Annotated in this window: 46 protein-coding genes, 1 tRNA gene, 1 pseudogene and 1 riboswitch (1 of these 49 only partly in view); of the genes and pseudogenes, 17 read left to right on the top strand and 31 right to left on the bottom strand. The window is 69.7% G+C overall.

Features of this window, described 5'->3' with window-relative positions; all coding sequences use genetic code 11:
• On the bottom strand, positions 1 to 320 hold the 5' end (the start) of the coding sequence (locus ABT360_RS01220) for an MrcB family domain-containing protein (protein ID WP_351808810.1). The gene continues 787 nt to the left of window position 1, outside the view; the window shows 320 of its 1,107 coding nt (coding positions 1-320); its start codon is at positions 318 to 320; its stop codon lies beyond the left edge, outside the window.
• 178 nt (positions 321 to 498) lie between these two features.
• Here ABT360_RS01220 and ABT360_RS01225 point away from each other — a divergent pair, with 178 nt between their 5' ends.
• Positions 499 to 3,588 (top strand): DUF3427 domain-containing protein, encoded by a 3,090-nt coding sequence (locus ABT360_RS01225; RefSeq protein ID WP_444852160.1) that lies wholly within the window; start codon positions 499 to 501, stop codon positions 3,586 to 3,588.
• On the opposite strand, the gene ABT360_RS01230 is transcribed toward ABT360_RS01225, so the two are convergent.
• Positions 3,585 to 4,235, bottom strand: a complete 651-nt coding sequence (locus tag ABT360_RS01230; RefSeq protein ID WP_351808816.1) for an ATP-binding protein — start codon at positions 4,233 to 4,235, stop codon at positions 3,585 to 3,587. The genes ABT360_RS01225 and ABT360_RS01230 overlap by 4 nt on opposite strands.
• 197 nt (positions 4,236 to 4,432) lie before the next feature.
• Between ABT360_RS01230 and ABT360_RS01235 the strand changes: the two genes are divergently transcribed.
• Complete coding sequence (locus ABT360_RS01235; RefSeq protein WP_351808819.1) at positions 4,433 to 5,278, top strand: helix-turn-helix domain-containing protein; 846 nt, start codon at positions 4,433 to 4,435, stop codon at positions 5,276 to 5,278.
• Positions 5,278 to 5,484 (top strand): DUF397 domain-containing protein, encoded by a 207-nt coding sequence (locus ABT360_RS01240; protein WP_351808822.1) that lies wholly within the window; start codon positions 5,278 to 5,280, stop codon positions 5,482 to 5,484. Before ABT360_RS01235 ends, ABT360_RS01240 begins: the two co-directional genes overlap by 1 nt.
• Here the strand turns inward: ABT360_RS01240 and ABT360_RS01245 are convergent.
• Both ABT360_RS01245 and ABT360_RS01250 read right to left on the bottom strand, forming a co-directional pair.
• Entirely contained in the window at positions 5,454 to 5,912 is a 459-nt protein-coding gene (locus tag ABT360_RS01245; protein ID WP_351808968.1) for a phosphotransferase family protein, read from the bottom strand. The genes ABT360_RS01240 and ABT360_RS01245 overlap by 31 nt on opposite strands.
• 302 nt (positions 5,913 to 6,214) lie before the next feature.
• A complete protein-coding gene (locus tag ABT360_RS01250) occupies positions 6,215 to 6,814 on the bottom strand; it encodes a hypothetical protein (RefSeq protein WP_351808825.1) in 600 nt (199 codons plus the stop codon).
• A gap of 282 nt (positions 6,815 to 7,096) precedes the next feature.
• Between ABT360_RS01250 and ABT360_RS01255 the strand changes: the two genes are divergently transcribed.
• Positions 7,097 to 7,336: a hypothetical protein gene (locus ABT360_RS01255; RefSeq protein WP_351808828.1), complete on the top strand. Its 240-nt coding sequence runs from the start codon at positions 7,097 to 7,099 to the stop codon at positions 7,334 to 7,336.
• A gap of 53 nt (positions 7,337 to 7,389) precedes the next feature.
• Positions 7,390 to 7,692, top strand: a complete 303-nt coding sequence (locus ABT360_RS01260; RefSeq protein ID WP_351808971.1) for a hypothetical protein — start codon at positions 7,390 to 7,392, stop codon at positions 7,690 to 7,692.
• 144 nt (positions 7,693 to 7,836) lie between these two features.
• On the opposite strand, the gene ABT360_RS01265 is transcribed toward ABT360_RS01260, so the two are convergent.
• The 5 genes from ABT360_RS01265 to ABT360_RS01285 form a co-directional block, all read right to left on the bottom strand.
• Positions 7,837 to 9,126: a DUF445 domain-containing protein gene (locus ABT360_RS01265; RefSeq protein WP_351808831.1), complete on the bottom strand. Its 1,290-nt coding sequence runs from the start codon at positions 9,124 to 9,126 to the stop codon at positions 7,837 to 7,839.
• A gap of 91 nt (positions 9,127 to 9,217) precedes the next feature.
• Positions 9,218 to 9,826 carry a DUF1707 SHOCT-like domain-containing protein gene (locus ABT360_RS01270; RefSeq protein ID WP_351808833.1) on the bottom strand — a complete coding sequence of 203 codons (609 nt, stop codon included), beginning with the start codon at positions 9,824 to 9,826 and terminating at the stop codon, positions 9,218 to 9,220.
• Between the two features lie 25 nt (positions 9,827 to 9,851).
• Positions 9,852 to 10,820 (bottom strand): ABC transporter ATP-binding protein, encoded by a 969-nt coding sequence (locus ABT360_RS01275; RefSeq protein ID WP_351808836.1) that lies wholly within the window; start codon positions 10,818 to 10,820, stop codon positions 9,852 to 9,854.
• Between the two features lie 7 nt (positions 10,821 to 10,827).
• Positions 10,828 to 11,592: an ABC transporter permease gene (locus ABT360_RS01280; RefSeq protein ID WP_351808974.1), complete on the bottom strand. Its 765-nt coding sequence runs from the start codon at positions 11,590 to 11,592 to the stop codon at positions 10,828 to 10,830.
• 40 nt (positions 11,593 to 11,632) lie between these two features.
• Entirely contained in the window at positions 11,633 to 12,433 is an 801-nt protein-coding gene (locus ABT360_RS01285) for an ABC transporter permease (protein ID WP_351808839.1), read from the bottom strand.
• Positions 12,434 to 12,616: 183 nt separating this feature from the next.
• Between ABT360_RS01285 and ABT360_RS01290 the strand changes: the two genes are divergently transcribed.
• On the top strand, positions 12,617 to 14,998 hold the full coding sequence (locus ABT360_RS01290) for a transglycosylase domain-containing protein (RefSeq protein ID WP_351808842.1): 2,382 nt from the start codon (positions 12,617 to 12,619) through the stop codon (positions 14,996 to 14,998).
• Positions 14,999 to 15,075: 77 nt separating this feature from the next.
• Positions 15,076 to 16,005 carry an ALF repeat-containing protein gene (locus ABT360_RS01295; RefSeq protein WP_351808845.1) on the top strand — a complete coding sequence of 310 codons (930 nt, stop codon included), beginning with the start codon at positions 15,076 to 15,078 and terminating at the stop codon, positions 16,003 to 16,005.
• Positions 16,006 to 16,153: 148 nt separating this feature from the next.
• Here the strand turns inward: ABT360_RS01295 and ABT360_RS01300 are convergent, their stop codons facing one another.
• The 3 genes from ABT360_RS01300 to ABT360_RS01310 form a co-directional block, all read right to left on the bottom strand.
• Complete coding sequence (locus ABT360_RS01300; RefSeq protein WP_351808848.1) at positions 16,154 to 16,474, bottom strand: DMT family transporter; 321 nt, start codon at positions 16,472 to 16,474, stop codon at positions 16,154 to 16,156.
• A 40-nt stretch (positions 16,475 to 16,514) separates the two neighbouring features.
• A riboswitch (guanidine-III (ykkC-III) riboswitch) is annotated at positions 16,515 to 16,583 on the bottom strand.
• 61 nt (positions 16,584 to 16,644) lie between these two features.
• Positions 16,645 to 16,983, bottom strand: a complete 339-nt coding sequence (locus ABT360_RS01305) for a GroES family chaperonin (protein ID WP_351808851.1) — start codon at positions 16,981 to 16,983, stop codon at positions 16,645 to 16,647.
• A gap of 55 nt (positions 16,984 to 17,038) precedes the next feature.
• Positions 17,039 to 17,359, bottom strand: coding sequence for a DUF3618 domain-containing protein (locus tag ABT360_RS01310; RefSeq protein ID WP_351808854.1), 321 nt, complete (start codon positions 17,357 to 17,359; stop codon positions 17,039 to 17,041).
• 121 nt (positions 17,360 to 17,480) lie between these two features.
• On the opposite strand from ABT360_RS01310, the gene bcp reads away from it, so the two are divergent.
• From bcp to ABT360_RS01325, 3 genes and pseudogenes are all read left to right on the top strand, one after another.
• Entirely contained in the window at positions 17,481 to 17,948 is a 468-nt protein-coding gene (gene bcp / locus ABT360_RS01315; protein ID WP_351808856.1) for a thioredoxin-dependent thiol peroxidase, read from the top strand.
• A gap of 112 nt (positions 17,949 to 18,060) precedes the next feature.
• Positions 18,061 to 18,613 (top strand): annotated as a pseudogene (locus ABT360_RS01320) (MFS transporter); the annotation flags it as partial.
• A 133-nt stretch (positions 18,614 to 18,746) separates the two neighbouring features.
• Positions 18,747 to 18,822: transfer RNA gene (locus ABT360_RS01325), tRNA-Leu, on the top strand.
• A gap of 53 nt (positions 18,823 to 18,875) precedes the next feature.
• Here the strand turns inward: ABT360_RS01325 and rdgB are convergent.
• The 4 genes from rdgB to ABT360_RS01345 all read right to left on the bottom strand — a co-directional run bounded on the left by rdgB (position 18,876) and on the right by ABT360_RS01345 (position 21,015).
• Positions 18,876 to 19,478 (bottom strand): RdgB/HAM1 family non-canonical purine NTP pyrophosphatase, encoded by a 603-nt coding sequence (rdgB, locus tag ABT360_RS01330; RefSeq protein ID WP_351808859.1) that lies wholly within the window; start codon positions 19,476 to 19,478, stop codon positions 18,876 to 18,878.
• Between the two features lie 20 nt (positions 19,479 to 19,498).
• Entirely contained in the window at positions 19,499 to 19,882 is a 384-nt protein-coding gene (locus ABT360_RS01335) for a hypothetical protein (protein WP_351808862.1), read from the bottom strand.
• A gap of 93 nt (positions 19,883 to 19,975) precedes the next feature.
• Positions 19,976 to 20,707 carry a ribonuclease PH gene (rph, locus tag ABT360_RS01340; RefSeq protein WP_351808865.1) on the bottom strand — a complete coding sequence of 244 codons (732 nt, stop codon included), beginning with the start codon at positions 20,705 to 20,707 and terminating at the stop codon, positions 19,976 to 19,978.
• A 74-nt stretch (positions 20,708 to 20,781) separates the two neighbouring features.
• On the bottom strand, positions 20,782 to 21,015 hold the full coding sequence (locus ABT360_RS01345) for a PTS glucose/sucrose transporter subunit IIB (RefSeq protein WP_351808868.1): 234 nt from the start codon (positions 21,013 to 21,015) through the stop codon (positions 20,782 to 20,784).
• Positions 21,016 to 21,203: 188 nt separating this feature from the next.
• On the opposite strand from ABT360_RS01345, the gene ABT360_RS01350 reads away from it, so the two are divergent.
• On the top strand, positions 21,204 to 22,502 hold the full coding sequence (locus ABT360_RS01350) for a PTS transporter subunit EIIC (RefSeq protein ID WP_351808872.1): 1,299 nt from the start codon (positions 21,204 to 21,206) through the stop codon (positions 22,500 to 22,502).
• A gap of 212 nt (positions 22,503 to 22,714) precedes the next feature.
• Positions 22,715 to 23,977 (top strand): PTS transporter subunit EIIC, encoded by a 1,263-nt coding sequence (locus ABT360_RS01355; protein ID WP_351808875.1) that lies wholly within the window; start codon positions 22,715 to 22,717, stop codon positions 23,975 to 23,977.
• Positions 23,978 to 24,028: 51 nt separating this feature from the next.
• Here the strand turns inward: ABT360_RS01355 and ABT360_RS01360 are convergent, their stop codons facing one another.
• Entirely contained in the window at positions 24,029 to 24,781 is a 753-nt protein-coding gene (locus ABT360_RS01360; protein WP_351808878.1) for an MBL fold metallo-hydrolase, read from the bottom strand.
• Positions 24,782 to 24,944: 163 nt separating this feature from the next.
• Here ABT360_RS01360 and ABT360_RS01365 point away from each other — a divergent pair, with 163 nt between their 5' ends.
• On the top strand, positions 24,945 to 25,394 hold the full coding sequence (locus tag ABT360_RS01365; protein WP_351808880.1) for a type II toxin-antitoxin system PemK/MazF family toxin: 450 nt from the start codon (positions 24,945 to 24,947) through the stop codon (positions 25,392 to 25,394).
• Between the two features lie 207 nt (positions 25,395 to 25,601).
• Here the strand turns inward: ABT360_RS01365 and ABT360_RS01370 are convergent, their stop codons facing one another.
• The 7 genes from ABT360_RS01370 to clpS form a co-directional block, all read right to left on the bottom strand.
• Positions 25,602 to 26,552, bottom strand: coding sequence for a PLP-dependent cysteine synthase family protein (locus ABT360_RS01370; RefSeq protein ID WP_351808883.1), 951 nt, complete (start codon positions 26,550 to 26,552; stop codon positions 25,602 to 25,604).
• Complete coding sequence (locus ABT360_RS01375; RefSeq protein ID WP_351808886.1) at positions 26,552 to 26,830, bottom strand: MoaD family protein; 279 nt, start codon at positions 26,828 to 26,830, stop codon at positions 26,552 to 26,554. Before ABT360_RS01375 ends, ABT360_RS01370 begins: the two co-directional genes overlap by 1 nt.
• 151 nt (positions 26,831 to 26,981) lie before the next feature.
• A complete protein-coding gene (locus tag ABT360_RS01380; RefSeq protein ID WP_023588470.1) occupies positions 26,982 to 27,098 on the bottom strand; it encodes a putative leader peptide in 117 nt (38 codons plus the stop codon).
• An 86-nt stretch (positions 27,099 to 27,184) separates the two neighbouring features.
• Positions 27,185 to 27,607, bottom strand: a complete 423-nt coding sequence (locus ABT360_RS01385) for a M67 family metallopeptidase (protein ID WP_351808889.1) — start codon at positions 27,605 to 27,607, stop codon at positions 27,185 to 27,187.
• A gap of 82 nt (positions 27,608 to 27,689) precedes the next feature.
• The gene (locus ABT360_RS01390; protein WP_351808891.1) at positions 27,690 to 29,120 is read right to left on the bottom strand and encodes an amino acid permease; all 1,431 of its coding nucleotides are present in this window, start codon (positions 29,118 to 29,120) and stop codon (positions 27,690 to 27,692) included.
• A 313-nt stretch (positions 29,121 to 29,433) separates the two neighbouring features.
• Positions 29,434 to 30,009, bottom strand: coding sequence for a DUF2017 domain-containing protein (locus ABT360_RS01395; RefSeq protein ID WP_351808894.1), 576 nt, complete (start codon positions 30,007 to 30,009; stop codon positions 29,434 to 29,436).
• Entirely contained in the window at positions 30,009 to 30,314 is a 306-nt protein-coding gene (clpS, locus tag ABT360_RS01400; RefSeq protein WP_064072206.1) for an ATP-dependent Clp protease adapter ClpS, read from the bottom strand. The genes ABT360_RS01395 and clpS overlap by 1 nt, the downstream gene beginning before the upstream one ends.
• Positions 30,315 to 30,418: 104 nt before the next feature.
• Here clpS and ABT360_RS01405 point away from each other — a divergent pair, with 104 nt between their 5' ends.
• The gene (locus ABT360_RS01405) at positions 30,419 to 31,747 is read left to right on the top strand and encodes a nicotinate phosphoribosyltransferase (protein WP_351808898.1); all 1,329 of its coding nucleotides are present in this window, start codon (positions 30,419 to 30,421) and stop codon (positions 31,745 to 31,747) included.
• A gap of 120 nt (positions 31,748 to 31,867) precedes the next feature.
• Positions 31,868 to 32,455: an isochorismatase family protein gene (locus tag ABT360_RS01410; RefSeq protein ID WP_351808901.1), complete on the top strand. Its 588-nt coding sequence runs from the start codon at positions 31,868 to 31,870 to the stop codon at positions 32,453 to 32,455.
• A 58-nt stretch (positions 32,456 to 32,513) separates the two neighbouring features.
• Here ABT360_RS01410 and ABT360_RS01415 read toward each other — a convergent pair whose 3' ends face one another.
• The 3 genes from ABT360_RS01415 to ABT360_RS01425 all read right to left on the bottom strand — a co-directional run bounded on the left by ABT360_RS01415 (position 32,514) and on the right by ABT360_RS01425 (position 37,993).
• Positions 32,514 to 32,846, bottom strand: coding sequence for a hypothetical protein (locus ABT360_RS01415; protein WP_351808903.1), 333 nt, complete (start codon positions 32,844 to 32,846; stop codon positions 32,514 to 32,516).
• A 123-nt stretch (positions 32,847 to 32,969) separates the two neighbouring features.
• Entirely contained in the window at positions 32,970 to 35,426 is a 2,457-nt protein-coding gene (locus tag ABT360_RS01420; RefSeq protein ID WP_351808906.1) for an immune inhibitor A domain-containing protein, read from the bottom strand.
• 188 nt (positions 35,427 to 35,614) lie between these two features.
• Entirely contained in the window at positions 35,615 to 37,993 is a 2,379-nt protein-coding gene (locus ABT360_RS01425) for an immune inhibitor A domain-containing protein (protein ID WP_351808907.1), read from the bottom strand.
• A 219-nt stretch (positions 37,994 to 38,212) separates the two neighbouring features.
• On the opposite strand from ABT360_RS01425, the gene ABT360_RS01430 reads away from it, so the two are divergent.
• Positions 38,213 to 38,458 carry a hypothetical protein gene (locus ABT360_RS01430; protein WP_351808910.1) on the top strand — a complete coding sequence of 82 codons (246 nt, stop codon included), beginning with the start codon at positions 38,213 to 38,215 and terminating at the stop codon, positions 38,456 to 38,458.
• Here the strand turns inward: ABT360_RS01430 and ABT360_RS01435 are convergent.
• Complete coding sequence (locus ABT360_RS01435) at positions 38,444 to 39,199, bottom strand: RDD family protein (protein WP_351808912.1); 756 nt, start codon at positions 39,197 to 39,199, stop codon at positions 38,444 to 38,446. The genes ABT360_RS01430 and ABT360_RS01435 overlap by 15 nt on opposite strands.
• A gap of 62 nt (positions 39,200 to 39,261) precedes the next feature.
• Positions 39,262 to 40,659, bottom strand: a complete 1,398-nt coding sequence (locus ABT360_RS01440) for an RDD family protein (protein WP_351808915.1) — start codon at positions 40,657 to 40,659, stop codon at positions 39,262 to 39,264.
• Positions 40,660 to 40,886: 227 nt separating this feature from the next.
• On the opposite strand from ABT360_RS01440, the gene ABT360_RS01445 reads away from it, so the two are divergent.
• On the top strand, positions 40,887 to 41,297 hold the full coding sequence (locus tag ABT360_RS01445) for an SsgA family sporulation/cell division regulator (protein WP_351808918.1): 411 nt from the start codon (positions 40,887 to 40,889) through the stop codon (positions 41,295 to 41,297).
• Positions 41,298 to 41,311: 14 nt separating this feature from the next.
• Here the strand turns inward: ABT360_RS01445 and ABT360_RS01450 are convergent, their stop codons facing one another.
• Both ABT360_RS01450 and ABT360_RS01455 read right to left on the bottom strand, forming a co-directional pair.
• Positions 41,312 to 41,695: a VOC family protein gene (locus ABT360_RS01450; RefSeq protein WP_351808921.1), complete on the bottom strand. Its 384-nt coding sequence runs from the start codon at positions 41,693 to 41,695 to the stop codon at positions 41,312 to 41,314.
• An 82-nt stretch (positions 41,696 to 41,777) separates the two neighbouring features.
• Positions 41,778 to 43,145 carry an FAD-binding oxidoreductase gene (locus ABT360_RS01455; protein WP_351808924.1) on the bottom strand — a complete coding sequence of 456 codons (1,368 nt, stop codon included), beginning with the start codon at positions 43,143 to 43,145 and terminating at the stop codon, positions 41,778 to 41,780.
• Between the last annotated feature and the right edge of the window lie 339 nt (positions 43,146 to 43,484).

Genomic DNA, 43,484 nt, shown 5'->3' on the forward strand with positions numbered 1-43,484 from the left:
TTGCCGTACGTATCGGTCAGGCTCGTGATGCCTTGCTGCAGCGTGAGCGTGACCGCCCTGAGGTCGGAACGGTATATGTACGCGAGGTAGAGACCCTCACCAGGCTTGTCATTGATGGTCGGGTCGAACACGCCGATCCATGGCGTGCGGCTGGCGTTTCCTTGCCCTCCGTACCCGAGGGCGGTGCATCCCTCGGGCCAGGGCAGGTCCTGCCTCTCTTTCACACCCAACAGCAGGGCCTGGCCAGGCAGGTCACTAGAGGCCTTGCCCTCGGGCTTGAAGTCCTCGGAGACACGTATGAGCAGATCGCGCAACGACATCCGCAAAAACTAACTCGCATGCGATCACTTCTAGGCCGAACTTCGATCATTTAGTGACTGTCAGTCCCACTTGATAGAACACCCGCAACGATCACACGTCACACAGGAGCGAGCCTTGCCTCAGATCGGCAGCGATTCATCGACCCTGTCAGCGGGGCTGTACGAGCAGCTCATCACCATGCGCCTGGAACAGCGGCTGGCAGAGATCGCCGATCAGGGATGGCATCAGGTCAGCGACACCATCGGGCCGGAGTCCGTCCCGCACGTGCTGGCGAGGCACATCGCCGAGACTGTGCGCCGAGTGCTCCACGGATTGCCTGCCGAAGAGCGGGTACACGCCGCGAACCACATCCTGGAGTCCATCAGCACGCTGGAGGGCGCTCGTGAGTGGGTGGAGCTCGTGGCCGATGGGCCACGCGAACTGCTCGCGCTGGCCCGCCAGGAAGCCCCCGGCGTCTACGCGATCCGGCCAGCGACCCCCCTCTCGGACACCGCGCTGATCACCAACGCCCCCGAAGACCCAAGCCTCGGCTTCGAACTCCGTACCGAGATCGCTACCGCTGACCGCGTCGACCTCCTCTGCGCGTTCGTGAAGTGGCATGGGCTCCGCATCATCGAGCAGTCCTTGAAGGCCGCCTCTGAACGACGAGTGCCGATACGGGTCATCACGACCACGTACATCGGGGCCACCGAACGCCGTGCCCTGGACCGCCTCGTGAAGGAGTTCGGCGCGGAGGTCAAAGTCAACTACGAGACACGTTCCACCCGCCTCCACGCCAAGGCATGGCTGTTCCGTCGTGACACCGGCTACGACACGGCGTACGTGGGAAGCTCGAACCTCTCCAAGGCGGCGTTGCTGGACGGGCTTGAGTGGAACGTCCGGCTCTCCTCCGTCGCTACCCCAGATGTCCTCCGCAAATTCGAGGGCACCTTCGACGCCTACTGGAGCGACCCGTCCTTCGAGGCGTACGACCCCGAACGCGACGGGAACCGCCTCGACGAGGCCCTCACCATCGCTGGCGGTACGCCCTCGACCTCCTCGACCCGCATCACGCTGTCCGGTCTAGAGGTACGACCGTACCCACACCAGCGCGACATGCTGGAGCGCCTCGAGGTCGAACGGGCCGTCCACGACCGTCACCGCAACCTCCTCGTGGCTGCGACCGGGACCGGCAAGACGGTGATGGCCGCCCTCGATTACAAGCAGCTCCGCCAGCGGTACGGCCGTGATCTGCGACTGCTTTTCGTAGCGCACCGCCGGGAGATCTTGCAGCAGTCGATGCGGACTTACCAGGACGTACTGAATGACGCGAACTTCGGCGAGCACCTCCATAGCGGCGAAATTCCGGAGCGCTGGTCCCATGTCTTCGCCAGCGTGCAATCCCTGAACGCCCGCGCTCTGGATCAGCTGGCACATGACCACTTCGACGTGATCGTGATCGACGAGTTCCACCACGGCACATCACCGACGTACCGAAAGATCATCGACCACTTCGAACCCATGGAACTGCTCGGTCTGACGGCCACCCCGGAGCGGATGGACGGTAAGAACGTCCAGGACGAGTTCTTCGACGGGCGGATCGCGGCCGAAATGCGCCTGTGGGAGGCCCTGGAGAATGACCTACTCAGCCCCTTCCACTACTTCGGCATCAGTGACAGCACCGACTTGAGTGCTGTGCAGTGGAAGCGCGGAGGCTACGACGCGACCGACCTGGGCAATGTGCTCACCGGCAACGACGCCCGCGCGCGACTGGTCGTGAAGGCGGTGATGGACAAGATCGCTGACCCGTCCTCGATGCGGGCTCTCGGCTTCTGCGTCACCGTCGCCCACGCTCACTTCATGGCGGAGTTTTTCCGCGTTGCCGGCCTTAACGCCGTCGCCCTGTCCGGTGAGACGCCTCCCGAGCAGCGCAAGCAAGCCCTGGCCGACCTCACATCCGGCACCCTCCAGGTGATCTTCTCTGTCGACCTCTTCAATGAAGGCCTCGACATCCCCGACGTGGACACTCTGCTCCTCCTACGCCCCACCTCCAGCGCCACGGTCTTCCTCCAGCAGCTGGGACGCGGACTGCGACGCAGCGACAACAAGGCCGTGCTCACGGTCCTGGACTTCATCGGCCAACACCGCAAGGAATTCCGCTTCGAGAACCAGTTCCGGGCTCTCACGAACCTGACCCGCAAGCGGCTCCTGGCCAACATCGAGCAAGACTTCCCCCAACTGCCTTCCGGCTGCCACATCATCCTTGAGGAGAAGGCGAAGAAGGCGATCATCGCCAACATCAAGGACCAGATCGGCGTCAACGTCACAGTCCTGGCACGCGAGGTGGCGGATTACGCCATCCCACAGCTCAGCCGCTACCTGGCGGAAAGCGGTCGCGAACTCAAGGAGCTCTACCGAGGCAACGGCAACTCCTGGACCGGACTGCTCCGCCGGGCGGGGCTGCTGAAGTCGGACGCGCCAGAGGGCGAAGCCGCACTACTGAAGCGCATCCCCTCATTCCTCCACGTCGACGACCCGCTCCGAGTTGCCGCCTACACCCGTCTCCTTGAGGACGACGCCCCCACGTACGACGAACTCGACGCCCGCGGTCAGGCATACGCCCGGATGCTGTTCTTCCAGCTCTGGCCTCTGGGTGGCTTCACCCGCAAGGGCTTCGCAAGCTACGACGAGGGCTTCGCCACCCTCCGCGACCAGAGCGCCTTCCGGGATGAACTCCGACAGGTCCTGGCGTACAACCTGGCCCACACGGAGCACGTCCCCATCCCCATGGTGAACGACCTCGCGGATCTTCCCCTGACCGTGCACGCCTCATACAGCCGCGAAGAAATCCTTCCCGCTCTCGCCCAGTCCTTCATTGGCGGCTTTATGCCGGGCGACTTCCGCGAGGGGGTGAAGTGGTGCGAGTCGATCAAAACCGACGCGCTGCTCATCACCCTCGAGAAGGACGAGAAGGACTTCTCGCCACAGACGCGCTACCACGACTACGCCCTGAGTGAGACGCTCTTCCACTGGGAGTCACAGAACCAAACCTCCGACACCTCACCCACCGGCCTGCGCTACCAGCGTCACGCCGCCGAAGGCAGCCATGTGCTGCTCTTTGTCCGCCGCTACAAGAGCACGGACATAGGCGGCGCCCAGCCCTGGATGCTGCTCGGCCCTGCCACGTACGTAGAGCACAAGGGCAGCAAGCCGATGGCCATTACGTGGCAGCTCCAGCACGAGATCCCTGCCGACGTCTACACGTACTCCGCCATCGCGGCGAGCTAGGCGTATAGCTCTGCCTCGAAGTGCGTCTGAGCCCGGTCCAGCGCCTCGTCCGGGTCGCAGCCGTGCGCCTGTAGCCAGTGGAGGAGGTCGGCGATCACGTCGATGGCCGCCTCCTCCGCCACGGCGACGCTCAGCAGGCTGGGGGTCGCAGCCCGAGGCAGCCTGGCCGCCCCGTACAGGGCGAGCATCGCCTCCGCGCGAGTCACGCGCGGGCCGCCACTGTGCCCGTCCGGTGCAGTGAGCCCGGTCGCGATCTCGCACCAGGTCACCTTGCGGTCGGCACGTAGCTGTACGCCCCAGCGATCGGCGACAGCATCGACGAGCCCCATCCCCCGACCGCACTCGGCATCCGGGCCAGCCTGGATGAGGGTAGGCAGCGCTCGGGTGTCGGGGTCATGGACCTCGATACGGAGATGCGTGCCACTCATGGAGACGGCGAGCGTGGTGGGCGTACCGGCGCCGACATGCGTGATGACGTTGGCGACCAGCTCACTCACACAGAGTTGTGCGGCGTCTACTTGCTTACTCAGTCCCCACAGGCGCAGGTGAGTTCGGATGACGTTTCTGAGTCCCGAGACCTCCTCCGCCTCCGCCAGAAAGGGAATCTCCCAACTCTTCCGTGAGACTCCGCAACGGCATACGTCCACAGTGATCGCCCCCTTGGGTAGCGGCAGAGCGCATCATCGCGCCCAGATCAGCGTTCCACTGGAACTCTCAAAATGGAACTCTCATAGGCGAGCTGAGGAAGCAAGTGGCAAGCGCGAGCGCCCCCGGCGTGCGCCACCTTGCTGCTAGCTCCTGAGTGCGTGCACCCTCAGGGAGATCGAAACGAAGGGCGCAGAGCATGCCAGTCGGACCCACCACCCGTCGACGCCAACTAGGCGTCGAACTCCGCCGCCTTCGCGAGCGCGCAGGCTTGACCCTGGAGGAGGCGGGCGCCCGCGTGGGCATTTCCAAGGCCACGCTGAGCCGCTATGAAACCAAGGAGGGGACCGTCAAATGGCCTGCTGTCGATGCTCTCTGCCGCGAATACGGAGCCGCCGACGAGGAGCGAGCAGCACTCGTCGAGCTCGCCAAGGGCGCAAAGATCCAGGGATGGTGGCGATCACTCGCCGACTCCATCCCTGAGTCGATGAACCTCATGCTCACGCTCGAGGACGAGGTCGTACGTGAAGACCACTACGCCTGCATGTACGTGCCGGGCCTCCTCCAGACCCGCCACTACGCGGAAGCCGTTCACCGTGCCTCGGAAATGCGCTGCGACGAGGACGAAGTCCAGCACATGGTCGACATCCGAATGAAGCGCCAGGAGCTCCTCCATCGCGACGAACCTCCGCACATCTGGGCGGTAATCGATGAGGCGGTGATACGGCGACGCGTGGGTGGTCGCGAGACCATGCGAGAGCAGTTGAGACATTTGCTGGACCTCGTCGCACTGCCCCACATCACCCTGCAAGTCCTGCCCTTCGCAACAGGAGCCCATGCGGCCGCAGTCGGCAGCTTCGTGATCCTGGGTGGCCCCACTCCCGAGCTGGACGTCGTCTACGCGGACCTGCTCGGCGGTGGCCTGTTCATGGAGAAGCCGAAGGAACTGGAGCGCTATAAGTTGGCGTTCGACTACCTCCGCGCACAGGCGCTCGACCTCCCGGCCTCGGCGGAGTTCATACAGCGCGTGCACGAGGAGCACTGATGGCGAACGGGCCGAACCTCCGATGGTTCAAGTCGTCGTACAGCGGCGGCAGCGGCACGGAGTGTGTCGAATGCGCACGGGTCGACGTCGGGGTGCTCGTGCGGGACTCCAAGCGACCCGGCGGGCCTGCCATGGCGGTGTCGGGTGAGGCGTGGCGGGCCTTCGTCGGGTGGTGTCAGGGCAGCCGGCGGTCCACCGCCGCCTGAACTTCGTCCGGCGTGGGGGGCGAGGCGGACTCGGCCGGCCAGTGGGGGTGGGCAGCGGTGAGTTTGGAGGCGAGTTCGCGGGACAGGGTGGCGCGGGCCTGGTCGTTCTGGGCGGCGGCGATGCGGCGGCCCCAGCGGACCGTGTCGACGATGGCGGACTTCACGGCCTCGTAGGCGAGGTAGTAGTCCAGGGCCTCGTGCCACTGCTCGCGGCATTCGGGGGGTGCCGCGCGGTGCCAGGCGGTGGTGATGACCGTCCGGTCGGCGGCGGTGGGGGCGGTCTTGTGGAGATGGTCGGCGAGGTCGTAGACCGGGTCACCCCACAGGGCCAGTTCCCAGTCCAGGAAGGTGACGTGGTTCCGGTCGGTGAGGATCATGTTCTTGCGGTGGATGTCCGCGTGGAGGAGGCGGAAGGGCCGTGGCGTCAGGGTGTCGGGAGTTGGAGATCAGACGGGCCGTACGACAGTGCTCCGGCGTGCGGTTGCGCAGTTCCTGGATGAGGCGCGACTTCCCGATTCCGCCGACTCCGACGACGTTCAGGATTCGCAGCCGGTCGGAGATCCCTCGTAACTCCTCGTCGTACATGGCGAGCAGTTCCTCGCGGTTGAAGAACTGCCGCTGCAACGCCGAAACTCGTCGATATCGCGGTCTGATCGGCATGACGGCTCCCCCTGGTACCCGACGCTACGGGCTGAGGCTACCCACGGGGACAGCCCGTCGCGAGCACGAATCAGTGTTCGCCCGCCGATCGCGTCATCACCATCACCTTTTGGACGCAAGGCAGTTGGGCGTCGCGGGCCTCGGCCATCAGGTCGTCGCGGCGGCAGAGGCCGCGCTCGGTGACCTCCGTCAGCAGGGTGGTGACCGCGTTCTCGGTGTCGAGGTACGGGATCGCGTCCATGACGGCTCGCGGGAGGGGCGCGCAGGCCAGGCCGGTGACGGCGGCGCGGCGCGCGGGGCGGATGGTGGGGCGTACGTGGACGTAGGAGTGGCCACGGGGGCCGGCGCGGTGGGTGACCAGGACGTCCACCTCGGGGGCGGGTACGGAGGTCACGCCGTACAGGGCGAGGGCGGCCGGGCCGGTGAGGAGGGCGTCGGGGCCCGCGTACAGGAGGGCTCCGCGCAGCCGCTGCCGTGGGGTGGGGGCGGTCGCCTGGAGCGCGATCACCCGGGGCAGGAGGCGGCGCCATGGGCCGGGTGGGCGGCAGTGGGCGGTGATCACGGAGGACGCGCAGCCCAGGTCCATGAGCTGGTGGACGGTGGCGACGCCGTCCTGGGCGAGGACGAGCGGGTCGGTGGCGAGGAGCTGCGGCGGGATGGGGGTCGGCATGCGCGGTTCGTGCCCGTGGGGGGCGCGCGCTTATCCGTGGGCCGTCCTGCCGTTACGAGATGGTGGCAGGAAGGGTCCTGCACCGCCCCCGGACGGTTACTTACTGTCATCCTTTCGTCACAGTGTGGCTGGGTGAGCGGTACGTGGACACCAACGGCCGTGTCGACACGAAGAAGCCGCACGTTGAAGCACTACGGCAAGGCATGCGCGGACTTCTACGTGAACGGTTCGAAGCGCGCCTCCCAGTGCCACTACATCACCAAGTGACAGGTGGATCAGATCATGACCCGACGCCTCCTCACCTCACCCCAGGCCCGGCTGCTGCGCTGGCTGTTGATCGGCGCGCTGTGCTCCATGGGCGCGGCGCTCCTGGTGATGGGAGGGACACTGCTCCTCCCGGATGACATGGTGCGATCCATGTCGGATCGGACCTACAGCGGCCTGGTCCTCGGCACGACACTGGTCTTGAGCGCGGGAGTGTTCGTCCGAGCCCGCCGCAACCGGCCCCGTCCCCCGCGTTAGCCTCGAGCCAGGGCATGACCGAGCGTATGGACGAGGGAAGGCAGGGCAGCGGCATGGCGAGGATTCCGGCATCGGCGGTGGCGGCGAGTGGGCTCGTCGGGGGGTACGCCGTCGCGCGGTGGACGAAGAAGCGGCCGCTCGGTGGGGTGGCCCTGGCGGCGGCGGGCGCCCTGGCGGCACGGGAGTGGAAGCAGCGGAGTGGGGGGAAGGCGGCCGCGGGGCTGACCGCCGCGTACGTGGCGGCATTCGCCGGGTCGCATCCGCTGGCCAAGAAGGTGGGGGCGTGGCCGGCGGTGTTCTCCGTGGCCGGGGGGATGGCGGCGGCGTCGTGGGCGGTCAGCCGGAAAAGCGGTTGAACACACGCGCGACGGCGTACGTATAAGACAGCACCTCCCCACAGTGGCTGGGCGGGTGACCGGCCGGGCAGGGGCCGGTCCCCCGCCCGGCGACGCCTCCGGGGACGCCCCTGGTGTCGTCTCTCGTGACGCCCCGTGGGGCGGTCAGCCGCCCACCGCGTGCGAGATCGTGTAGATCAGCAGGCCCGCCAGCGCGCCGACCACCGTGCCGTTGATGCGGATGAACTGCAGGTCGCGGCCGATGTGGGCCTCGATCTTCTTGGACGTCTGGTCGGCGTCCCAGCCCGCGACCGTGTCGCTGATCAGCGAGGTGATCTCGGCGCGGTACGTGGTGACGACGTACACCGCCGCGTCCTCGACCCAGCGCTCCACCTTCGCCTGGAGACGGCCGTCGGTGGCGAGCCGGGTGCCGAGCGAGAGGAGGGAGGCGCGGGCGCGCAGGCGGAGCTCGCTGCGCTCGTCCTCCGCCGCCGAGATGATCATGGCGCGTACGGAGGCCCAGGCCGAGGCGATGATGTCCTGCACCTCCGGCCGGGCCACCAGGTCGGACTTGAGGCGCTCCACCCGCGCCCGGGTGTCCGTGTCGCCCTGGAGGTCGGCCGCGAAGTCCGTGAGGAACCGGTCCAGCGCGCCGCGCGCCGGGTGGGCGGGCATGTCGCGCATCTCGGTGACGAACCGCAGCAGCTCCTTGTAGACGCGCTCGCCGACCTTCCGGTCCACGAAGCGGGGCGTCCAGCCGGGTGCCCCGCCCTGCACCGCGTCCATGATCGAGTCGGCGTGCACGATCAGCCAGTCGTGGGCGCGGTTGCAGATGAGGTCGACCGCCCCGTGGTGTGCCCCGTCGGCGACGATCTTCTCCAGGGTCTTGCCGATGCCGGGGGCGATCTCCGCGGCCTCGGCCCGCCGGGTGATCGCCTCGCCCACCACCGCCTGGACGTCGGCGTCCCGCAGCACGGTCAGCGCGCCGCGCAGCGCGGTGGACAGCTCGGCCGTCACCCGGTCGGCGTGCGCGGGCTCCGCCAGCCAGGCGCCGAGGCGGCCGCCGATGCCGAGGGCGTGGAGCCGGGCGCGTACGACGCCCTCGGAGAGGAAGTTCTCGCCGACGAAGGAGCCGAGCGAGGCGCCCAGCTGGTCCTTCTTGCTCGGGATGATCGCCGTGTGCGGAATGGGCAGCCCCATCGGGCGGCGGAACAGCGCCGTCACCGCGAACCAGTCCGCCAGCGCGCCGACCATGCCCGCCTCGGCGGCCGCCGCCACATAGCCGGGCCAGCCGGTCACGCCGGAACTGCGCGCCCAGGTCGCAAGGACGTAGATGACGGCGACCAGGAGCAGCAGGGCGGTGGCCGTGAGTTTCATCCGGCGCACGCCCCGGCGCTTCTCCTCGTCCGCGGCCGTGTACGAGAAGGCGACCAGCGACGTCTTCGTATGGTTCATCCGGCTCCACCCGTCCGCGCGCATGCGTACCTATGTCCCTACCTCAGGTACTCCCCAGCCGCACGGCGAGTTCCCCACGAACCGCCGAAGGTCACTTCCGCAGCTGCTTGCGGGCCGCCTTCCGCTCCTTGCGCTTCACGTCCACCCCGCCCATCAGCGCGAACCCGGTGATCCGCACGCGCGGCGAGCCGGGCGTGCCCTCGCCCGCGCCCCGGTCGTCGAAGCCGCCCATGAAGCCGAAGCCGGTGACCTCGACGTGCAGCTCGGGCGGGACGACCAGCTGGATGCCGCCCATGACGGCGAAGCAGCGGATGACGACCTCCCGGTCCTCGAAGTCCGCCTCACGCAGGTCGATGTCGCCGCCGCCCTGGAGCACGGCCGCCGTGAAGTTGCGCGCGACGCTCCACTTGCCGCGCCGCCCGAAGCCGCTCCAGAAGGCGAAGGCACCCCTGGAGGTGGCGGGCTTCCCGATCCGGGCCGGCCAGGCGGGGTCACCGGCCTCCACGGGGGGCGTGGCCGACGGCAGATCACGCACGAGCGGAACCAACTCGCCGTGCGTACGCGCCTTGTACGCCAGGTCGAGACGCTCCTCGAATTCGGCCATGTCGAGGCGGCCCTCGGCGACCGCGTCCCGCAGCCGCTCCGCTATCCGCTCCCGGTCGGCGTCCGAGGCCCGCATCTCGGGCAGTTCGCTCGTCATACGAACAGCCTAATGCGGGGTGCCGTCAGAGGCGCGCGGATCGTTCCGCGTACATCTTGGCGATCACCGTCTCGATGTCCGGCTCCCGCACCGACAGGTCCACCAACGGGTACTCGGCCGCGATCCGCGCCACCAGCGGTGCCGCCGACCGGGCCGCCGGGAAGGCCAGCCACTGCCGCGGCCCGTCGACCTTCACCACCCGGGCGCCGTCCGCGGCGATCGGCGGCAGCTCCCGCTCCAGGTCCACCACCAGCGTCCGCTCGCTCTCGCCCACCTCGTGGAGCCCGCCCAGGGGCCCGTCGTACATCAGCCGCCCGTGGTCGATGACCATCACCCGCTTGCACAGCTGCTCGATGTCGGTCAGGTCGTGCGTGGTGAGGAGCACCGTCGTGCCGCGCTCGGCGTTCAGGTCCCGGAGGAACTCCCGCACCTTCGCCTTGGAGATGACGTCCAGGCCGATCGTCGGCTCGTCCAGATAGAGGACCTCCGGGTCGTGCAGCAGCGCCGCCGCGATGTCACCGCGCATCCGCTGCCCCAGTGACAGCTGACGGACCGGCACCTCCAGCAGCTCGGCGAGGTCGAGCAGCTCGACGCACCGCTCCAGGTTCTCGCGGAAGCGGGCGTCCGGGATCCGGTACATGCGGTGGACCAGGCGGTACGAGTCGCGCAGCGGGAGGTCCCACCACAGGGTCGTCCGCTGCCCGAACACCACCCCGATGCGCCGGGCCAGCCGGGTCCGGTCGCGGGAGGGGTCGATGCCGGCGACCCGCAGCCGGCCGCCGCTGGGGGTGAGGATGCCCGTCAGCATCTTGATGGTGGTCGACTTCCCCGCGCCGTTGGGCCCGATGTAGCCCACCATCTCGCCGCGCGGGACGCGGAAGCTGATCCCGTCGACCGCCCTGACCTGGTGCCTCTCGCGCCGGAAGCGGCCGGCTTTGCGGCGTACGTCGAAGACCTTCTCGACGCCGTCCAGTTCGATGAAATCGGTGTCCAAGAAAAACTCAGCTCCCCGTGCTCCGGTACGAACGAATCCCCACCCGCCATGCCAGCCCCGCCACCATCCAGAACACCGCCGCCACCACCGGCGACATGAACGCCGCCCAACCCGGCAGCCCTGCCGGCGCCTCGCGCCCCAGCACATACAGCGCCGGAACCCAGTTCACGAAGGCGAGCGGCACCACGTACACCACCCCGCGCACCAGGTCCTGCGCGAAGATCACGGGCGGGTACTGGAGCAGGGTGTTCCCGCCGTAGGTGAACGCGTTGGCGACCTCCGAGCCGTCCTGCGCCCAGAACTGGAACGCCGCGCCCACCACCATCACCGCCGAGAAGATCAGCCACCCGCTCACCACCATCGCGGGCACCAGTGCCACCTTCAGCGGCGTCCACGCCACGTCGAGGAGCAGCAGCGACCAGACCAGCACGATCAGCCCCTGGATCACCCGCCCCACGCGCCGCAGCGCGAACCGGTCCGCCGCCACCTGCGCCAGTACCGGCACCGGCCGCACCAGCAGCGTGTCCAGCGTCCCGTCCCGCACCCGCCGCCCCAGCCGCTGCACCTGACCGAGCACCAGGTCCGCCAGCCCGAAGGCGGTGCCGGTCGTCCCGTACAGGAAGGCCACCTCGGCGAACGAGAAGCCGCCCAGGCCGTCCACCTGACTGAACATCAGCAGGATGACCACGAAGTCGAACCCGGTGGCCGTGAAGTTGGACAGCAACGTCATGGCGAAGGAGAAGCGGTACGTCATCGTCGACCGCACCCACATCGCGGCGATCAGCCCGTACGCGCGCAGCCCCGCACCCACCTCAGCCACCCTGGACCACCACCCGCCGGGTCGCCGCAGCCTGGACCGCCCGTCCCGCCGCCAGCAGCACCACCGCCCAGCCGGCCTGGAAGGCGTACGTCCCCATCAGCTCCCACCCCGTCCGCTTCTCCAGGAACACATCCGCCGGCACCTGGAGCAGCGACGCCCACGGCAGCGCCCGCGCCACCTCGCCCAGCGCCCCGGGGAAGACGGTCAGCGGCAGCAGCATCCCGGAGAAGAACGTCCCCGAGAGCCATGCCACCTGCACCACCCCGGCCCCGTCCATCAGCCAGAACGCGCTCAGCGCCACCAGGAACCAGACCGCGAAGCTCACGACCACACCCAGCGCCACCGACACCAGGAAGGCGAGCCAGGTCAGCGGATGTTCGGGCAGGGCGAGGTCGAAGGCGAGGGCCCCGACGGCCATGGGCGCCACCCCGCGGCCGAGCAGCTGGAAGGCTGACCGGCCGAGGGCGACCGAGAGCCACCACAGTTGGAGGTCCGCCGGGCGGTAGAGGTCGACGGCGATGTCCCCGGTCTTGATGCGCTCCATCAGCTCGTCCTCGAACCCGCCGCCCATCAGCCCGCAGGTCGCCAGCAGCGCCTGTCCGATCCACACATAGGCGAGCGCCTCGGCCATGTCGTAGCCGCCGAGGTTCGGCCGCTCGTCCCAGAGGGCTATATAGGTGTACGCCAGGATGAAGCCGAAGACGGTGTTGGTGAACACCCCGGCGGCGGTCGCCACCCGGTACGTCGCGTAGCGCCGGAACCCACCCGCCGCCACGGCCGCGTACAGCCGCATTCCGCGCTCCTCCCAGCGCCGGCGCCCAGCGGCCGGCACACACCAAAGCCGTGGAGCCTAGCCCGGCTCCATCCGCGCCCGCGAGCGGTTTTCGGCTGCCGTTGCCGGGGTTGGGCGGGTGTGCCGTGCACTATGAAGGGACTACACAAAACCCCTCATATCGGACGAACCGGGCTGGAGATCATGAGCGACGAGCCACCGCAGCCAGGCTGGGAGCCCCGCGACCCGACCGTCGCCGGGCCGACACCCAAAGCCCCCGCCACCCCCGACCGCCCCGCCGAGCGGAAGAAGCGCACCGGCTGGAGACGGCTCCTCCCCACCTGGCGGATGACCCTCGGCGCGTTCCTCTTCACCGCCCTGCTGCTGATCGGCGGCTTCTTCGCGGGCTACCACCTCGTCGACATCCCGCCCGCCAACGCCGCCGCCACGGCCCAGTCCAACGTGTTCCTGTACCGCGACGGCACCCCGCTCGCCCAGAAGGGTGACGTCAACCGCGAGAACGTACGCCTCTCCCAGGTCCCCGCGAGCGTTCGGCACGCCGTACTCGCCGCCGAGGACCGCGACTTCTACTCCCAGCCCGGCGTCGACCCCGAGGCGATGCTGCGCGCCGCCTGGAACACGCTCACCGGCAAGGGCACCCAGGGCGGCTCCACCATCACCCAGCAGTACGTCAAGAACTACTACCTCGGCCAGGAACGGACCCTCGTCCGGAAGGTGAAGGAGTTCTTCATCTCGATCAAGCTCGACCGGGAGAAGGGCAAGGACGACATCTTCCAGGGGTACCTCAACACCAGCTTCTACGGGCGCAACGCCTACGGAATCCAGGCCGCCGCCCGCGCCTACTACGGCACGGACGCCCAGGACCTGACGACCGCTCAAGGCGCCTACCTCGCCGTCCTGCTCAACGCCCCCAGCGCCTACGACGTCGCCGGCCGCCCCGAGAACCGCGCCAAGGCGATCGGGCGCTGGAACTACGTCCTGGACGCCATGGTCAAGGAGAAGTGGCTCAGTCCCGCCGCCCGCGCCGCCACCACCTTCCCCGACCCCGAGGAGGCCACGGCCACGACCGGCCTGTCCGGCCAGCGCGGCTACATCGTCCAGGCCGTCGAGGAGTACCTCACCAAGCGCAACGTCATCGACAGGAAGACCCTGGCCCAGGGCGGCTACCGCATCACCACCACCCTGGAGCAGCACAAGCAGGAGTCCCTCGCCCAGGCCGTCGACGAACAGGTCACGTCCCGGCTCGACGACGGCAATGAGACGGACCGTTACGTACGCGTCGGCGGCGTGTCCATCGACCCGGCCACCAGCAAGGTCGTCGCCATGTACGGCGGCGTCGACTACACCCGGCAGTTCGTCAACAACGCGACCCGCCGCGACTACCAGGTCGGCTCCACCTTCAAGCCGTTCGTGTTCGCCGCCGCCGTCCACCACGCCTCCGTCACCCAGGACGGTGAGCGCATCTCGCCCAACACCCGCTACGACGGCACCAACAAACGCCAGGTGCAGGGCTGGACCGGCAGCCCGTACGCGCCGGGCAACGAGGACGACGTCGACTACGGCCCCATCACCGTCCGCACCGCCACCGACAAGTCCGTCAACGCCGTCTACGCCCAGCTGGCCGTGGACGTCGGCCCGGCCAAGGTGGAGCAGACCGCCATCGACCTGGGCCTCCCCGCCGACACGCCCGACCTCAACCCCTCCCCCTCCATCGCGCTCGGTCCCGCCACCGCGAGCGTGCTGGACATGGCGGAGGCGTACGCGACCCTCGCCAACCACGGCAAGCACGGCAGGTACGCGCTCGTGGAGAAGATCGAGAAGGACGGCAAGGCGCTGCCCCTGCCCGCCGCCAAGAGCGAGCAGGTGATCAGCCGGGAGGCCGCCGACACGACGACGGCCATGCTGCGCAGCGTCATCGAGGGCGGCACCGGCACCGCCGCCCAGGCGGCCGGGCGCCCGGCCGCGGGCAAGACCGGGACGGCGGAGCACGACAAGGCCGCCTGGTTCGCCGGCTACACCCCGGACCTGGCGACCGTGATCACGGTGATGGGCCAGGACCCGGACACGGGAGCGCAGAAACCGCTGTACGGGGCGCTGGGGCTGGAGCGCATGAACGGCGGCGGGGCGCCTGCGGAGATCTGGGGCCAGTACACGCGGGCGGCGCTGGAGGACAGCGCGGTGCGGGACTTCGACCTGGTGCTGGCGGAGGGCGCGGAGGAGCAGCTGGAGGAACCGGATCCCTCCGGCTCGGCGGACCCCGAGGACCCGGGCGGCTGGGACCCCGAGGGCACACAGGCGGGTCGCGGCCGGGAGGGCTACGACGGATACGACGGTGACGACGGGTTCCGTGGCCCTCGCGGGTCCGGCGGAACGCAGGCCGCCCCAGGAGCGGGCGGCCGGACCGGCACGGCGCCCGGCCCCGGCCCCGGGCGCGGGCGCGGGCGCGGGCAGCCCCGCGGACACCGCCCCGGTACCCGGCATGCCCGCCGGCCCTCCCGGCGGTCCGCCTCCGCCGGGCCCGGGCCGGTGAGCGCCTGCCCGAGGCGGGGGCCTCAACTCATTTGACCTGCTGCCGGAATTCGCACAAGATCGACATGCTTTCGAAGATGACGTGAAGATCGTTCTACGGTTGGTAGGTGTGCATGAAGCTGGCCCGTATCCCGGCCATGGTCGCGGCGGTGGCGATCACCCCCGCTCTGCTGTTCTCCGTCCCGGCGATGGCCACCGCAGGTGAGGCGCCGGCCGCTCCGGCACCGGCCGCCTCGCCCGCGGACGCCTCGGCGGCGGACGCCTCCCCCGCCGAGCAGGACCGGGCCGCGATCCTCAAGATGCTGGCCAACCCGTACACCGGCCCCGGCGTCCGCCAGGCGGCGCAGAAGGCGCTGGACGGCACGCCCGAGGACATGCGCCGCTTCCTGGAGACCGGCCAGTACCAGGAGCGCCTCACGGACGACCGGGTGCGCGTCTCACGGATCATCAACTTCGGTGGTCGGGGGGTGAAGGAAGCGGGCAAGAAGGCGCTGAGCGGCACGCCGGAGGACATCGTCCGCTTCCTGGAGACCGGCCAGTACGAGGCACAGCTCGAAGACGACAGGGTGCGCGTCGCCCAGATCATCCACCGGGGCGGCCCGGGCGTGAAGGAGGCGGGCCAGAAGGCGCTGAACGGCACGGCGGACGATGTGCGCCGCTTCCTGGAGACCGGCCAGTACCAGGAGCGCCTCACGGACGACGAGGTGCGGGTCTCGCGGATCATCAGCGTGGGCGGCCCGTCGGTGAAGGAGGCCGGCAAGAAGGCCTTGCGGGCCAACACGCCACAGGCCATCGAGGCCTTCCTGGATTCCGGCCAGCACGCGGCGCGTCTCACGGACGACCGGGCCCGCGTCACGCGGATCGCCGCAGCGGGCGGCCCCGCTGTCAAGGCGGCGGCGGCGAAGGCCCTGAAGGGCACCCCGGAGGAGCTGCACCACTTCCTGGACATCGGCCAGTACGAGGCACGCGCCAAGGACGAGGCGGCGAAGAAGAAGCCGGCACCGGCGAAGAAGCCCGCGCCCGCGAAGCCCGTCAAGCGCTGAGCGGAATCCCGGGAGTCCGCCCCGCAAAGGCGTCAAAGGCCCGCACCGGGACGGTGCGGGCCTCTCGGCGTCCTGGCCAGGGCTGCCGCCCGCGGGGAACGGCAGCAACCCCGGTCGTCCGGCTCGCCCATGAGCGCCCGGACACGACCTAGTGCCCCGAGGTGGCTTTCAGGCCCACCACCGCGACCAGCAGCAGGCAGACGAAGAAGATCCGCGCGGCGGTCGCCGGTTCGCCCAGCGCCACCATGCCCACCACCGCCGCACCGGCCGCGCCGATGCCGACCCACACGCCGTACGCCGTACCGATCGGCAGCGTCTTCGCGGCCTGGGACAGCAAGACCATGCTGGCCACGATCCCGGCGCCGGTGAGCAGACTGGGCCACAGCCGGGTGAAACCGTCCGTGAACTTCATCCCGATCGACCAGCCCACCTCGAGCAGACCGGCGACGATCAGCAGGACCCAGGCCATGACGGCACCTCCGAGACGCGAGAAAAACGTACGAACAAGGGGTGCGTCGTCTTTGCGGAAACCCGGTACGGCGCGTCTCGTCGGGGTCCCTCCACGCTAGCAAAACGCATGCACGAAGGCCTGGTGACGTCCGCCACCAGGCCTTTTCACACGCGCTGCGCAGCGCTGCCCTACAGGTACAGACCGGTCGAGTCCTCGGAGCCCCCGAAACGGTCCGCCGCGACCGCGTGCAGGTCGCGTTCCCTCATCAGTACGTACGCCACGCCCCGCACCTCGACCTCGGCGCGGTCCTCGGGGTCGTACAGCACCCGGTCACCGATCTCCACGGTGCGGACGTTCTGACCGACCGCGACCACCTCGGCCCAGGCGAGCCGGCGGCCGACGGCGGCGGTCGCCGGGATCAGGATGCCGCCGCCCGAACGCCTCTCGCCCTCGGGCGTGTCGGTGCGGACCAGCACCCGGTCGTGCAGCATCCGGATGGGCAGCTTGTCGTGGGTGTTCTCGCTCACGCCACGAACCTACCTGCCCCGCCGCGCCCCGCACGCCAGAGGGTCACGACTCGTGTCAGCCCTTGCGCTTCCGGGCGCTCAGGGCGAGCAGCCCGACCACGCCGACGGCGAGCAGGGCCACCGGCACCACCCGCTCCAGGCGCGGTGCGCCGTCCTCCGAGACGAACCGTCCCTTCACATCGGTCACCACGCGGTTCACGGTGACGAAGGCGCGCCCCGCGGTCTGGTCGACCGTGGACGCCACCTTGGCCTTCGCGTCCCCGATGATCGTCTTCGGGTGCACGCGCACACCGATCTCGTCGAGAGTGACGGCGAGCTGCTCGCGTCGGCGGACGATGTCCGCCTCGATCTGCGCAGGGGTCCTGGCTTCCGACACCGCGCTGCCTCCGTAGGTCCGTCCAAATCCGTGGTGGACAGTCTGTCAGCTCAGGGGCCCGGTGACTGTCCCAGACCCCCATTAGGCTCTGAACGCGTACGTCCGAGTCAGGAGAGAGATCATGAGCGAGCGACTGCAGCCCGGCGACACCGCCCCCGCCTTCACCCTGCCCGACGCGGACGGGAAGGACGTGTCGCTGGCGGACTACCGGGGCCGCAAGGTCATCGTGTACTTCTACCCGGCGGCGCTGACGCCCGGCTGCACCAAGCAGGCCTGCGACTTCACCGACAACCTCGACGTGCTCGCCGGCGCGGGCTACGACGTGATCGGGATCTCGCCCGACAAGCCGGAGAAGCTGGCGAAGTTCCGCGAGAAGGAGGACCTGAAGGTCACGCTGGCCGGCGACCCGTCCAAGGAGACGCTGACCGCGTACGGGGCCTTCGGCGAGAAGAAGCTGTACGGCAAGACGGTGACGGGGGTCATCCGCTCGACCGTCGTCGTGGACGAGGAGGGCAAGGTCGAGCGGGCGCTGTACAACGTGAAGGCGACCGGCCACGTGGCCAAGATCATCAAGGATCTCGGCATCTGACGGACGTGTGACCGAAGTCCCAGTCAACCGGGGCTTCGGTTTGCGAAAGCTATGCCCGAGCAGGCGTTCCCCCTGGATTCAGCCCCTGAAGTCCAGGAAAGGAACCGGGCCCATGGCGGCCACGGCCGACCCAGCGGCGGTCAGGCGCCACCGCAAGCTGTTCCGCACCATCGAGCAGCGGAAGAACCCCAAGCTCCGGCGGTGCGACATCACCGTCACCGACCAGGCGGCGGTCAAGCGGGCCGTGAAGGCGGCATCGCTCGGCAACGCATGGAGTGGTTCGACGTCGGCATCTACAGCTACCTGGCCGTCACCATCGGCCATGTCTCTTCCCTTCCGGGAACGACACGGTGCAGCTGCTGTCCTCCTTCGCGACCTTCGCCGTGGCCTTCCTGATCCGCCCCCTGGGCGGCATGGTCTTCGGGCCGATGGGCGACCGGATCGGCCGCAAGAGGGTCCTCGCGCTGACCATGATCCTGATGGCGGTCGGCACGTTCGCGATCGGCCTGATCCCCGGTTACGCGTCGATCGGCTTCTGAGCCCCGGTGCTGCTGCTCCTCTTCCGGCTCGTGCAGGGCTTCTCGACGGGCGGTGAGTACGGCGGCGCGTCGACGTTCATGGCCGAGTACGCCCCGGACAAGCGGCGCGGGTTCTTCGGCAGCTTCAACGGCGACCGCCTGGACAACCGCCGCGAAAATCTCCGTTACCTGTGCCCGTCCTGTCACAGTCAGACGAGGACCTTCTCGAAGCGATCTCGACTCACAAGCGCCGACCAGCGCCCAGTAGAGTAGGCGTCGCGGGTCCGTACCCCAGCTGGCCAAGAGGGCGCCGGTTTAGGTCCGGTGTGTCGTGGGTTCGAGTCCCACCGGGCCCACAGACGACGGGCACGACACCGGTCAGGTGTCGCGCCCGTCGCCGTACAGGGCGTCAGCCGACCAGTTCGCGGACGACCGGCACCAGCGCCCGGAAGGCCTGGCCGCGGTGGCTGATGGCGTTCTTCTCCGCCGCGGTCAGCTCCGCGCACGTGCGGGTCTCGCCGTCCGGCTGGAGGATCGGGTCGTAGCCGAAGCCGCCGGTGCCGGACGGCGCGTGGCGGAGGGTGCCGCGGAGGCGGCCTTCCACGACGCGTTCGGTGCCGTCGGGGAGGGCCAGGGCGGCCGCGCAGGCGAAGTGGGCGGCGCGGTGGGTGTCGTCGATGTCGGAGAGCTGCGCCAGCAGGAGCCGGAGGTTCGCCTGGTCGTCGCCGTGCCGGCCGGACCAGCGCGCCGAGAAGATGCCGGGCGCTCCGCCGAGGACGTCGACGCAGAGGCCGGAGTCGTCGGCGATGGCGGGCAGGCCGGTGGCCTGGGCAAGGGCGTGGGCCTTGAGGAGGGCGTTCTCGGCGAAGGTGACGCCGGTCTCCTTGACGTCGGGGATCTCGGGGTAGGCGTCCGCGCCGACGAGCTCGTGGTCGAGCCCTGCGTCGGCGAGGATCGCGTGCAGTTCGGTGATCTTCCCGGCGTTGCGGGTGGCGAGGATCAGGCGCGTCATGCCCCCAGTATCTCCGGGCGTTACGGCGTGCAGACCTTGCCGATCTCGGTGGCGGCGTCCGTGACGGGCTTGATGTCGGGGGTCGTGTCGCCGTTCTGGACGGCGGTGCGCACGCTGTCGACGCCCTTGCCGAGGTCGTCGACGGCCTTGGACAGATCGGCGTTGTCCGTCTTGTCCTTGAGGCTGTCGAGTTCCTTGTCGATCTCGGTGAGGGATTCGTTGAGCTGGGTGGGGTCGTTGCTCGCGGAGGAGACGGCCTGGCTCAGCTTGTCGACGCTGGTGGCGATGGAGTCGGCGGCCTGGACGCAGTCCATGGCCTTGTCGAGCGCGCCGCAGCCGACCGCTCCGGTGAGGGCGAGCACTGCGGTGGCGGCGGCGAGGGCGGCGGTACGGCGACGGCGCATGGAACGGGTCCTCCCGGAGGCTGCGGACACGGGCGCACGGTTCGGCCCGTACGCCCGTACTGGTAGGGACGCCCCGGGGGGCGCCCTTGGTTGCTAGAGCGTGATGCCGAGGGCGTCGCGCTGGAGGGCGGCGAGGTCGGCGCAGCCTCCGGTGGCGAGGTCCAGGAGGGCGTTGAGCTCCTTGCGGTCGAAGGGCTCGGCCTCGGCGGTGCCCTGGACCTCGACGAAGCGGCCGTCGCCGGTGCAGACGACGTTCATGTCGGTCTCGGCGCGCACGTCCTCCTCGTAGCAGAGGTCCAGCAGCGGCGTGCCGTCGACGATGCCCACGGACACGGCGGCGACGGTGCCGGTCAGCGGCTTGCGGCCGGCCTTGACGAGCTTCTTGCCCTGTGCCCAGGCGACGGCGTCGGCGAGGGCGACGTACGCGCCGGTGATGGCGGCGGTGCGGGTGCCGCCGTCGGCCTGGAGGACGTCGCAGTCGAGGACGATGGTGTTCTCGCCGAGGGCCTTGTAGTCGATGACGGCGCGCAGCGAGCGGCCGATGAGGCGGGAGATCTCGTGCGTACGGCCGCCGATCTTGCCGCGTACGGACTCGCGGTCGCCGCGGGTGTTGGTGGAGCGCGGCAGCATCGAGTACTCGGCGGTGACCCAGCCTTCGCCGCTGCCCTTGCGCCAGCGCGGGACGCCCTCGGTGACGGAGGCGGTGCAGAAGACCTTGGTGTCGCCGAAGGAGATGAGGACGGAGCCCTCGGCGTGCTTGCTCCATCCGCGTTCGATGGTGACCGGGCGGAGCTGTTCGGGGGTGCGGCCGTCGATTCGAGACATGGCACGAGCCTAGTCCTACGAACGCAAGGGGCCCGTTCCGGTACCGGAACGGGCCCCTTGCGGGTGAGCTCGGCTCACATCATGTCTTCGATCTCGGCGGCGATCGGGTCGGCGTCGGTGCCGATGACGACCTGGATCGCGGAGCCCATCTTGACGACGCCGTGGGCGCCGGCGGCCTTGAGCGCGGCTTCGTCGACCAGGTTGGGGTCGTTGACCTCGGTCCGCAGGCGGGTGATGCAGCCCTCGACCTCTTCGATGTTGTCGATGCCGCCGAGCCCGGCGACGATCTTCTCAGCCTTGCTGGCCATGTCTTTCTCCCTGCGTCCAAGAGCCGTTTCGGAGCACTGAGCGCTGCTCGGCCCACCTAGGTCTTTCGTCACGGTAACGCACGGTTGGCCCATCTTCGCGGGCGCATTACCCGGTTGTACCGAAGGATGACGATCACCAGCGCCCACGATATCGCAACTGGTCTACACCAGTATCCGGGAGGACGCCGATGAGCTCCGACAGCGCGGCCCCCGCGAAGCCCGCACCGAAGCCCAAGCGGTGGGCCGGCGTCTTCCAGGGCTTGCAGAAGATGGGCCGCAGCCTCCAGTTGCCCATCGCCGTGCTGCCCGCGGCGGGCATCATCAACCGGCTGGGCCAGCCCGACGTCTTCGGCGCCGACGGACTGGGCTGGGACAACGTCGCCAGGGTGATGGCGGGCGCGGGCGGCGCCCTGCTCGACGCGGACCTGGGCCTGCCGCTGCTGTTCTGCGTCGGCGTCGCGATCGGCATGGCCAAGAAGGCGGACGGCTCCACCGCGCTCGCCGCGGTTGCGGGCTTCCTGGTCTACCGGGGTGTACTGCGGGCCTTTCCCAAGGACTGCCCCCCGGGCACCACGGACGTCAACGGCGGCTGCCTGGGGGCGGACGACGCCTTCGCGGCGTACACGTACCAGAATCCGGGTGTCTTCGGCGGCATCGTGATGGGCCTGCTGACCGCCTACTTCTGGCAGCGGTTCCACCGCACCCGGCTGGTGGACTGGCTGGGCTTCTTCAACGGCCGCCGGCTCGTCCCGATCATCATGTCGTTCGTCGCGATCGCCTTCGCCGCGCTGTGCCTGTGGGTCTGGCCGCCGGTCGGCGAGGCCCTGGAGGACTTCAGCGACTGGCTGGTGGGCCTGGACGCCTGGGGCGCCGGCATCTTCGGCGTGGCCAACCGCGCGCTGCTGGTGATCGGCCTGCACCAGTTCCTGAACGTGCCCGTCTGGTTCCAGTTCGGTACGTACACCAAGCCGGACGGCACGGTCGTGCACGGTGACATCAGCATGTTCCTCGCGGGCGACCCGGAGGCGGGGCAGTTCACCACCGGCTTCTTCCCGATCATGATGTTCGCCCTGCCCGCCGCCGCGCTGGCCATCACCCACTGCGCCAAGCCGCACCGCCGCAAGGAGGTCGGCGGCCTGATGCTCTCGGTGGCCCTCACATCGTTCGTCACCGGCATCACCGAGCCGATCGAGTACTCGTTCCTCTTCATCGCGCCCGCGCTGTACGCCGTCCACGCCCTGCTGACCGGCGTCTCGATGGCGGTGACCTGGGCCTTGGGAGTCAAGGACGGCTTCAGTTTCTCGGCAGGACTGATCGACTACGTGATCAACTGGGGGCTGGCGACGAAACCGTGGCTGATCATTCCGATCGGTCTCGTCTTCGCGGTGGTGTATTACGCGATCTTCCGATTCGCGATCACGAAATTCGACCTCAAGACGCCGGGCCGCGAACCCGACGAGGTGGAGACGGACGCCACCAAGCCCTAGCCGCCCCGCTCACCACCGAAGGGGCCCCGATCCAGGGGCCCCTTCGGCGTTATCAAATCGCAAGTTCCTTATCTAACCCTCACCGTGCTACAACAGGTCTACACCACTTAATGGTGTAGACCACGCGGCGTTGCGCCGCGTTTCCTTAGGACGCCGCCGTCCCCCATTTGATCATGTCCCCGGGCGGCGCCTTGCCCACCTGGAGGAACGTGATGTCCACCGCCACCGCCCCCGCGGCGGAGAAGAAGAAGGGCGCCGGCGTGATGGCCGTCCTGCAGCGCATCGGCCGCAGCCTCATGCTGCCGGTCGCCGTGCTGCCGGCCGCGGCGCTCCTGGTCCGGCTCGGTAACGACGACATGCTCGGCCGCGAGTCCTTCCCGGCCTTCATCACCAAGATCGCGGGCTTCATGGCCGCGGGCGGCAACGCCATCCTGGACAACATGGCGCTGCTGTTCGCCGTCGGCATCGCCATCGGCTTCGCGAAGAAGTCGGACGGCTCCACCGCCCTCGCCGCCGTCGCCGGCTACCTGGTCTTCAAGAACGTCCTGGCCACCTTCACCGACCCGAACCTGCCCAAGGTCGGCAAGGTCGTCGACGGCAAGGTCGTCATGATGGAAGCCCCGGTCGACGCCAAGGTCCTCGGCGGCGTGGTCATGGGCATCGTGGTCGCGCTGCTCTACCAGCGCTTCTACCGCACCAAGCTGCCCGACTGGGCGGGCTTCTTCGGCGGCCGCCGTCTCGTTCCGATCCTGTCCGCCTTCGCGGGTCTGGTCATCGGCATCGTCTTCGGCTACATCTGGCCGGTCCTCGGCACGGGCCTGCACAACTTCGGCGAGTGGCTGGTGGGCTCCGGCGCCGTCGGCGCGGGCATCTTCGGTGTCGCCAACCGCGCGCTGATCCCGGTCGGCATGCACCACCTGCTGAACTCCTTCCCGTGGCTCCAGGCCGGCGAGTACGAGGGCAAGAGCGGCGACATCGCCCGCTTCCTGGCCGGTGACCCGACCGCCGGGCAGTTCATGACCGGCTTCTTCCCGATCATGATGTTCGCCCTCCCGGCCGCGTGCCTCGCGATCGTCCACTGTGCCCGCCCGGAGCGCCGCAAGGTCGTCGGGGGCATGATGTTCTCCCTCGCACTGACCTCCTTCGTCACCGGTGTCACCGAGCCGATCGAGTTCACGTTCATGTTCATCGCGCCGGTGCTGTACGCCGTCCACGCGGTGCTGACCGGTGTCTCCATGGCGCTGACCTGGGCGCTCGGCATGAAGGACGGCTTCGGCTTCTCGGCCGGTGCCATCGACTTCCTGCTCAACCTGGGCATCGCGTCCAACCCGTGGGGCCTGGCCCTGGTCGGCCTCTGCTTCGCGGCGGTCTACTACGCGGTGTTCCGCTTCGCGATCACCAAGTTCAACCTCCCGACGCCGGGCCGCGAGTCCGACGAGGAACTGGCCGAGCTCCAGAAGGCCGAAGCCAAGTAAAGAACGCCGAAGGCCCCCGGAACCGATGGTTCCGGGGGCCTTCGCGTGTCGTCAGACCTCGTACACGGCGCCCGCGTACGCCAGCTCCGACGGCCCGTCGTACACCGCCCGCGCATCCGCCAGGTTCCGCTCGGCGTCCGTCCACGGCGGGATGTGCGTGAGGACCAGCCGCCCCGCACCCGCCCGGGCGGCGTGTGCGCCGGCCTCCCGGCCGTTCAGGTGCAGCCCGGGGATGTCCTCCTTGCCGTACGTGAACGACGCCTCGCACAGGAACAGGTCCGCCCCCGCGGCCAGCGTGTCCAGCTGGTCGCAGACACCCGTGTCACCCGAGTACACGAGGGACTTCCCCCCGTGCTCCACCCGGATCCCGTAGGCCTCGACGGGGTGGCAGACCTTCTCCGTGCGCACCCGGAACGGGCCGATGTCGAACGAGCCGGACTTGAGCGTGTGGAAGTCGAACACCTCGCTCATCGACTTGTCGGACGGCGTGTCCGCGTACGCCGTCGTCAGCCGCTGCTCGGCGCCGTCCGGCGCGTACACGGGGATGGCGGGGCAGCGGCCGCCCTCGTGGCGGTAGTAGCGCGCGACGAAGTACCCGCACATGTCGATGCAGTGATCGGCGTGCAGGTGGCTGAGGAAGATCGCGTCCAGGTCGTACAGACCGATGTGGCGCTGCAGCTCGCCCAGGGCGCCGTTGCCCATGTCGAGGAGCAGCCGGAAGCCGTCGGCCTCTACGAGGTAGCTCGAACAGGCCGATTCCGCGGACGGGAACGACCCCGAGCAGCCGACGACGGTGAGCTTCATGGAGCGTGAACCTCCGAGGACGGGAGCCGGGCAGGCGCTGACAGGGGAGGTCGTGCGGTTTACCGAGCGTAAGGCGCGGCGCCCCGGGTCGCTCCTTCGCAGTGGCCCCTTGTGGTCGAACTCACCCGCGCTGTCACCGGTTCGGGCGGGTAGCGTCCGGTCCATGGACACGTCCTGGTGGCTGGCGCTCGGCGCCGTCGTGGTGATCGCGCTGGTCGCGGCGGTGTCCGACGCGACGGGCCGCGGCCGTCGTCCGGGGGGCCGTACGCGTCCGCCGGCCCGTCCCGGCCGGGTGCCCAGGGCCCGGCCCCGGCCGGGTGAGATCTGGTGGGCGGACGTCCCCTACGAGGACGGACCCGGCTCCAAGGACCGCCCGTGCCTGGTCCTGGCGGTACGCGGCGACACGGCGCTCGTCGCGAAGATCACCAGCCGGTACCGGGACGAACGGCCGGGCGTGATCGCCCTGCGCCCCGGCGCGGTGGGCGATACGCGGGGCCGCCCGAGCTTCCTGGAGACGGACGAGCTCCGGGACGTCCCGCTGTGGCACTTCCGCCGCCGCGCGAGCCAGGTGGACCCCCTGGTCTGGGACCGGGTCCGCCACCTCGCCGCGTAACCGGGGGTTCCGCCCCCGCCCCCCGGGTGGGGTTGCCGCGACGGCCTCGGCGCCGCCCCTGAGCCGTGCACCGACCCGGCGGACGGCCCGGGCGGGGCCGTGCAGGGTCGCCCCACGGATCACCGGGACAAGGCACCGCCCCGGTCCGTTGTGCCCACCCGTTCCGCCCCAGCGGAACGACTGCCCACAACGGAGGAAGGGCAGGCCTTACGCCCAGAGCTGGCCCTGGAGCGTTTCGATGGCCGCTTCGGTCGTCGGCGCCGTGTAGACGCCCGTCGACAGGTACTTCCAGCCACCGTCGGCGACGACGAACACGATGTCCGCCCTCTCGCCCGCCTTGACCGCCTTCTTCCCGACCCCGATCGCCGCGTGCAGGGCCGCGCCCGTCGAGACGCCCGCGAAGATGCCCTCCTGCTGGAGCAGCTCCCTCGTGCGGGTCACCGCGTCGGCCGAGCCGACCGAGAAGCGGGTGGTGAGGACGGACGCGTCGTACAGCTCGGGGACGAACCCCTCGTCGAGGTTCCGCAGCCCGTACACGAGGTCGTCGTAGCGCGGTTCGGCGGCGACGATCTTCACGTCCGGCTTGTGCTCGCGCAGGAAGCGGCCGACGCCCATCAGCGTCCCCGTCGTCCCGAGCCCCGCCACGAAGTGGGTGATGGACGGAAGGTCGGCCAGGATCTCCGGCCCCGTCGTGGCGTAGTGCGCGCCCGCGTTGCCGGGGTTGCCGTACTGGTAGAGCATCACCCAGTCCGGGTGCTCCGCCGCCAGCTCCTTGGCGACCCGTACGGCCGTGTTGGAGCCGCCTGCCGCCGGGGACGGGATGATCTCGGCGCCCCACATGGTGAGCAGGTCGCGTCGCTCCTGGGAGGTGTTCTCGGGCATCACGCACACGATGCGGTAGCCCTTGAGCTTGGCCGCCATCGCGAGCGAGATGCCCGTGTTGCCACTGGTGGGTTCGAGGATGGTGCAGCCGGGCGTGAGCCGGCCGTCCTTCTCGGCCTGCTCGATCATGTGCAGGGCCGGGCGGTCCTTGATCGAGCCGGTGGGGTTGCGGTCCTCCAGCTTGGCCCAGATGCGCACGTCCTCCGAGGGGGACAGGCGCGGCAGGCGGACCAGCGGGGTGTTGCCGACGGCGGCGAGGGGCGAGTCGTAGCGCATCAGCGCATTCCGCCGGCCACGGCCGGGAGGATCGTGACGTTGTCGCCGTCCGACAGCTTGGTGTTGATGCCCTCGAGGAAGCGGACGTCCTCGTCGTTCAGGTAGACGTTCACGAAGCGGCGCAGTTCACCACCCTCGACGATGCGTTCCTGGATGCCGGCGTACCGGGTCTCGAGGTCGGCGAAGAGGTCGGCGAGGGTGTCCCCGCTGCCCTCGACGGCCTTGGCGCCGCCGGTGTGGGTGCGGAGGATGGTCGGGATGCGGACCTCGATGGCCATGGCGTGGGCTCCTGTCGGAAGGGTGAGTCACAGAGAAGGCAGGGTCACAGAGAAAGCAGGTCACAGGGAAGGCAGGACGTGCTGCGTGCGCGCACGGACGGCTGCGCGCACAGGTGCGCAGGTGGAGCGGGGTGGTGCGCGGCCGGGCCGCTCAAGCGGCGGCGCCGCGCGGACACATCGCGCTGGCGAGGCGGCACAGGTCGACGTGCAGCCGCGCCACGAGCAGCACGGTGCCCGGCGTCTGTTCGCTCACGTCGATGGAAACCATGCGGTCATCGTATCGATTCCCGGTCCGGCATTCGGAGTGTGATCTCGCATGGTGGACGATTTCCGTCCACGACACGAGATGGCCACTCAGTACGCCTCGACGACCTGGACCTCTTCCTCCGTGATCTCGCCCTCCACGATCCGGTAGGACCGGAACTGGAACGGCCCGGCGCCGTCGGTGTCCGCCGTCGAGACCAGCACGTAGTGCGCGCCGGGCTCATTGGCGTACGAGACGTCCGTGCGGGACGGGTACGCCTCCGTCGCGGTGTGCGAGTGGTAGATGACGACCGGTTCCTCGTCGCGGTCGTCCATCTCGCGGTACAGCTTCAGCAGGTCGCCCGAGTCGAACTCGTAGAACGTGGGCGAGCGGGCGGCGTTGAGCATCGGGATGAAGCGCTCGGGGCGCCCGGAGCCGGCCGGTCCCGCGACCACGCCGCAGGCCTCGTCCGGGTGGTCCTCGCGCGCGTGCGCGACGATCTGGTCGTACAGAGCCCGTGTGATGGTCAGCATGGGCATCAGGATAAGCAGATGGGCCCGCCCGTACCGAGTGTTGGTACGGGCGGGCCCACATGGTGGACAAGCCACCGGGAGGCTACCGCTTGAAGGAGGCGCTCTCCGGGTTCCGGGACTTCAGGACCAGGTAGGAGACGCCGAGCAGCAGGGCCCACAGCGGGGCGCAGTACAGGGAGACCCGCGCGCCCTCGTCGATGCCCATCATCACGATGACCATGCCGATGAACAGCAGGGCGAACCAGCTGGTGAACGGCGCGCCGGGGGCCTTGAACTCCGACTCCGGGGCCTCACCGCGCTTGACGGCGGCCCGGTAGCGGATCTGCGAGACCAGGATCATGATCCAGGCCCACATGCCGGAGATGGTGGCGAAGGAGACGACGTATTCGAAGGCCTTGCCGGGGGCGACGTAGTTGATCCACACGCCCACGAGCATCAGCGCCGCCGAGAAGGTGAGGCCGATCAGCGGGGTGCCGGACCTGGTCAGCTTGGTGAAGACCTTCGGGCCCTGGCCGTTGAGCGCGAGGTCGCGCAGCATGCGGCCGGTGGAGTACATGCCCGAGTTGCAGGAGGACAGGGCGGCGGTCAGCACCACGAAGTTCACGATCGCGGCGCCGACGCCGAGGCCCATCTGCTCGAAGGCGGCGACGAACGGCGAGATGCCCGGCTTGAAATGCGTCCACGGCACGACCGACAGGATCATGATCAGCGCGCCGACGTAGAAGACGGCGATGCGCCACGGGACGGTGTTGATGGCCTTCGGCAGGGTGACCTTCGGGTCCTTCGACTCACCGGCGGTGACGCCGACCAGCTCGACCGCGAGGAAGGCGAACATCACGATCTGGAGGGTCATCAGCGTGCCGCCGATGCCCTTGGGGAAGAAGCCGCCCTCGGACCAGAGCATGGTCATGGACGCGGTGTCGCCGGCGTCGGAGAAGCCGATGGTGAGGATGCCGGCGCAGATCAGGATCATGCCGATGATGGCGGTGACCTTGATCATGGAGAACCAGAACTCCAGCTCACCGAAGAGCTTCACGGAGATGAGGTTCGCGCCGTACAGGATGACCGTGAAGATGAGGGCGGAGACCCACTGCGGGATGTCCCACCAGTACGTCATGTAGGTGGCGGCCGCGGTGACCTCGGTGATGCCGGTGACGACCCAGAAGAGCCAGTACGTCCAGCCGGTGACGAAGCCGGCGAAGGGGCCGACGAACTCCCGGGCGTACTCCGCGAAGGAGCCCGAGACGGGGCGGTACATGAGCAGCTCGCCCAGCGCCCGCATGATGAAGAAGATGACGAGGCCGGCGATGGCGTACGCCAGGATGAGGCTCGGTCCGGCCTTGGAGATGGCCTTGCCCGCGCCGAGGAACAGCCCGGTGCCGATGGCGCCGCCGATCGCGATCATCTGGATCTGACGGGCCCCGAGGCCCCGCTGGTAGCCCTCACCCTCGCCGGATGCGGCCCCCGCGGCCCCACTGCCGTCGTGCTGCTTGTCGACCTGCACTGAGGTCATGGTTGCTGCGCCTTTCTCCACGCCGATCCGCGCCACTCGCGCAAGACGGCGCGCGACTGCGGATCAGGTCCTGATCCCCCCGGATATGGATGGAGTGCCGCCGGCGGTCGGCCGGCCGAAGCGCACCCGGGCACAGGGGTGGCGTTCCCCGGGCGATTCGAGAAGGTTTATCACGATCGGAACAGTGATCGACACGAGCGAAAGTGGCGCACGCCACAGCAAAAAGCGGACAAAAGTCACCTACGGCCGCAAGGAAGGCGCGCCGGTAATCCGATCGTTATCCGTATTTGAGCGTCCGCTGAGCGAACGAAGGTCACATGAGGGTCTCGACGAGCGTCTCCTGGAGGGCGCCCAGCCAGAGGTACGCCATCACCATCGGCTTGCGCGGGTCGGAGTCCGGGAGCCGGTACAGCGCCTCGTTCTCGTCGTCGTCCCTGACCTCCAGCCGGGTGCCGATGGTCAGGCGCAGATCGTTGAGCGCGCCGAGCCAGTGGCGGGCCTCGTCGGCCGTCAGCTTCAGGACCGCACCGCCCCCACCCGCCATGTCGAGGGTGTCCAGGCTCCGTACGACGGTGAGGGCGTCGTCGCGCTTGCGGGCGCGCAGGTCGTTCTCGGTGTAGCGGCGGAACTCGGCGGACGCGGCCCGCAGCTCCTCGTCGCCGTCCTCGTACGCGTTGGGGAAGAGGCGGGCCAGCGCCGGGTCGGCCGGCGGCTCGCTGGGCCCCTCGCGGAACAGCTCGGCCAACGGGTCCTCGCCCTTGGGCGGCACCTCACCGGGCCCGATCAGCTCCAGGAGCTGGACGGCCAGGGAACGGAGGATGGAGATCTCGACCTCGTCGAGCGGGACGGCCGCGCCGCCGCCCGGCAGCGCCTCGAAGTGCCCGCTCATCAGCCGCGGTCCTGGGAGAGGGTCGCCCACAGCCCGTAGCCGTGCATCGCCTGCACGTCCCGTTCCATCTCCTCGCGGGTGCCGCTGGAGACGACGGCCCGGCCCTTGTGGTGCACGTCCAGCATCAGCTTGTGCGCCTTGTCCTTGGAATAGCCGAAGTACGCCTGGAAGACGTAGGTGACGTAGCTCATGAGGTTGACCGGATCGTTGTGGACGATCGTCACCCAGGGCACGTCGGGTTCGGTGACGGCGAAACCCTCTTCGGCCGCTTCGGTGCGTTCGATCTCTGCGGGAGCAACACTCACCTAGCCCATGCTGCCACTGGGGGTGGGGGGTCGCACAAACGGGGCTCGTGCGATACCGGCCGAGAAATCGTCACTCTGACGAGTATTCGGGGTAGCATCGTCCTATGAATGCTGCGGATCTTGGGCTGCCGGTGGACGTGCCGTCTACCGCACTCTTCACCGACCAGTACGAGCTGACCATGCTCCAGGCGGCCCTGCGGGGCGGAACGGCCGACCGGCGGTCGGTCTTCGAGGTGTTCACCCGGCGGCTGCCCGAGGGGCGGCGCTACGGCGTCGTGGCGGGCACCGGCCGCGTGCTGGACGCCGTGGAGAACTTCCGCTTCGACGCGGGCGTCCTCGGCTTCCTGCGCGAGCGCGGCATCGTGGACGAGCCGACGCTCGCCTGGCTCGCGGACTACCGCTTCAGCGGCGACATCTGGGGCTATCCCGAGGGCGAGGTGTACTTCCCCGGCTCGCCGATCCTCCGGGTCGAGGGCTCCTTCGCCGAGTGCGTCCTGCTGGAGACCGTGATCCTGTCGATCCTCAACCACGACTCGGCGATCGCCGCCGCGGCCTCCCGGATGTCCGCCGCGGCCGGTGACCGGCGCCTGATCGAGATGGGTGCCCGGCGCACCCACGAGCTGTCCGCGGTCGCCGCCGCCCGGGCCGCGTACGTGGGCGGCTTCTCCTCCACCTCCGACCTGGCCGCGGGCTTCCGCTACGGCATCCCGACGGTCGGCACGTCCGCGCACGCCTTCACGCTGCTCCACGACACCGAGAGGGACGCCTTCCGCGCGCAGGTGGAGTCGCTGGGCCGCGGTACGACGCTGCTCGTCGACACCTACGACGTGGCCGAGGCGGTGCGCACGGCCGTGGAGGTCGCCGGTACGGAGCTGGGCGCGGTCCGCATCGACTCCGGCGACCTGCTCCTGGTCGCGCACCGGGTGCGCCAGCAACTGGACGAGCTGGGGGCGCGCGACACCAGGATCGTCGTCACGTCGGACCTGGACGAGTACGCGATCGCGTCGCTCGCGGCGGCGCCGGTCGACGCGTACGGCGTCGGCACGCAGCTGGTGACCGGCAGCGGCCACCCGACCTGCTCGATGGTCTACAAGCTCGTCGCGCGTGCCGAGTCCGCCGACCCACAGGCGCCGTTGCGGTCGGTGGCCAAGAAGTCGCTGGGCGGCAAGATGTCCGTCGGCGGCCGCAAGTGGGCGGCCCGGCGGGTCGACGCGGACGGGGTGGCCGAGGCGGAGGTCGTCGGCACCGGTCCGGTTCCGGTGGAGCTCGCGGACCGGCAGCTGCTGGTGGAGCTGGTCAAGGGCGGCGACGTCGTGGCGCGTGAGCCGCTGGACGCGGCGCGTGAGCGGCACAGGGCGGCGCTGGCGGGGCTGCCGATGTCGGCGATCCAGCTGTCGCGGGGCGAGGCCGTCATCCCCACGGAGTACGCCTGAGACGGGACCCGGCGGGGGAGACGCCCCCTCCCGCCGGGCCGGGGAAGTCTCTAGGCTCGAACCCATCCCCGGAAGCACGCCCGAACATCCGACCGACCGCTCCCCCACGAAGGAACCGCCATGCACCGCGCACTGATCGTCGTCGACGTACAGAACGATTTCTGCGAGGGCGGCAGCCTCGCGGTGGCGGGCGGCGCGGACGTCGCCGCCGCCATCACGGACCTGGTCGGTGAGGCGGCCGGTGCCGTCTACCAGCATGTGGTGGCCACCCGTGACCACCACGTCGACCCGGGCGACCACTTCTCCGACCGGCCGGACTATGTGAACTCCTGGCCGAGGCACTGTGTGGCCGGTACGGAGGGGGTGGGCTTCCACCCGAACTTCGCGCCGGCGGTCGCGTCGGGTGCGATCGACACGGTGTTCGACAAGGGTGCGTACGCGGCGGCGTACAGCGGCTTCGAGGGGACCGACGAGAACGACGTCCGGCTGGCCGACTGGCTGCGGGAGCGCGACGTCACGGAGGTGGACGTGGTGGGCATCGCCACCGACCACTGCGTGCGCGCCACGGCCCTGGACGCGGCCCGGGAGGGGTTCCGCACCCAGGTGCTGCTGGACCTGACGGCCGGCGTCGCGGAGGAGACCACCGAGCGGGCCCTGGAGGAGCTCCGCGCCGCGGGCGTCGAGCTGACCGGCAAGCCGGTCGTCTGAAGCCCCCGGCCGGCTGAAGCTCCCGCCCCCGGGACCGGCCAGGAGCCCCCACGGCCGGCTAGGAGGCCCTCGGGGCGCCCCAGGCGCGGGACTGGGGCAGCAGCGCGCGGATCGGGTGCCAGAGCTCGGTGTGGGCCTCCGGGACCGTGCGCCAGAGCAGGCCGTCGGGGTGGTGGAGCACCGCGGTGACCTCGTCCGGGGTGGGCGGGTGGGTGTTGCCGCGCAGGTAGACCGCCCGGAGGCCAAGATTCCGCAGCCGGGTCAGGGCGCGGGCGCGGTTGGCGGCGTGGACGAGGACGCGGACCGTGGAGCCGTCGCCGACCGGGTTGGGCAGGCTGAGCGCGACCACGACCTTGCCGCCGGGCAACTTGGTGAAACCTCCACCGGGCATGCTGGACCACTCCCCCGTGAGATGGTGTGTCAATAAGAATGGGTCACCACGCACCTAAACAGAATCGGCCGCCGCCCGCTAGAGGGCGACGGCCGATCATGCTTTGACCTGCGACGATGCAGATTACTTCGTCGACGGGCCGACCTGGACCGTGATCGTCCGGCCGTTCTTCGGCTGCTTGACGATCGCGATCTTGGTGTTGGTGTCAGTTACCTTGACGCCCGCGCGCGGGTTCGACTCGTGCCAGTAGACGCCCTTGCGGTCGTCGAACACCGGGACGCCCCGCTGCGACGCGACCTTGGCCTCGACACCCGCCTTGTGCAGCGTCAGGCCGTTCGTCCGGTAGAGGCTGAACGGCGAGTCGTAGGCCTGGATGCGGTTGCGCATCAGCGTGCCGTCGGCCCACTTCGTGGGCGTGGCGTGCGCGTCGATCGGCAGGATCAGACCCTGGCCCGGGTGGACGGCGGTGTTGTTGTCCTTCTGGGAGGTGTCCCACTGCCAGACCAGCAGGCCGGTCTGGTACGGGTAGTGCTCCACCCAGCTGTCCATCGGCGCCGCGAAGCCGAAGTTGTACGGGCCGACCTTCAGGGTCTTGTCGTACGAGACGTACTGGCGGTTCTCGGCGATGTAGTACTGGTCGTACTCGTTGGTGAAGGACTCACCGATCCGGGAGAAGCCCTTCGCCGTCCAGCCGTTGTCGTCACCCTCGGCGTTGTCCGACAGGACCGCCGCGCCGTCGGCCGTGAGCGTGATGGCGTCGGCCGTGAAGCCCTTGCCGCCCGCGCCGCCGTCGGTCTGGTAGCGGAAGCGGAGGTCGAACTTCTTGCCCGCGTACGCATCGAGCGGGAAGGCCAGCTTCTGCCAGGCGCCGGAGACACCGGTCAGCGAGGGGGCGCCGCTGGCGTCGGCCGGGATGGCCTTGCCGTTCGCGGTGCCGGCCAGGGCCGTCCAGCTCTTGCCGCCGTCCGTCGACACCTCGGTGTAGAGGTAGTCGTAGTCCTGCTCGATGTCCCACCAGCCGTCGAGCGTCAGCTCGGCCTTGGTCTTGCCGGTGAGGTCGACGGAGCGGGTGAGGGTGTTCTTGAGGTCGTCGCCCATGTCGCTCCACCACTGCTTGGAGCCCTCGGCGGGCTTCACGACAGGGGTGGTGACCTTCTTCTTCGGCAGCTCGACGACCAGCGCCTGCGGGTTCTTGGTGTTGTACTCCGCGACGCCCAGCGTGTGCTTGGACTCCGTGGCCGCCTTGGCCTTCTCGTAGTTGAGCCAGCCGAGCTGGAGCTTGTCCCAGGCGGTCATGTCGCCGGGCAGGTCGCCGATCTCGTTCTTGCCGGTGCCGAGCCAGGAGCCGGACGACATCAGGGACCAGAAGCCGGTCGAGTTCTCGGCGCCCGCCTTGCCGGAGGTGTCGTACAGGTCCGGCAGGCCCAGGTCGTGGCCGTACTCGTGGGCGAAGACACCGAGGCCGCCGTTCTCCGGCTGCATCGTGTAGTCGCCGACCCAGATGCCGGTGTCGCCGATCTGGGTACCGCCGGCCTTGTTCTGCGCCGGACCGGTCTTGCCGGCGTCGGTGCCGTACGCGTACCAGCGGTGGGCCCACAGCGCGTCGCCGCCCTGGGCGCCGCCGCCCGCGGACTCGTCCTCGCCGGCGTGGACGATCTGGAAGTGGTCGATGTAGCCGTCGGCCTCGTTGAAGTTGCCGTCGGCGTCGAAGTCGTAGCGGTCCCACTGGTCGTACTGGGCCAGCTGCGCCTTGATCTCGGCGTCGGTCTTGCCCGCCGCCTTCTGCTGGGCGGTCCACGCGGTCACACCGTCGCGGACGGCGTCCCACACGTTGGAGCAGTTGCTGCTGCCGCAGTAGTTCGAGCCGTAGCGGGCCTCGTTGTACTCGACCTTGACCCAGTCGGAGACCGCGCCGTCGACCGAGTAGCGGCCGGAGGAGGTCTTCTCGTAGTAGGTCTTCAGGGACTGCTTCTGCTGACCGGTCTTCTTGTCCTTGCCGGTGCCGAAGTACAGGTCCTGGAAGTGCTGCTGGTTGTAGTCCTTCTGCCAGGCCGTCGAATTGTCCTTCGTACGGTCCGGCTCGGCTATCTGGTTGTGCAGCGGACCGGGCGTGCCGCCGAACTTCGGCTTGAGCGTGTGGTCGTCGCCGTCGTCCGCGCGGTCGATCAGCGTGGTGTTGTCGACCTTGTCGCCGAACTCGACCAGGATCGTGAAGATCTTGTCGGTCTTCTCGCGGCCGAGCTCGACGTACTTCTTGTCGTCGAGCCTGACGACCTTGGAGGCACCCCTGCGCTCCACCTTGAGGTCGCCGGCCAGCACCTGCTCCAGCGCCGCCTCGCGCGCTTGAGCCTGCTGCTTGCTGAAGGGGCCGTCGAGGTCGTGGTCGACCTTGGCGGCGTGGTCGTGCCCGGGGGCCCCGTGCCCCGCGTCGTGTGCGCCGGGCGCCGGATCATGGCGCTCGATGCCGTTGGTGGGGCGGTTGTCGGCCTGGGCCGTCGTGAAGGCCGAGGCCGTCGCGGCGGTGGCGGCCAGCGCCACGATCACCGCGGAGGCTCTGAAAGCCCGTCGTCTGCTGGTCACTTGATCTTGTCCTCCCCGCGCCCGCGAACCGCGGATGGGGGGTCGATGTGTTATCCGCGTGCGGTGTCGCGCCACAAGTGACGACATTCGACCGGAGAATGACGCGAAAAGACAGATCTTGACTTGGACAGGCCAAGTGCTCTATGTGAACAGACCGATCCGCATTGCGAACAAGGGAAGCGGCCTGGTCACCCGACCGAAGGGCCCACTTCCACGGTGACCGACGAGCCGTCGGGCGGCTGACCGGCCACGGTGATCCGGGTGTTGGTGTCCGTGGTCCGCACACCGCCGAACTGGTGGGCGGCGTACCAGTACACACCCTTGTGGTCATCGAAGACCGGATTGCCCGCATGTGGCTTGATGTAGTGGGAGACACCCCGCTTGTGCAGGGTGAAGCCGGGCGTCGGAGAGCGGCTGAACGCCGCGTCGTACGGGGTGATCTTGTTCGACATCAGTGTGCCGTCCGCCCAGGTCATCGGCGCCGGGTGGGCGTCCACCGGCAGCAGCAGCCCCTCCCCCGGATGGTCGGTGACGTTGTTGTCGCGCTGCGAGGTGTCCCACTGCCAGATCATCACGCCCGGCCGGTAGGCGTAGTGCTCGACCCAGCTGTCCCGGGGCTTGGGGAAGCCGAAGTGGTACGGGCCGGTCTCCAGCGTCCTGTCGTACGACACGTACTGCCGGTTCTCCGCGAGGTAGTACTGCGGATAGTCGCCGGTGACCGACTCCCCCACGCGCGCGAACCCACGCGCCGTCCACCCGCCGCCGTCCCCCTCGGCGTCGTCCGTGAACAGCGTGACGCCGTCGGCCCGCACGGTGATGTTGTCCGCCGCGAACCCCTTGCCGGACACACCGCCGTCCGTCTTGTAGCGGAAGCGGATGACGATCCGCTTCCCGGCGTACGCGTCCAGCGGGTAGACCAGCTTCCGGTACGTCTCCGAGACGCCCGTCAGGGCCGGCTTGTCGCCGCCGTCCCGGGTGATCGCCTCACCGTCGGCCGTGCCGTCGACCGCCTTCCAGCTCTCCCCGCCGTCCGTGGAGACCTGCGTGTACAGGTAGTCGTAGTCCTTCTCGACGTCCCACCAGCCGTCGAGCCGCAGCGACGCGGAGGACCGGCCGGTCAGGTCGACCGTCCTGGCCAGTGTGTGCGACAGACCGTCGCCGTGGTCGCTCCACCACTGCCCCGCCCCACCGGCCGGCTTCACCACCGGGGTGGTCACCGTCTTCTCCGGCAACTCGACGACCAGCGCCTGCGGCAGATCGGTGTTGTACGCGGAGACGCCCAGCCTGTGCGTCGACGCGGTCGCCGCCTCGGCCCGCTCGTAATTGAGCCAGCCCAGCTGGAGCTTGTCCCAGGCCGTCATGTCCCCCGGCAGGTCACCGATCGCCTCCTTGCCGGTGCCGAGCCACGAACCCGACGACATCAGCGACCAGAAACCGACCGAGTTCTCCACCCCCGCCACGTTGTTGGTGTCGTACAGGTCCGGCAGGCCCAGATCGTGGGCGTACTCGTGGGCGAAGACGCCCAGCCCGCCGTTCTCCGGCTGCATCGTGTAGTCGCCCACCCAGACACCGGTGTCGCCGATGGCCACGCCCCCCGCCCTGAACCCCGCGGGACCGGTGTCGCCGTCGTCCCTGCTGTACGCGTACCCGCGGTGCGCCCACAGCGCGTCGGGCCCCTGCGCACCGCCACCCGCCGAGCCGTCCTCCCCCGCGTGCACGATCTGGAAGTGGTCGATGTAGCCGTCGGGCTCCTCGAAGTCGCCGTCGCCGTCGTGGTCCGTACGGTCCCACTCGTCGAACCGGGCCACCTGCGCCCTGAGCTGCGCGTCCGTCAGGCCCCGGGCCTTCTGGTCGGCGACCCAGGCGGCCACCCCGTCGGAGACCAGGTCCTCCACGTTGGGGCAGTTGTTGCCGCCGCAGTAGTTCGAGCCGTACCGCGCCTCGTTGGAGTCGACCTTCACCCAGTCCGAGACCTCCCCCTCCACCGAGTACCGGCCGGAAGAGGTCTTCTCGTAGTACGTCTTCAGCGACTCCACCCCGTCGCCCTCGCCGAAGTACAGCCGCCGGTAGTGCTCACGGTCGTAGTCCGCGCGCCAGTCGGTGGAGTTGTCCTTCGTACGGTCCGGCTCCGGGATCCGGTTGTGCAGCGGGCCCGGCGTACCGCCGTACTTGACGACGGACGGCTTCGGGCCGCCCGGCCCGTCCGGGTCGTACATCGTGGTGTCGTCGACCTCGTCCCCGAACTCGACCAGGGTCGTGAAGATCTTGTCCGTCCGCTCCCGGCCCAGCTCGACGTACTTGCGGTCCCCCAGCTTCACCACCTTGGAGCCGCCGCGCCGCTCCACCTTCGCCCGCCCGCTCAGCAGCTGCTCCAGCGCCACCTGGCGCTGCTGCCGCTGCCGGGCGCTGAAGGGCCCGTCGATGACGTGCCCGTCGTGCTTCCCCTCGGCCGTGCCGTGCGCGGCGTCGTCGTGGACGGGGGCGGTGGTGGCGGGAGTGACGGCTGTCGTCCCCACCAGGACGGCCAGGACGGCGACGGCGCTCAACACGCCTCTGATGTACGTCACGTGAAACGGTCCTCCCCTGCGGATCGCGTCAACGGGCGCCGACTTCAGGCCATATGGCATAGGCCGTGATGCTGTGCGCCCCCCATGCACCGGTACCGTGGGTTAGGTCACGCTTACTACCGGTTCCTCTCGGGCATCCACCGTCGTAGAGTCAAAAGTCAGTGCGACCGAGTTTCGTGATCCCCATCCGGTGCTCCAGCTTCGAGGACGGAACCCGCCATGCCGCGTCCGACCGCCGCACAGCTCGCCTACGGTTCGGCCACCGTCGTCTTCGCGACCGTTGCCATGCTGCTGCTGTCCCGCACCACCACCGGACTGGGTGTCGCGCTGATCGGGGTCGCCGCCCTCGCGCTCGGCCTGCTGGTCGCGACGACCCTGCCGGTGCCGGCCGCACGCCGTGCGGCGTACCAGGACGCGCGCCCGGCCGTCCCGGCGGAGCGCAGGGAGCACTCACTGCGTCGTTGACACGACGACGGTCTTGGCCGCCTTGTCGTGCAGGCCCTGCTTGTACGGCTTGTCGACCAGGATGAGGATCAGCAGCAGCAACGGCCACAGACATGGGCAGCACACCAGCTGGGGCAGCCAGAGCACGACGGCCCGGGTGAGCGCGGCGTTCGTGTTCGGCACGCTGCCGTCGTTGAGCATCGCGACCCGCATGCCCATCAGCCGCTTGCCGATCGTCTGCCCGTTCCTCTTCGTCGTCATGAGGGTGTCGTAGGCGATGTACGCCACGATCGCGATGAGCTGGAAGACCCACTGCCCGCCGTCGTTGGTGTTCTGCCACACCTCCGACAGGTCGGAGTCGTCGGACACCCTGGTGTAGATGTCGAACGGAATACCGATGAGGGCCAGCGGCACGACGATGATGACCCAGTCGATGAGCCGGGCCAGGACGCGCTTGCCCGAGTCGGCGAGCGGCGGCATCCCCGCCAGCGGATCGGCACCGCCGTAGCCGTAGGGCCCACCGCCGTAGGGGCCCCCGGGGCCGCCGCCGTACGGTCCGCCGGGGCCGCCGCCGTACGGTCCGCCGGGGCCGCCCTCGTACGGTCCGCCGCCGCCGTACGGTCCCTGTCCCCCGTACGGGCCGCCGCCCGACGGGGGAGGCGGCGGCGCGGGGGGTGGCTGGGAGCCCTCGTCCTGCGGCTTCTTGCGGAACGGGTCGTCCTCGGGAGGCTGCTGACCGGGCGTCGGCGGTTCGTTGCTCATGGGGGCAGTGCATCCCGGCCGGCGAGCCCCCGCAAACGATCACCGGCCGTTCGGGCTACCCCCTACGTCCCGGCCACGAAGGTGTGGGCGGCCTTGTCGTGCCAGCACTGGCGCCACGGGCGGTCGACCAGGGCCCACAGGACGTTGACGACGCCGATCACCAGGATGCCCAGCACCCCGTAGACCAGCCAGCGGCGCAGCGCCGCGCCGAACGGCGGGGGTTCATGGGACTCGATGTCCCGCACCTCCAGGCCCATCAGCTTCTTGCCGAGCGTCCGGCCCCACTTGGCGGTCGGCAGCGCCTCGTACAGCACGCCCAGCACCAGCAGGGCGGCGAGCGCGATACCGAAGTACGTCGAGGTGGTGCCGTCCAGGAGCCAGACCGTGACCGTCTCACCGGACTGCTTGGCCTGCTGGATCTTGCCGTCGATGTGGTCGAGCGCCTTGGAGACGAACGGTACGGCGACGGCGGCGACGGCCGCCCCGAGGACCAGGGTGTCGATCAGCCGGGCCACCAGCCGTTTGCCGAGACCGGCCGGGCGGGCGGCGGCCTGGGCCTGGGCGGCCGCCAGGAACGGGTCGTTGACCGGGGGCTTCCACGGCAGGACGGGCTGCTGGGACGGGTCCTGCGGACGGGCCGGGGCGTGGGCCTCCGGCTGGGCGGGCCGGGCCAGCTGGTGCACCTGCTGGGCCCAGGACGCGGAGCCGCCGCCGGGGCCGTGGGTGACGGGCGTGGGAGCGGGGGGCGCGGGGGCGGTTGCCGGAGCCGCGGCGGCAGCGGGCGCCGGGGTGGCCGCGGCGGTCGCGGGCAGCGGCTGCGGGGCGGCTGCCGGGGCGGCCGGCTGGGACTGCTGCGGCTGGGCCGGGACCTGGGGGGTGCGCGGGGCGTCCGGGTTCAGGGCGCGGATGGTCATCGTGCCGTCGGCGGGCTGCTCGGGCCGCGGCTGCTGCGCTTGCTCCGGCTGCTGCGACTGCGGCTTGACCGCACGGATGGTGACCGTGCCCTCCGGGGCGGCTGCCTTCGCCGGCTCCACGTTCCGTACGCCGGGCAGCGCGCCGCCCGTCGGGTCGGGGGCGGCGGTGGCCGGGCGCCGCGGGTCCTGACCGGCCTCGGCTCCCCAGGAGATCCGGCGGTCGCGGTCGCCGCCGAAGCCGGCCTGGCGCGAGGCGTCCGCCTGCCACACGGATGCGGGCTCCGGTTCCGGCCGGCTCTCGGCGGTCGCCTCCTCCTCGTCGAAGAAGACCGGCCCGGTCTCCTCCACCGAAGGCGTCGGCGCCGGGGCGGGGGCCGACGCGGCCGGGGCCGGCGGCGTCACCTCACCGTCCTTGGGCGCGGGGCGGCTGGTACCCGGCACCCAGGCGGCACCGTTCCAGAACCGGATATATCCCGGGATGGACGGATCGGGGTAGTAGCCAGGCGTGGGGCTGCCGTCGCCGGTTGCCGGGGTTGGGGCGCTCATCACCGTGGTCCCGTATCTCCTCGAGGCCTCAATTCAAGGCACCACATCTACCAGACCCGCGAGCACCCCCGGACCGGTCCGTCCACAACGACCACGAACCGGTCACACCTGTGTTACGGAAAGTAAGAGAAACCCGTCTTCGAAAGCCGCGTAATGACGGCCGGGAAAGCGCCTCTCATCCGTACGGCCCGCTGAAGGGCCCGTACCGGAGAGAAGGGAACCGTCCCATGCAGCACACCGTCGTCGAACGCGAACTGGAGCTCGCCCTGGTGCTGTCGCCCGAGCGCAGCGTCCCCGTCCCCGCCCGGCTGATCTACCGCACGGACGACCCCTACGCCGTGCACATCACCTTCCACGTCGGCTCCGACCACCCGGTGCACTGGACCTTCGCCCGCGAGCTGCTGATCGAGGGCGTCTTCCGGCCGTGCGGCCACGGCGACGTGCGGATCTGGCCCACCACGCTCGACGGGAAGCCCGTCGTGCTGATGGCGCTGTCCTCGCCCGACGGCGAGGCGCTGCTGGAGGTCCCCGCCGCGCAGGTGTCCGCGTGGCTGGAGCGGGCGCTGCGCGTGGTGCCGCCCGGCTCGGAGTCGCAGCAGCTCGGCCTGGACGACGGGCTGGCCGAGCTGCTCGCGTGACCGTGCGGACCGCGTCAGTCGGTCACGTACGTGTGCGTGATGAATTCGATCGAGTGGCCGTCGGGGTCGTCGATGTACACGCCGCGGCCACCGTAGTGGTGGTTGATCCGCTGCGGCTCCTGGTGGTGCGGATCGGCCCAGTACGGCAGTTCGCGCTCCTGGATCCGGCCGAAGATCTCGTCGAACTCGTCCTCCGAGACGAGGAAGGCGAGGTGCTGCGGGACGATCCGGGGCGCGTCGTCGTCGAGGTAGTCGAGGGTGACGCCGCCTTCCAGCGGCACGCTCGCGAACGGGCCGAAGGGCTTCGGCTCGGGCGCGTCGATCAGCTCCGTGAGGAAACGGGCGGCGGCGAAGCGGTCGCGGCTGCGGACGATGGTGTGGTCAAGGCGTGCGGACACGGCTCCTCCTTTCATCGGTCCCTTCACGCTATGCGGAGCGCCGGACGAAGGACCATCGGACATGGGGCCTAGGACGGAAGCCTCAGAAGAGCTTGCCCGGGTTGAGGATGCCCAGCGGGTCGAAGGTCCGCTTGATGCCGCGCTGCAACTCCACGCCGACCGGGCCCAGTTCTCGGGCCAGCCATTCCTTCTTCAGTACACCGACGCCGTGTTCGCCCGTGATGGTGCCGCCGAGCTCCAGCCCGAGCGCCATGATCTCGTCGAACGACTCACGGGCGCGCCGCGACTCGTCGGGGTCGGTGTGGTCGAAGCAGACGACGGGGTGGGTGTTGCCGTCGCCCGCGTGCGCGCAGACACCGATGGTCAGGTCGTACTTCGCCGCGATGGCGGCCGTGCCGTCGATCATCGCGGCGAGCCGCGAGCGCGGTACGCACACGTCGTCGATCATCGTCGCGGACTTGACGGCCTCCAGGGCGGTCAGCGACATCCGGCGGGCCTTCAGCAGCATCTCCGACTCGGCCGCGTCCTCGGCCGGCACGACCTGCGTGGCCCCGGCGGCCGTGCACAGCTCACTGACCACGGCCAGGTCGGCGGCGGGGTCGGGAGTGTCGAACGCGGCGAGCAGCAGGGCCTCGGTGGACTCGGGCAGACCCATCCGGCCGAGCCGGTTGACCGCCCGTACGGTCGTACGGTCCATGAGTTCCAGGAGGGACGGCGTGTGGCCGCGCTCCATGACCGCGCACACGGCGTCGCACGCGGCCGCCGCCGACGGGAACTCCGCCGCCAGCACCAGCTGTTGCGGCGGCTGCGGGCGCAATGCCAGGACGGCCCGTACGACGACGCCGAGCGTGCCCTCGGAGCCGACGAACAGCCGGGTCAGGTCGTACCCGGCGACGCCCTTGGCGGTGCGGCGGCCGGTGGACAGCAGGCGGCCGTCGGCGAGGACGACGTCGAGCCCGAGGACGTACTCGGCCGTCACTCCGTACTTGACGCAGCACAGACCGCCGGACGCGGTGCCGATGTTGCCGCCGATGGTGCACATCTCCCAGCTGGACGGGTCCGGCGGGTAGTACAGGCCCTGCTCGCCGACCGCGCGGGACAGGACGGCGTTGACGACCCCCGGCTCGACGACCGCGATCCGGTCGACCGGATTGATCTCCAGGATCCGGTCCATCTTGGTCAGGGACAGCACGATGCAGCCGTCGGACGCGTTCGCCGCGCCCGACAGGCCCGTGCGGGCGCCCTGCGGGACGACCGGGACGCGCAGCTCGGTCGCCGTGCGCATGATGTGCTGGACCTGCTCGACGGTGCTCGGCAGGACGACCACGGCGGGCGATCCGGCGTCGCAGAAGCTCGCCATGTCCCGGGCGTAGGAGGTGGTGACGTCCGGATCGGTCAGCAGGGCCTCCGCGGGGAGGCCGGCCCGGAGACGGGTCAGCAGGTCGTCCATGATCCCAGCCTGGCATCCGGGGCCATCGGTGTGAACCCGTCGGGGGACGGACTCGGGGTACGCCGGGTGGCTCGTCGTATTGACGCACCGTTTGTCGCACAGTGACGGCATGAAGACGGAACGGGTCCCACAGATCGTCCTGGGTGTGGGCGCGGGCGCGGTGCTGGCCGGCGCGGCCGCCCTGTTCGTACCCGGCAACCTCACGGGCGGCGGTGCGCCGGCGCCCGCGCCCGGCGCCGTCGCGCGGGCCGGACCTCCGTACCGCCGAGGACCGAGTGCCCGATCCGTACGTCCCCGCCGGTCGACTCGGCGACCCGGCGCACGATGTCCAGTCCGAGC

This window comes from Streptomyces sp. NPDC000229, assembly GCF_040300825.1.
Classification (GTDB): domain Bacteria; phylum Actinomycetota; class Actinomycetes; order Streptomycetales; family Streptomycetaceae; genus Streptomyces.

Excerpts from the sequence above, each read along its gene's own strand:
- ABT360_RS01225 (WP_444852160.1), top strand. The coding sequence starts at position 499 with ATGCGCCTGGAACAGCGGCTGGCAGAGATCGCCGATCAGGGATGGCAT.
- ABT360_RS01235 (WP_351808819.1), top strand. The coding sequence starts at position 4,433 with ATGCCAGTCGGACCCACCACCCGTCGACGCCAACTAGGCGTCGAACTC.
- ABT360_RS01240 (WP_351808822.1), top strand. The coding sequence starts at position 5,278 with ATGGCGAACGGGCCGAACCTCCGATGGTTCAAGTCGTCGTACAGCGGC.
- ABT360_RS01250 (WP_351808825.1), bottom strand. The coding sequence starts at position 6,814 with ATGCCGACCCCCATCCCGCCGCAGCTCCTCGCCACCGACCCGCTCGTC.
- ABT360_RS01255 (WP_351808828.1), top strand. The coding sequence starts at position 7,097 with ATGACCCGACGCCTCCTCACCTCACCCCAGGCCCGGCTGCTGCGCTGG.
- ABT360_RS01260 (WP_351808971.1), top strand. The coding sequence starts at position 7,390 with ATGGCGAGGATTCCGGCATCGGCGGTGGCGGCGAGTGGGCTCGTCGGG.
- ABT360_RS01265 (WP_351808831.1), bottom strand. The coding sequence starts at position 9,126 with ATGAACCATACGAAGACGTCGCTGGTCGCCTTCTCGTACACGGCCGCG.
- ABT360_RS01270 (WP_351808833.1), bottom strand. The coding sequence starts at position 9,826 with ATGACGAGCGAACTGCCCGAGATGCGGGCCTCGGACGCCGACCGGGAG.
- ABT360_RS01280 (WP_351808974.1), bottom strand. The coding sequence starts at position 11,592 with ATGTGGGTGCGGTCGACGATGACGTACCGCTTCTCCTTCGCCATGACG.
- ABT360_RS01285 (WP_351808839.1), bottom strand. The coding sequence starts at position 12,433 with ATGCGGCTGTACGCGGCCGTGGCGGCGGGTGGGTTCCGGCGCTACGCG.
- ABT360_RS01290 (WP_351808842.1), top strand. The coding sequence starts at position 12,617 with ATGAGCGACGAGCCACCGCAGCCAGGCTGGGAGCCCCGCGACCCGACC.
- ABT360_RS01295 (WP_351808845.1), top strand. The coding sequence starts at position 15,076 with ATGAAGCTGGCCCGTATCCCGGCCATGGTCGCGGCGGTGGCGATCACC.
- ABT360_RS01300 (WP_351808848.1), bottom strand. The coding sequence starts at position 16,474 with ATGGCCTGGGTCCTGCTGATCGTCGCCGGTCTGCTCGAGGTGGGCTGG.
- bcp (WP_351808856.1), top strand. The coding sequence starts at position 17,481 with ATGAGCGAGCGACTGCAGCCCGGCGACACCGCCCCCGCCTTCACCCTG.
- rdgB (WP_351808859.1), bottom strand. The coding sequence starts at position 19,478 with ATGACGCGCCTGATCCTCGCCACCCGCAACGCCGGGAAGATCACCGAA.
- ABT360_RS01335 (WP_351808862.1), bottom strand. The coding sequence starts at position 19,882 with ATGCGCCGTCGCCGTACCGCCGCCCTCGCCGCCGCCACCGCAGTGCTC.
- rph (WP_351808865.1), bottom strand. The coding sequence starts at position 20,707 with ATGTCTCGAATCGACGGCCGCACCCCCGAACAGCTCCGCCCGGTCACC.
- ABT360_RS01345 (WP_351808868.1), bottom strand. The coding sequence starts at position 21,015 with ATGGCCAGCAAGGCTGAGAAGATCGTCGCCGGGCTCGGCGGCATCGAC.
- ABT360_RS01350 (WP_351808872.1), top strand. The coding sequence starts at position 21,204 with ATGAGCTCCGACAGCGCGGCCCCCGCGAAGCCCGCACCGAAGCCCAAG.
- ABT360_RS01355 (WP_351808875.1), top strand. The coding sequence starts at position 22,715 with ATGTCCACCGCCACCGCCCCCGCGGCGGAGAAGAAGAAGGGCGCCGGC.
- ABT360_RS01360 (WP_351808878.1), bottom strand. The coding sequence starts at position 24,781 with ATGAAGCTCACCGTCGTCGGCTGCTCGGGGTCGTTCCCGTCCGCGGAA.
- ABT360_RS01365 (WP_351808880.1), top strand. The coding sequence starts at position 24,945 with ATGGACACGTCCTGGTGGCTGGCGCTCGGCGCCGTCGTGGTGATCGCG.
- ABT360_RS01370 (WP_351808883.1), bottom strand. The coding sequence starts at position 26,552 with ATGCGCTACGACTCGCCCCTCGCCGCCGTCGGCAACACCCCGCTGGTC.
- ABT360_RS01375 (WP_351808886.1), bottom strand. The coding sequence starts at position 26,830 with ATGGCCATCGAGGTCCGCATCCCGACCATCCTCCGCACCCACACCGGC.
- ABT360_RS01380 (WP_023588470.1), bottom strand. The coding sequence starts at position 27,098 with ATGGTTTCCATCGACGTGAGCGAACAGACGCCGGGCACCGTGCTGCTC.
- ABT360_RS01385 (WP_351808889.1), bottom strand. The coding sequence starts at position 27,607 with ATGCTGACCATCACACGGGCTCTGTACGACCAGATCGTCGCGCACGCG.
- ABT360_RS01390 (WP_351808891.1), bottom strand. The coding sequence starts at position 29,120 with ATGACCTCAGTGCAGGTCGACAAGCAGCACGACGGCAGTGGGGCCGCG.
- ABT360_RS01395 (WP_351808894.1), bottom strand. The coding sequence starts at position 30,009 with ATGAGCGGGCACTTCGAGGCGCTGCCGGGCGGCGGCGCGGCCGTCCCG.
- ABT360_RS01405 (WP_351808898.1), top strand. The coding sequence starts at position 30,419 with ATGAATGCTGCGGATCTTGGGCTGCCGGTGGACGTGCCGTCTACCGCA.
- ABT360_RS01410 (WP_351808901.1), top strand. The coding sequence starts at position 31,868 with ATGCACCGCGCACTGATCGTCGTCGACGTACAGAACGATTTCTGCGAG.
- ABT360_RS01415 (WP_351808903.1), bottom strand. The coding sequence starts at position 32,846 with ATGCCCGGTGGAGGTTTCACCAAGTTGCCCGGCGGCAAGGTCGTGGTC.
- ABT360_RS01430 (WP_351808910.1), top strand. The coding sequence starts at position 38,213 with ATGCCGCGTCCGACCGCCGCACAGCTCGCCTACGGTTCGGCCACCGTC.
- ABT360_RS01435 (WP_351808912.1), bottom strand. The coding sequence starts at position 39,199 with ATGAGCAACGAACCGCCGACGCCCGGTCAGCAGCCTCCCGAGGACGAC.
- ABT360_RS01440 (WP_351808915.1), bottom strand. The coding sequence starts at position 40,659 with ATGAGCGCCCCAACCCCGGCAACCGGCGACGGCAGCCCCACGCCTGGC.
- ABT360_RS01445 (WP_351808918.1), top strand. The coding sequence starts at position 40,887 with ATGCAGCACACCGTCGTCGAACGCGAACTGGAGCTCGCCCTGGTGCTG.
- ABT360_RS01455 (WP_351808924.1), bottom strand. The coding sequence starts at position 43,145 with ATGGACGACCTGCTGACCCGTCTCCGGGCCGGCCTCCCCGCGGAGGCC.